The sequence below is a fragment of the Stenotrophomonas sp. TWI587 genome, from assembly GCF_039674145.1.
GTDB lineage: Bacteria > Pseudomonadota > Gammaproteobacteria > Xanthomonadales > Xanthomonadaceae > Stenotrophomonas > Stenotrophomonas maltophilia_AY.
This window is the reverse complement of the sequence record NZ_JBDJMW010000007.1, coordinates 1-56,477: the sequence shown is the minus strand read 5'-3', so window position 1 is coordinate 56,477 and position 56,477 is coordinate 1. Positions and strand designations below refer to the sequence as shown.

Below are 56,477 nucleotides of genomic sequence, written 5' to 3'. Positions count from 1 at the left end.
ACCGTGGTGGACGAAACCAGCGATATCGGCAGCGACGCCTGATCCGCTGACGCGTCACCGCGTGCGAATCGAAACCGCCGGTCTCCACCGGCGGTTTTTCATTACCGGATCTCCCGCCATTGGCCCGGTTGCAGATCACCGATCGCGTGCGCGCCCATCGAGACACGCACCAGGCGCAACGTGGGCAGTCCGACCGCTGCGGTCATGCGTCGCACCTGCCGGTTGCGGCCTTCGCGCAGGGTGATCGCCAGCCAGGCATCGGGCACCGTCTTGCGGAAGCGGACCGGCGGCGTGCGCGGCCACAGTTCAGGTGAGGGCTCCAACCGTTCGACACCCGCCGGCAGCGTCGGGCCATCGTTGAGCAGCACGCCACGCCGCAGCGCCTGGACCTGTTCGTCGGTCACCGTGCCTTCCACCTGCACCCAATAGGTTTTGTCCGCCTTGTGCCGCGGGTCGGTCAACTGGTGTGCCAGGCCGCCGTCATCGGTGAGCAGCAGCAGGCCTTCGCTGTCGTAATCCAGTCGCCCCGCCGCATACACCGCCGGCGGCAGCCCGAAACCGGCCAGGGTCGCGCGCGGCGGCTGGCTGCGGTCGGTGAACTGGCACAGCACGTTGAACGGTTTGTTGAAGGCGATCAGCATCGGGGCAACAGCGGCGGTGGGATGGCCCATTGTCCCATCCCCGTGCCGCCGCCGCGATGCGCGCGGTGTCTTACTTGCCCGGCTTCACGAAGCGCAGCGTCATGCGGTCGCTTTCGCCGATCGCCTGGTACTTGGCCGCATCGGCCGCGTCATGCTGGTTGGTCGGCGGCAGCGTCCACACGCCGTTCGGGTAGTCCTTGGTGTCGCGCGGGTTGGTGTTGATCTCGCTGCTGCCAGCCAGTTCGAAACCGGCCGCCTTGGCCATCGCGATCACCTGCTGCTGGCCTACGTAACCGGTCTTGTCGTCGGCCGGCACATCGGCCTTGGCACGGTGTTCCACCACACCCAGCACGCCGCCCGGCTTGAGCACCGAGAAGAAGCCCTTGAACATGCCTTCGGCCTGGCCGCTGCTGCGCCAGTTGTGCACGTTGCGGAAGGTCAGCACCACATCCGCCGAATTGGCCGGGCCGAACACCGGGGCCTTCGGGTCATAAGCGACCACGCGGCTCTTGCCGAACACCGCGGCGTTGCCGGCGAACTTCTTGTCCAGTCCATCGCGGCTGCGCTGCTGGTAGTCGCGGCCACGCCCTTCCGCCACCGCCATCGGATCGACCACGGCGGCCACGTACTGGCCCTTGTCGTGCAGCAGCGGCGCCAGGATTTCGGAGTACCAACCGCTGCCCGGGGTGACCTCGATGACAGTCTGGCCCGGTGCGACACCGAAGAACGACAGCGTCTGCGCCGGATGGCGATACGCATCGCGCTTGACGTTGGCCGGATCGCGGCGGCTGTCCTGCACGGCCTTCTGCACGGCCGGGGTGATCGCAACCTGCGCGTTCGGGCTGGCGGGCTTGATCGCCATCGCAGGTGCGGCAAGCATCAGGGTGGAGACGGTGAACAGGCAGGCACAGGTCAACGAACGGGCTTTCATCGGCAGGCTTCCAGTAGCGGGATGCCGCGAGACTAGCAGCGAAGCGTGTACAGGTGTTCACAAAACGTTAGTGCGGCGCAGCAATCCGGAACACTGTTTTGTGTCTGCCGCCGCAACGCTGTCACCGAGCCGGCCGTATCCTGTGGAAACGATTCCCAGGGAGAACATCACCCATGACTGCTACGCGCGAACTCGGTCGTTCCGGCCTCCATGTCGCCCCCATCGCCTTCGGCGGCAATGTCTTTGGCTGGAGTGCGGACGAGAAGACCTCCTTTGCCCTGCTCGATGCCTTCGTCGATGCCGGCTTCAACCTGGTCGACACGGCCGATGCGTATTCGGCGTGGGTGCCGGGTAACCAGGGCGGCGAATCGGAGACCATCCTCGGCCGCTGGTTCAAGCACAGCGGCAAGCGCGACAAGGTGGTGCTGGCGACCAAGGTCGCCAAGTGGGCCGAGCGCCCGGGCCTGTCCGCCGACAACATCACCGCTGCCGTGGAGGATTCGCTGCGCCGCCTGCAGACCGATGTGATCGATCTGTACCAGGCGCACGAAGACGATGAAGGGACCCCGCTGGAGACGACGCTGGCCGCGTTCGGCCGCCTGATCGAACAGGGCAAGGTGCGTGCGATCGGTGCTTCCAACTACAGCGCCGAGCGCCTGCGCGATGCCTTGAGGGTATCGGCCGACTACAAACTGCCGCGCTATGAAACGCTGCAGCCGGAGTACAACCTGTACGACCGTGCCGGTTATGAGGCCGGGCTGGAAGCGGTGGTGCGCGAGGCGCAGCTGGGCGTGATCAGTTACTACTCGCTGGCCAGCGGTTTCCTCAGTGGCAAGTACCGCAGTGCGGACGACGCCTCCAAGAGCAGCGCGCGCGGCAAGAGCGTGGTGGACAAGTACGTCAATCCGCGCGGGCTGCGCATCCTGACCGCGCTGGACGACGTGGCCAGCACGCATGGCGTGAGTCCTTCGCAGGTGGCGATCGCGTGGTTGATCGCGCGCCCGGGCATCACCGCGCCGATCGTCAGTGCCACCAGTGTCGAACAGTTGAAGGAGGTGCTGGCGGCAGCGAACGTCGCGTTGTCGGCGCAGGATGTCCAGCAGCTGGATGACGCCAGCGCCGAACAGGCCTGAGCCCATAGGTCTTTGTGACGGACAGCAGCCGCAGGGCGGCTGTTTCCGTTTAGGGCGCGGCCGCTCCCGGACCGGCCGAGCCCCTGATGCTATCGGCTGGCCCGGCTGTCTTCGACCACCAGCGCGTGGTGCAGGCTCACCCCGGCGCGCACGCCTTCGGCACTGGCCAGACTGATGTTGCCGACCAGCGTCGCATCGCCCGCGGCGTAGATGCCGGGCACGCTGGTCTGCTTGCCCGCATCGACCTGCACCAGCACGCCGATTGGACTGTCCTCCAGCACGCAGCCGAGTTGTTCCACGAGGGGCGTCGCCATGTGCTGGCGCGCAGTGACGAACAGCGCACGCAGTTCAACCCGGCGGCCATCGGCGAGCACGGCGGCACTCAGGGCCGGTGCCTCGCCTTCCAGCCCGACCACCGCCGCATGCTCGATGCTGACGCCGCGTCGCTGCAGCGCGGCCAGGTCGTCGGCCTCCAGCGTCATGCCGTGCGCGAACAGGGTGACCTCGCCCCAGTCCGCCAGCAACGCGGCCATGGTGGCGGACTTCTCATGCCCGCCCAGCAGACCGATCGCACCGCCACCAATCTCATAGCCGTGGCAGTACGGGCAGTGCACCACGCTGTGGCCCCAGCGCTCGGCCAGGCCGGGCAGTTCAGGCAGTTCGTCGCGGATCCCGGTCGCCAGCAGCAGCTTGCGCGCGGCCCAGGTTTCATTGCCTGCGGTGCCCACCACGAAGCCATCCACCGTCGGTTGGGCCGTGGTGACCGTGTCGCTGATCCAGCGCACCGTGGGGTAGTCCAGCAGCTGGGTCTTGGCGTTGCGCAGCAGCTCGGCGCCGGCGATGCCGTCCTGGCCGAGCACGCCATGCGACTGCGCGGCGAAGCGGTTGCGTGGCAGTCCGCTGTCGATCACCAGCACCTCGCGGCGGGCACGCGCCAGGATCAGGGCGGCAGACAGGCCGGCGAAACTGCCGCCGACGACGATGGCATCAAACATCATGGGGAACTCCTGCTGCGTGGTGGGCCAGGTGGCGGGCGAATGCCTCGCCCAGGGTGGCCAGGGTGGTGTCGCGCAGGCGGGCCTCGAGCAGCGCCTGGGCCTGGCGGTAGCTGTCGTCGAGCGCGTCGTTGACCACGCGCTGCACCGGGCAGCCGCGGCCGGTCTCGCGGGCGCCGGTGTGCAGCAGCGCAGGCGCACCGATGGCCACGTACACGTCATACAGCGTGATCTGGGCCGGTTCCCGGGCCAGCTGGCTGCCGCCGCCATGGCCACGCACGCTGGTGACCAGCCCGCCCTTGTGCAGGGCGGACAGCAGGCGCCGGATCACCACTGGGTGGGTAGGCAGGCAGGTGGCGAGCTGCTCGGAGGTGCGCGGGCCGTCCTGGCCGACCAGATGGGCCATGACGTGCAGCGCGTCGGAGAACTGGTTACTCGATTTCATGTAACCACGGTAGTTACATATTGATTGCCTGTCCAGTCCGAGTTCGTTCCATATGCGACCAATTTTGATCTACACACCGTCGTCACAACGTTTAATGGAACGGTAACCGTGATAGGCGTCGCACTTCAGCCTGCTCTAGGCAGACCGATACCGCATTGCCCTTCCCTACTTTTCATTTCCCATGACGTCCTCCGCACCGGCGCATCCACGCGCCCTGAGTCTCCAGTTCAAACTGCTGGGCGCGCTGTCGCTTGGCCTGATCATCATCGTCGTGGCCGCCCTGGCCGGGCTCGGTTCGGCGTGGCGCAACCTCTCGACCGAGGTCCCTCCCGAACTCGCCCGCAAGGCCCAGGCCGAGCTGCTCCAGCGCGAGTTCCGCCTGCAGGTGCAGGAGTGGAAGAACGTGCTGATCCGCGGTGCGGACGATGCACAGCGCGAGCGTCACCTGGCGGCATTCGATGCGGAAGGACGCCGCATCGCCGAGTTGGCCGGCACGCTCGCCACCAGCCGCGACGAGCAGACGCGCACGCTGGCCGATCAGTTCCTGACCGAACATCGTGCCCTGGAGGCCCGCTACCGTGGGGCGCTGGAGGCGTTTGCCGCCAGTGGCTATGACACCCAGGCGGCCGATGCGCTGGTACGTGGTGCGGACCGCAGCGTTGGCGCTACGCTGGACGCGCTGGCGACACGCGCCAACGAACGTGCCGAGTTCGAAACCAATGCTACTTCCGAGCGCGCACGCGCGGCGCTGGTGGCGTCGGCGATCACGACGGCTTTGGCCGCCGTGGTGCTGCTGGTGGTGCTGGCGCTGTGGCTGCGACGCGCGGTGATCGCACCGGTGATCGCGGTGGAAGCAGCGGCCCGCGCCGTCGCACGCGGCGATCTGGAGCACACGGTGGCGGTACGCAGCCGCGACGAGATCGGCCGTCTCGGCACGGCGATGAGCGAGGTGACGCAGACCCTGAAGGCCGTGTTGACTGCCCAGGCAACGATGGCCCAGCGCCACGACGCCGGCCAGATCAGCTACCGCATGGATGCCGACGCGCTGCCCGGCGCCTATGGCCAGATGATCCGCGAGAACAACACCCTGGTCGCCAACCACATCCAGGTGAAACTGCGCGCCATCGAGATCATGGGCCGCTATGCGGTCGGTGATCTGTCGCTGGACATGGAACGCCTGCCCGGCGAGAAGGCCGTGATCACCCAGGCGCTGGACACGGCCAAGGCCAACCTCGGTGCGATCAATGCCGAGATCAAGCGGCTGGCCGAGGCAGCGGCCGTGGGCGATTTCAGCCTGCGCGGCGATGAGTCGCGCTTCCAACACGACTTCGGTGAGATGGTCGGCGGCCTCAACCGCCTGATGCGCACCACCGAGCAGGATCTGGGTGAAGTCTCGCGTGTGCTGCAGGCGATCGCGGGGGGTGACCTCAGCGCACGCATGCGCGGTGACTTCCACGGTGTGTTCGCGCGCATGCGCGATGACATGGCGCGTACCACCGGCCAGCTGACCACCATCGTCGGCGACATCAAGCATGCCGCCCAGTCCATCCAGACGGCAGCCGGTGAGATCGCCGCGGGCAACAGCGATCTGTCGCGCCGCACCGAGCAGCAGGCAGCCAATCTGGAAGAGACCGCGGCCTCGATGGAAGAACTGACCTCGACCGTTCGCCAGAACGCCGAGCATGCACGTCAGGCCAATCAGCTGTCGATCAGCGCTGCCTCGGTCGCGTCGCAGGGCGGCAACGTGGTCAGCCAGGTGGTCACCACCATGGGCGCGATCCAGGCCTCCTCGCGACAGATCGCCGAGATCATCAGCGTCATCGACGGCATTGCGTTCCAGACCAACATCCTCGCGCTCAACGCCGCCGTCGAAGCAGCGCGCGCCGGGGAACAGGGCCGCGGCTTTGCCGTGGTCGCCAGCGAAGTGCGCACGCTCGCGCAGCGCTCGGCCGGGGCGGCCAAGGAGATCAAGGGGCTGATCGACCAGTCCGTCGCCGATGTCGACAGTGGTGCGGCGCTGGTGCAGCAGGCCGGCCGGACCATGGGCGAGATCGTCGGCAGCGTGCAGCGCGTCACCGACATCATGGCCGACATCGCCGCCGCATCGCAGGAACAGTCGGCCGGCATCGAGCAGGTCAACCAGACCGTGGTGCAGATGGACGAGACCACACAGCAGAACGCGGCCCTGGTGGAAGAAGCCTCTGCGGCGGCGCGCAGCATGGAAGAGCAGGCCGTCGCCTTGAATGCGGCGGTGGATGTGTTCGTGCTGGATACGGGACGCGGTGCGGTGACCGGATTGCCTCGGGCGGCGTGACGCACGCGTCGTACCGGCCAGCGGCCGGTACTACCGGACGTAGGGGGTACCCACCATGGCCTCGGCCAGGTGATCCAGGAAGGAGCTGATCCGCGCCGAGACCGCCGTATTGCGGTAATACACGGCGTGGATCGGCTGGCGTACTTCCACGGTGAGCGCCGGCAGCAGCTGGACCAGACGGCCGGCCTCACGATCGCGGTGGGTCATGAAGTCGGACAGGCAGACGATGCCCACCCCTTCCAGCGCGAGCCGGCGCAGGGTTTCACCGCTGGAGACCGCCACCGCCGGGCGCACGTGCAGCAGCGCGTCGGTGTCGCCCGGCAGCGGCCAGTGATTAAGGGAGTCGGGCTCGTTGAAGCCCAGCAGCGTATGCTCGCCCAACGCGGCCACATCGCGCGGCGTACCGTGCTGCTGCAGGTAGGCCGGGCTGGCCATCACGCGCAGCCGGCTGTGCGCCAGCGGCCGCGCGTGCAGGGTGGAATCGGCCAAGGGGCCGATCCGGATGGCCACATCGGTGCGCCGCTCCAGCAGATCGATGTAGCGCTCGCTGCTGTTGAGCTCCAGTGCCACGTCGGGATAGCGCGCGCGGTAGCTGGCCACCAGCGGGGCGATCACGTGCAGCACGAACGGCATGGCCGCATCCACGCGCAGGCGCCCCGCCGGGCGTTGGCGCCGCGCGGCGATCTGCTCTTCGGCCGCCTCCACCGAGGCGACAATCGCGCGTGCCTGGGCCAGGAAGGCATCGCCCTCCTCGGTCAGCTGCAGGCGACGGGTGGTGCGTGTCAGCAGTGTGGTGCCCAGCTTATCTTCCAGCCGACCCAGCGCGCGGCTGACCCCGGACGTGGTCTGGCCGAGCTGTTCGGCGGCAGCGGTGATCGACCCGCTGTCGATCACGGCGATGAAGGCCTGGATCTCATCCAGGGTGGTTTTCATGACGGCGGCATCAGGGAGGCTCGCCCTATTATTGACCGTTAGGCAACAGTGATTGGCGTGAAGGCCGCTTTTTCCGCAAGAGTGCGGCGCGCAGACTGCGCAGCCTTACTCCCACCGGTATCCGTCCATGTCCCGTGGTATCCCTTTGGCCTTGTTGGCGCTGACGCTGGGTGCGTACGCCATCGGCACGACTGAATTCGTCATCGTCGGCCTGATCCCGACCATCGCCGCCGACCTCGGCGTCACCCTGCCCTCGGCCGGCCTGCTGGTGTCGCTGTATGCGCTCGGCGTGGCGGTCGGTGCACCGGTGCTCACCGCGCTGACCGGGCGGGTGCCGCGCAAGACCCTGCTGGTGGCGCTGATGCTGCTGTTCACCCTCGGCAACCTGATCGCCTGGATGGCGCCGGGCTACGGCTCGCTGATCGTGGCGCGCGTGCTGACCGGGCTGGCGCACGGCGTGTTCTTCTCGATCGGCTCGATCATCGCCACCTCGGTGGTGCCCAAGGAGAAGGCGGCCAGTGCGATCGCGATCATGTTCACCGGCCTCACCGTGGCGCTGGTGACCGGTGTGCCGCTGGGCACCTTCATCGGCCAGCACCTGGGCTGGCGCGCCACCTTCCTGGCGGTGGCCGCACTGGGTGTCATCGCCCTGATCGGCAGCCTGCTGTTCGTGCCGCGCAACCTGCAGCGCAGCGCGCCGGCCACGTTCGGGCAGCAACTCTCCGTACTGGCGCAGCCGCGCCTGCTGCTGGTGTATGCGATCACCGCACTCGGCTACGGCGGCACCTTCCTCTCCTTCACCTACCTGGCCTCGATCCTGCAGGACGTGACCGGTTTCTCGGCCAATGCGGTCAGCGGCGTGTTGCTGGTGTATGGCGTGTCGGTGGCGATCGGCAACCTGTGGGGCGGCCGCCTGGCCGACCGTCGCGGCCCCATCCCGGCACTGACGCTGATCTTCGCGTTGCTGGCCGCCGTGCTGTTCGTGCTGACCTTTACCGCCTACAACACCTGGCTGGTGCTGCTGACCGTGCTGGCGCTGGGCGCAGTGGCCTTCGGCAACGTGCCCGGGCTGCAGGTGTACGTGGTCAAGCAGGCACAGCGGTTCGCCCCGCAGGCCGCCGATGTCGCCTCGGGCCTGAACATCGCCGCGTTCAACGTCGGCATCGCACTGGGCGCGTCGCTGGGTGGGTTGGTGGTCGAACACCTCGGCCTGATGCACACCCCGTGGCTGGGCGCACTGGTGGTGATGGGCGCCTTGGGTCTGACCGTGCTGAGTGGCCGCCTGGACCGCCGCGATGGTGTAGCCGACCGCGCCGAAGGCATCGCGGTGGGCGCGCATTGATCGATCCCGGCGGCGGACCGATGGCCGGCCTCACGCGACAACAGCCGAGCAACGATTCGTTTCGTTTCCCACAACTGCAGCCGACCAACGGCCGGCTCTACGTCGCTTTACGGTGCACGGCGTAGCCTGCACCTCACCCCCATGAAGGAGTTTCCATGAGCATTCCCGCATTCGGCCTCGGCACCTTCCGCCTGAAGGGCCAGACCGTGATCGACTCGGTGCGCAACGCACTGGACGTCGGCTACCGCGCCATCGATACCGCACAGATCTACGAGAACGAGGCCGAGGTCGGCCAGGCCATCGCCGAATCCGGCGTGGCCCGCGATGATCTGTTCCTCACTACCAAGATCTGGATCGCCAACTTCCAGCACGACGCGTTGCTGGCCAGCCTGCGCGAGAGCCTGCGCAAGCTGCGCACCGACCACGTCGAGCTCACCCTGATCCACTGGCCCTCGCCGAAGGATGCCGTACCGATGGCCGAGTATCTCGGCGCACTGGCCGAAGCCAAATCACTCGGTCTGACCCGGCAGATCGGCGTTTCCAACTTCACCATCGCCCAGACCCGCCAGGCCATCGAGATCCTGGGTGCCGATGCGATCGCCACCAACCAGATCGAAGTCCACCCCTACCTGCAGAACCGCGCGCTGATCGCGTTCCTGAAGGACCAGGGCATCCATGTCACCGCATACATGAGCCTGGCCTACGGCGAAGTGCTCAAGGACCCGGTGATCCAGGCCATCGCCGAGCGCCACCAGGCCACCCCGGCCCAGGTCGCACTGGCGTGGGCGTTGCAGCAGGGTTTTGCGGTGATTCCGTCCTCGACCAAGCGCGACAACCTGGCCGGCAACCTGCTGGCGGCCGATCTGCGCTTGAGCGATGAGGACATGGCGCAGATCGCCACGCTGGATCGCGGGCATCGCCTGGCGAACCCTGAAGGGATCGCACCGGCCTGGGATTGATGGACAGCGCCCGACCGCTGGATGGTGCGTGCCGGCCGCCAGCCGGCACCTACCGGAGCAACCAGTCCCGCATTGCCACGCTGACCTCGTCGGGCTTCTCCATCGGGGCCAGATGCCCACAGTCGGGCAGCACGACCAGGTTCGAGTGCGGCACCAGCGCATGCATCTCCCCGCTGATCGCCAGCGGGGTGATGCGGTCGTTCGCACCGCACACGATCAACAGCGGATCGCGGTACCCGGCCAGCACGTCGTGGCCATCTACCCGATCCAACGCGCTCTGTCGCAGGAACACCTCCGCGCCCAGCCGCGCGGTCATGTCGCGCACGCGCTGGACCAGCACGTAGTCGTCCAGCCGCGAGGCATCGATGTAGCTGCGCATCAACGTGTCGCCGAAGCCGTGGAATTTGCCGGGCAGGCGCACGCTGGCGCGCTGGGTCTGCCGCTGCTTTGCGCGCTCGGGCGAGTCGGCATGGATCGAGGTGTCGATCAGGGCCAGGCGCAGCACCCGCTCCGGCGCGGTGCGCAGGATCTGCTGGGCGACGAAGCCGCCGAGGGAAAAACCGGCCAGGGCGAAACGTTCGGGCGCCTGCGCCAGCACGTCGTCGACCACGGCCTGCATCGTCTCGCCGCGGGTCTGGTCGCCGACGATGCAGTCGGCGATATCGGAGAGGTCGGCGATCTGCGCACGCCAGAGTTCAGCGTCGTTGAGCAGGCCGGGGAGCAGCAGCAGGGGGAGGCGGTCGGTCATGGCGTATTGTCGCCCCGCCCACGTGCACGCGTCGTACCGTGATCGGCTCAGTGCGTTGCAGGATCGGGCACCTGCGGCACCTGCACGTCCTGCACCGGCAACGTCACCACCATCACCGTCGAATCGTCCGGGTCCAGCCTGGTCTTGAAGCCCAGGCTCTGGCACATCGCCAGCATGGTGCTGTTCTCGCGCAGCACCTGGCCTTCGATGATGTTCAGGCCGAGCCACTGGGCGTACTCGATCATGATCGCCATCAGCCGCCAGCCGATGCCATGGCCCTTGAGGTCGGAGCGGATCAGGATGCCGTACTCGCCACGGTCGTAGTCCGCATCGGCGTGCAGGCGCACGGCACCGAGCATGTCGCCACTGCGCGGATCGATCGCCACCAGTGCGATGGAGCGGGCGTAGTCGAGCTGGGTCAGGCGCGCGATGAATTCGTGGCTGAAGTGCTTCACCGACTGGAAGAAGCGCAGGCGCAGGTCGTCATCGGTGACGCGGGCGAAGAAGGCGCGGAACAGCGCGTCGTCCTCGGGGCGCACCGGACGCACAAAGGCGGGGGCGCCGTCGGACAGGGTGATGGTGCGCTCCCATTCCTTGGGATACGGGAACACCGCGAAACGCGGGTGGCCACGCCCCTTGTGCAGTTTGCGCGACGGTGCGATCGCCACGCGTGCATCGAGCGCGATCACGCCGTCGCGATCGGCGAGCAGCGGATTGATGTCGAGCGTGCGGATTTCAGGAATGTCAGCGGCGAGCTGGGCGAGCTTGACCAGGATCAGCGCGACCGCGCGTTCGTCGGCGGCCGGCACATCGCGGTACGCCTTGAGGATGCGCGACACGCGCGTGCGCCCGATCAGTTCGTGCGACAGGCGCAGGTCCAGCGGTGGCAGGGCGATGGCCTTGTCATCGATGACTTCGACCGCGGTACCGCCACGACCGAACACGATCACCGGGCCGAAGGTCGGGTCGTCGGCGATGCCGGCAATCAACTCCCGCGCCTTCGGCCGCACGATGGTCGGCTGCACCAGCACGCCATCGATGCGCGCATCGGGGCGCTTCTCATGCGCGCGCGCGATGATCGAGGTGGCCGCCGCATGCACGGATTGCAGGGTACTGAGGTTCAAGCGCACGCCGTCGACATCGGATTTGTGCGGGATGTCGGCCGAGAACACCTTGATCGCCACCGTGGCGCCCTGCTCCAGCAATGGCTGGGCCAGGTCCATCGCCTCGTGGGCATCACGCGCCTGCATCACCGGCGCCGACGGAATGCCGTACGCGCTGAGCAGCTGGTGCGTGGCGATCGGGTCCAGCCACTGCTGGCCGGCGGCCAGTGCAGCCTCCACCAGCGCGCGGGCGCCGGCGGTATCGACCACGAAATCCTCGGGCAGGCTGGGCGGGGTTTCCATCAACGCGGCCTGCGCGTCGCGGTAGCGCACCAGATGCTGGAAGCCGCGCACGGCCTCGGCTTCGGTCGGGTAGGTCGGCACGCGCGCGGCATTGAGCGTGGCGGTGGCGCGGTCGTCGTTGCCCAGCCACACCGCGAACACCGGCTTGTCGCGGTGATGGCGCGGGCGCAGGCCAAGCGTGCGGGTCAGCGCCTGCGCGGCATCGGCCGAGGAAGTGAACGCGGTCGACACGTTGACCACCAGCACGGCGTCGTTCTCGGTATCGGACATCAGCGCTTCGATCGCCGCGGCGTAGCGGTCGCCATCGGCATCGACCACGATGTCCACCGGATTGCTGCGCGACCAGCCCTGCGGCAGCACCGCATCAAGCTGGGCGACGGTGGCCGGCGACAGTTCGGCGAGGCTGCCGCGCAGGGCCAGCAGCTGATCCACCGCCAGCCGCCCCACTCCGCCACCGTTGCTCAGGATCGCCAGGCGACGGCCCGGGAAGGTGCCGAGCCGACCGAGTGTTTCGGCGGCGGTGAACAGCTCGTCCAGCGCGCTGACGCGCAGCAGGCCGGCGCGGTTGAACGCAGCGCCATAGACCGCATCGGCGCTGGCCAGTGCCTGCACGTGGGTATCGGCATCGGGATTGATGCGGATGTGACGGCCGGATTTGACCACCACCACCGGCTTGGCGCGCGCCGCGGCACGCGCGGCCGACATGAATTTGCGCGCATCGCGGATGTGCTCGACGTAGAGCAGGATCGCGCGGGTGCGGTAATCGGTGGCGAAGTAATCGAGCAGATCGCCGAAGTCGACATCGAGGGTGTCGCCCAGCGAGACCACGGCAGAGAAGCCGACCGAGCGTGCCACGCCCCACTCCACCAGGGCCGCGGCGATCGCGCTGGATTCGGAGATCAGGGCCAGGTCACCGGCCTGCGGGAAGTGCGCGGCGATGCTGGCATTCAAGCGCGCATGCGGAGCGATCACCCCCAGGCAGTGCGGGCCGAGGATGCGCAGGCCCTTGGGGCGTGCCGCCGCCTCCACCTGCGCGGCCAGCGAGCCCGGGCCGTCTCCCAGGTTGGCGGTGAGGATGATCGCTGCACTGACGCCACGCTCGGCGGCGGTGGCCACCACCTGCGGCACGATGCTGGCCGGGGCGGTGATCACCACCAGTTCGGGCACCCAGTCCAGGTCCTTGAGCCGCTTCACCGTGCGGATGCCATCGATCTCGCTGTAACGCGGATTGATCCACGCCACTTTGCCGGGGAAGCCGGTGCCGCGCAGGTTGCGCATCACCGCGCGGCCGGCGGAGCGTTCACGCGGGCTGCCGCCGATCACGGCGACCGACTGCGGGCGGAAGACAGCTTGCAGGTGGTAGGTGCTCATGCGACCAGACAGTAACAGGGACGGGGGTGGTTATTAACCACCCCCGTCCCTGTTAAAGCAGGGTGCCGCGCAGGATCATCGCGGCGATGCTGAAGTAGATGACCAGGCCGGTGACGTCCACCAGCGTGGCCACGAACGGGGCCGAGGCGCTGGCCGGGTCGAAGCCCAGGCGCTTGAGGATGAAGGGCAGCATCGAGCCGGACAGCGAGCCGAAGGTGACGATGCCGACCAGTGCTGCGCCGATGGTCAGTGCCAGCAGCTGCCAATGATCGCCGTAGTCATGCAGGCCCAACAGCTGCCAGGACACGATGCGGATGATCGCCAGCACGCCCAGGATCGCGCCCAGGGTGATGCCGGTCGGCACCTCGCGCAGCGCCACCTTCCACCAGTCGCGCAGGCGCAGCTCGCGCAGGGCAAGGCTGCGGATCAGCAGCGAGGTCGCCTGCGAGCCGGAGTTGCCGCCCGAGCTCATGATCAACGGGATGAACAACGTCAGCACCACTGCGCGCGCCAGCTCGTCCTCGTAGTGTTGCATCGCACTGGCGGTCAGCATTTCGCCGAGGAACAGCACGCTCAGCCAGCCGGCCCGCTTGCGCAGCATCTCGAAGAAGCCGATCTGCATATACGGCTTTTCCAGCGCTTCCATGCCGCCGAACTTGTGCACGTCCTCGGTGGATTCCTCGATCAGCGCATCGAGGATGTCATCCACCGTGACGATGCCCAGCACATGGTGCTGCGCGTCCACCACCGGAATCGCGAGCAGATCGTGGCGACGGATCAGCTGCGCCACCTCTTCCTGATCCAGCTGCACCTCCACCGTCACCGGCGGGTTGACCTGGGCGACGTCGAGGATCGGTTCCTCGGGCAGCCCGGTGATCAGCCGGCGCATGGTGACCACCTGCACCAGTGCGCGGGTGTGCGGATCCAGCACATAGATCGCGTAGACGGTCTCGCGGGTGCGCTCGACCTCGCGGATGTGCTGCAGGGTGCGCCCGACCGTCCAGTCCGAGGGCACGCTGACGAACTCGGTGGTCATCAGTGCACCGGCGGTGTGCGCCGGGTAGCTCAGCAGCTGCTGGATCGCCTTGCGGGCGTCCGGGCTGAGCAGCGGGATCAGACGTGCACGCTCGTCCTCGTCCAGCTCGTGGACGATGTCGGTGGCACGGTCATCGGCCATCAGCCCGAGCAGGGCGGCGGCGCGGGCCACCGGCATGGCCGCCACGAGGTCGCCACCGCGGTTGAGCTCGGGCTGCTCGAGCATCTTCACCGCGCGCGGCAACGGCAACGCGGCCAGCGTGTCGGCGGCGCGCGACAGGCTCAGCGTGTTGAGGAATTCCACCGCATCGGCGGTGTTGAAATTATCGAGGGGTGCGCTCAAGGAGGCGGCATCGGCCACCGGACGCAGCAGGTCTTTCTGGTTCATCGTATTCGCCTGTGGGTATCGCATTGCGCGACGCCAACGCTGGCGAACCGACCCGTGTCAGGCGGTGGCCATCGCTGGCGTCGAGCAAGGTCGACTTCTACTGTCGCTGGACATGGGTTGGGGACTCCGGAAGGGTTTACTGCCGACGGCGGACGCCAGCAGCGGCGGGCAGTCTGGACCTGGGTGTGACGCAGGTCAACCCTTGTGCGGAACCCCGTTCCGGTGGGAGTCGCCTTCCGCACCCATCGCGGTCGCATAATGGCGCGTGGCCCCGGCCACAGGCCCCGGTCCGCCCGGGGAGGCTTTCCACCCGCACGGCACACGACCCCATGAGCAGGTTCCTCCATGCATAGCGGCGCGCTCGAGCTGGCCCTGGTGCTGCTGCTGGCTGCGGTGATCGCGGTGCCGGTGTTCAAGAAGCTCGGTCTGGGTGCCGTGCTCGGCTACCTTGCCGCCGGCGTGGTGCTCGGCCCGGATGGCCTGGGCTTCGTGCAGGACGCCGACCGCATCCTCAGCGCCGCCGAGATCGGCGTGGTGATGCTGTTGTTCGTGATCGGCCTGGAGCTGTCGCCTGCCCGCCTGAAGGTGATGCGCCGCTCGGTGTTCGGTGCCGGCGCGCTGCAGGTCGCGCTGAGCGCCCTGGTGCTGGGCAGCCTGCTGATGCTGGATCACTTCCAGTGGAAGAGCGCGCTCATCGTCGGCATCGCGCTGGCGCTGTCCTCTACCGCGGTTGGGCTGCAGCTGCTGTCCGAGCACAAGGCGATCAACAGCGATTACGGGCGGCTGGGCTTTGCCATCCTGCTGTTCCAGGACCTGATCGCGATTCCATTACTGGCCGCGATTCCGCTGCTGGGCGGTGCGCGCAACGACACCCTGCAATGGAACGACGTGGCCATCGCCATCGGCGCACTGGCGGTGGTGATCCTGTGCGGGCGGCCCGTGCTGCGCCGACTGTTCAACATCATCGCGCGCACGCGCAGCCCGGAGGTGTTCACCGCCACCGCGCTGCTGGTGGTACTGGGCACCGCATGGTTCATGCAGGAAGCCGGGTTGAGCCCCAGCCTGGGCGCCTTCCTGGCCGGTGTGCTGTTGTCCGATTCGGAGTTCCGCCACGAGCTGGAATCGCAGATCGAGCCGTTCAAAGGCCTGCTGCTTGGTCTGTTCTTCATCGCCGTCGGCATGGGCATCGACCTGGACCGCATCGTCGCCGAGCCGATGATGATCGCCGCGGGCGTGGCGATCCTGCTGGTGGTGAAGTTCGGCCTGCTGTTCGGCATCGGCAAGCTGGCCAAGCTGCGCACGCGCCATGCCGTGCTGCTGGGCAGTGTGCTGTGGCTGGGCGGCGAGTTTGCCTTCGTGGTGTTCAACGAGGCGCAGCGCGCGCACCTGCTCGGCAGCGCGAATCACGATCGGCTGGTAGCGATCGTCGGCCTCTCGATGGCGATCACACCGCTGCTGATGATCGGCCTGATCCGCTTGCTCGGTCGCGATGAGGGTCCCAAGGCCAGTGCGCCGCCAGCGGACAAGGTCGACATCACCGATGTGCAGCCGCAGGTGATGATCGCCGGCATGGGTCGCTTCGGCCAGGTGGTGGCGCGCCTGCTGACTGCGCAGAAGATCCCGTTCGTGGCACTGGAGTCCAATCCGGACACCGTCTCGGACCTGCGCCGCTTCGGCAACAAGCTCTATTACGGCGATCCCACCCGGCCGGAGATGTTGCGCGCGGCCGGCGGCGAGCACATCCGTGTGTACGTGGTCACGCTGGATGATCCGGACGCCAACATGCGGGCCACGCGGCTGATCCGGCGCATGTATCCGGATGCGGTGGTGCTGGTACGCGCACGCAACCGCCAGCATGCCTGGCGGCTGATGGACATGTCCGCCGAACCGTTCCGCGAAGTGTTCGGCACCAGCCTGGAACTGAGCGAACGGATGCTGATTGCGCTGGGCATGTCGGTGGAAACCGCGCGCAGTCATGTGCAGCGCTTCCGCGAGCATGACGAGAAGCTGCTGCGCGATCAGTACCTGGTCTACGACGACGAAGCCGCGGTGATCCAGACCTCGCGCGATGCGCGTGCGGACCTGATGCATCTGTTTGAGGCAGATGCGGAGAGTGATGGGAAGGGTGTGGATCGCGAGCGTGACGCCCCTTAGCGACCGGCAGGCCCCTCGGCAAATGTCCCCCGGCCGCCGCCTCGCGGCGGCGACCTCCTCCTTGATTTTGCCCAGGAGCCTACCGGCCGCTAAGGGGCTCGGCGTACGGTAGGCGTGCGGGAAACCGCGCCTTTCTGTGAGAGCCGGTGATCTGCACACGTGGGTCGCGATGCCCTTGTGGGCGAAATAAAGGAGGCGGCGGCGGCCGCAGGCCGACGCCGGGGGACATTCGCCGGCAAGGGCAGCGCGGCCCAGCGTTCGACTCACCTTTCGCCGCGCCAGAAAAGAAGCCACCCTCGTCATTCTCGCGACGCGGATGGGAGAAGGCCCGAACAACTTAGTCCGGCTTAGTCCGGCCGCACGCGAAGGGCAGAGACGGCAGCGGAGTTTGTCTGAACTGCTCAGCCGTTATCGCGCAGGAACCGGGCCATCGAGGACACGCCCGGCACCAGCGGTTCGAACTCGCCGGCGACATCGATGAAGCCGCGCATCACCGCGATCTCGCGCGGGCTGCGGTTGAGCGCGTCGCGCACATCCGGGTCGGCGCCGGCACGCAGCAGGCGCTGTACCAGCAACGGCAGGCCATGCAGCGCCGCCAGATGCAGGGGACCGAAGCCGCGCGGATCGCGCACGTCCAGCGAAACGTCTTCGTCGAGCAGACGTTCCACCGCGGCAAGCACGATCTGCTCATCGCAGGCGGTGCCAGGTTCGGCGCGTGCCCCCAGCAGCAGCAACAGCGGCGTGACCGAGCCGGCCGCGGCCTGGTCTGGTTCGGCGCCGGCCAGCAGCAGTGTGTCCAGCAGGGCGAGCAGACGCGAGCGGTCGCGCGCACTGAAGCCATACAGCGCGGCGCAGTGCAGCGGGCCGAGCTGCTGGGCATCGCCGGCGTGAACGTTGGCACCGGCGGTGAGCAGGCGCGAGACGATGTCCGGCAGGCCCAGCGCCGAGGCCAGCATCAGCACGGTGACGCCGCCCGGCAGGCGATATTCCAGCTCGGCACCGGCATCGAGCAGGGCCGAGACGATGTCGATCTGGCGCATGCTGACCGCGGCCGACAGCGGCGTCGCGCCACTGGCCGCGGCGTGCTGCGGATTCGCGCCACGGGTGAGCAGCAGGTCCACCACGGCCAGATGACCGCCACCGGCGGCCCGCAGCAGGGCGGTGCAGCCCTGGGCGTCCACGACATCCACAGCAAACCCAAGATCGATCAGGCGCCGCACGGCATCGGCATCGCCAGCCATCGCAGCGGCCGGCAGGTCGCCGTCGCGCAGGGCGCGGCGCGGCAGCGGCCACACCCGCCAGTCCAGCCAATCGGCAAGGTCGCGGCGGCCGATCGACAGCGCCACGCCCAGCGGCGTCTGGCCGTCGGCCGCGCGCGCTTCGGGTGAGGCACCCTGCTGCACCAGCAGCTTGATCGAGCCTTCGCGCGCGAGCGCGGTGGCCAGATGCAGCGCGGTCATGCCGTGGCTGTCGCGTGCTTCGCGGTCCACACCCTGGGTGAGCAGGGCCTGCTGCAGGCGCAGCCAGCCCAGGCGCACCGCCAGCGACAGCGGCGGATCACCGGCCGGCGACGGCGCAAACGGGTCGGCGCCGCGTTCCAGCAGTTCAAGCGCAAGCTGTTCCAGCCCGCGCGAGGCATGGTCGTGCTGGGCGCAGGCGCTCAACAGGCGCGCCAAGCCACCGCGGCCAGCTGGGGACAGGCCACGGCGCAGCAGCACCTGCAGCGCGGGCACGGCATCGATGCCACGCGCCAACAGCGCGAACATCGGGGTATCACCACAGGCATCCAGTACTTCCGGCGCCGCGCCGTGCGCGAGCAGCCAGTCCAGTGCCTGCGGATCCAACGCCAGTTCGGCATCGTGCAGCAGCGCACCCAGTTCCTCCGGCGCGCACAGGCGGGCCAGCGCGGCCATGCCCTCGACGTTGCCGAAGCTCAGCGCTTCACGCAGCAGTTCCAGTGGCGGGCGGTCCGGCAGCGAGGGCGAGGCTGTCTCCCCATCGCCGGACATCACCAGGCCATCGCTGACCGCGGACGGCAGCGGATAGGCGGGATCCAGCAGCGAGACGATCGCCCAGCGCCCGGCACCGGCCGCGATATCCACCGCACGACGGCCCTGCGGATCGGCGACGTCGACGGCGATGCCCAGGTCGCGCAGGCGGCGCACCAGCAGCGGCGACACGTTGTCGGCCATGCAGGCCAGCAGCACGGCGTTGCGGCCCTCGCCATCGACCGCATTGAGATCGGGATGGTGCGGCAACAGGTGTTCGACCACGCCGGCCCGACCGCCACGCGCGGCTTCCAGCCACGGCGTGCGCGCCAGTGCATCGCGGGCTTCCAGATTGGCGCCGGCGGCGAGCAGCACGTCGATGATGTCGACATGGCCGGCCAGCGCGGCTTCGTGCAGGGCACTGCGGCGCTGCCGGTCGCGCGCATCGGCGCGGGCCTTGTGCTTGAGCAGCAGCTGCACACCGGCCGGATCGTCTTCTTCGGTGCCGGCGGCGGCGAGCAGCACGGGCGTGCCCTCGGCCGGCTCGGTCTTGGCCCCACGCTCGAGCAGGAACTTGGCCAGGCGCCAGTTGCCGACCTGGCAGGCCACCGCCAGCGGTGACCAGCCATCGTCATTCAGCGCGTCCACTTCGGCAGCGGCATCGCGCAGCAACGCGGCGACGCCGGGATCGGAACTGCGGGCGGCATGGTGCAGCGGGGTATTGCCCTCGCTGTCCACCGCACGCGGGTCGGCACCGTTGGCGAGCAGGGTCATCACCGCTTCCGGGCGACCGTGCCAGCTGTCGCGGGTAGCGGCCAGCAGCGGGGTCATACCGCGATGCGGCGCGTTGACGCCCACGCCGCGGGCGATCAGTTCACGCAGCAGGCGCAGGTCGGGCAGCACGGCCGCGAGCACCGCCAGACTGCGCTGGTCGCGCCAGGCCGGATCGGGCAGGCCGTGCGGATCGGCACCGGCCTGCAGCAGCTGCAGCGCGCGGTCGACCCGGCCGCTGCGCGCGGCGTCGTACAGCGCCGGCTGCTGCTCGTGCAGGCCGATCGATTCCAGCGGCTTGGGTTCTGCGTACTGCTCGGCGAACGGATCCTCGCGCGCTTCGCGCGTCTGCACCGGCAGCGTCGCGGTCAAGGCGTTGGCGGGCGCGATCGCCTGCAGCAGCAGATGCGCCAGCGGCGACAGCAGCACGACCGCACCGGCGATCGGCCAGCGCAGCGCCTCCGAGACGAGCCCCGGCCATGCCGGCAGCACCACCAGCGCACAGACGAGTACCACCAGCGCGGCCACAGCCAGACCGCGCCAGGCGGTCAGGTCACGCCCGGCCAGGGTCTGCCAATGGCGGGCCAGGCTGCCTTCGCTGCGTTCCACGTCATTCCACAACGGCCAGGTCCGCCAGACCCCGAGCAGTGCGGCGCTGACCGCCACGCTCAGTCCCAGCACGGCGGCCAGGCTGCCGCTGTCGTGCAGTGCGCTCAGTGGCCAGGCCACCAGCAACGTCAGCAGCAGCGGACCGAGCGACCACAGCGCCAGCAACGCCGGACCATCCTGGCGGGCCACCTGTGCCAGCGGCTGCAGCGGCCGGGTCCGGCGCCACCACGACACCGCCAGCGCGAACGCCGGTTGCGCCAGCGCGGCGCACACGGCACCAGGCACGCCACCAACGGCCGCGGCCAGGGCCAGCAGCACACCGAGCGCGGCAGCGGAGGCAACGGCGCGGGGGCGTGGAGATTCAGTCATTGCGTCGCGGGATCCGGACCGGCGCCAACGGGGGCGGCGGCAATTGCAGGTGGAATCCACGCTCGGTCAGGTTCTGGCGCACTTGTGCGACATCGGCCTGGGCAAGGCGACGGTCGGGAGTCAGGGCCACTTCGAGAACGAACTGGAACGGCGCCAGCGAGGCCTTCACCGCGTCGGGGATGACGGAGAAGTCATCACGAACGGCGAGATAGACGAAGCTGTCCTGCTTGCGTTGGCTTTTATAGACGTAGGCTTGCATGCCGCAGGGCGTTGCCCAGGGTAGTGAATGGCAATGATTGTGGAGGAAAGCCGGCACAGGTGAAAGCTGCGTGCACGGTCCGCCGTCGGTTTTCCGTCGCGCGACAGCATCAGGTTCATCAATGTCGCGATGTCGTTCAGCTGCGCGCCGCTGCAGTCTGCCGGTCCGGCTGTGATGAATACGTCGGTTTTGCGCCACCACCGCCCCGATGAGGCGGTGGTGCGTCGTGCTTACTTCACCTTGGCGTAGGTGCCCTTCAGCGCCACGCCGGCCAGGATCGCGCCCGCATAGCATTCGTAATTGGTGGTGCTCTTGAACTCGTTCTTCTTGTAGTAGCTGACAATGTCGACCACGGCGTTCGCACCGCGCGACTTGGCGCCATCCTGCAGCGCGCGCAGCGCCGACAAGGCCACCCAGCGGCAGGCTTCGGCGTCACTCTTGTTGGCCGCGTTGGTCTTCTTGTTGGTCACATCCTCGCCCAGGCGCTGCAGGACGCTGACCTTTTCGCCAGCCAGGTAGAACTTCACGCTGCCGTCGATGCCGACATTGCGGGCTTCGGCGGAATTGACCAGCTCGTGCAGCGACTGCTCCACGCGGGTGTCACGGGCCTGGGCGGTGCTGGCAACGGCCAGCAGGGCGGTGGCGGCAATCAGGGCAAAACGACGCATTCAACTTTCTCCTTGTTGGGGGGACGCGAGGGGTCTACGGAACGGCCGGCCCGCACCGCAGGCCGGATACAGCGGTCAGTCCTGCCAACGGCGGAAGATCAACGAGGTGTTGATGCCACCGAAGGCGAAGTTGTTGCTCATGACGTAGTCGGTCTGCAACGCGCGGCCTTCGCCGTCGATGTAGTCCAGCGCGCCGCAGCGGGGGTCGACCTCATGCAGGTTCAGGGTCGGGGCGAACCAGCCGTCGCGCATCATCTCGATGCTCAGCCAGGCCTCGAATGCACCGCAGGCGCCGAGCATGTGGCCGACGTAGCTCTTGAGCGAGCTGATCGGCATGCCCGGGCCGAACACTTGGTGGGTGGCCTGGGTTTCGGCAATGTCGCCGTGCTCGGTGGCGGTGCCGTGCGCGTTGACGTAGCCGATCCGCTCGGCGGCCAGGTCAGCGTCGTCCAGTGCCAGCCGCATCGCCTGGGCCATGGTGCCGGCGCTGGGCTGGGTGACGTGCTGGCCGTCGCTGTTGGTGCCGTAGCCGACCACTTCGGCCAGGATCGTGGCGCCGCGGGCCTGTGCGTGCTCCAGCTCTTCCAGGATCAGCGTGCAGGCGCCCTCGCCCAGCACCAGGCCATCGCGGTGCGCATCGAACGGGCTGGGCGTGGTCTGCGGTGCATCGTTGCGCACGCTGGTGGCGAACAGAGTGTCGAACACCGCCGCGGCCGTGGCGTCGAGCTGCTCGGCACCGCCGGTGACCATCACCGTCTGCTTGCCGCTGCGGATCGCTTCATAGCCAGAGCCCACGCCCTGGCTGCCCGAGGTGCAGGCGCTGGAGGTGGTGTAGACCCGGCCGGACAAACCGAAGAACACGCCGATGTTCACCGGTGAGGTGTGGCTCATCATCTTCAGGTAGGTGGTGGCGCTGATGCCCTCGGTGGTGTGCTCATGGAGCATCCGGCCGAACTCGGCAGTGGCCTCGTGGCTGCCCGAGGACGAGCCATAGGCCACGCCGGCCATCCCACTGCGCAGCACCGGATGGCCGAGCAGACCGGCTGCCTCCAGCGCCAGCTCGGTGGCGCGCACCGACATCACCGCGACCTTGCCCATGCTGCGGGTGGTCTTGCGGTTGTAGTTGGACGGCAGCTCGAAGTCTTCGGCCGGTGCGGCCAGCCGGGTGTTGAGGCCATCGAAGACCTCCCACTCGGGGATGTAGCGCACCGCATTGGTCCGTGCCTGCAGACGCGCGCGGATGCTCGCCCAGTCCTGCCCGAGCGGGCTGATGGCGGCGGCGCCGGTGACCACGACGCGACGATCGGGGCGGGCCATCAGACCATGCCTCCGTTGACCGAGATCACCTGGCGGGTGATGTACCCGGCCGATTCGGACAACAGGAACGACACCGCCGCGGCGACCTCCTCCGGTTGGCCCAGGCGGTTGGCCGGGATCAGCTTGAGCGCGTGTTCGACCACTTCTTCATTGACCATCTCGGTCTCGATCAGCCCGGGGGCCACGCAGTTGACGGTGATCGCGCGGCTGGCCAGTTCCAGCGCCAGCGCCTTGGTGGCGCCGATGATGCCGGCCTTGGCCGCACTGTAATTGGTCTGGCCGCGGTTGCCGACCAGGCCGGACACCGAGGACAGGGTCACGATGCGGCCCGGCTTGCGCCGCCGCACCAGCGGCATCACCAGCGGGTGCAGCACGTTGTAGAAGCTGTCCAGGTTGGTGTGGATGACCGCATCCCAATCCTCGGCCGGCATTGCCGGGAAGGCGCCGTCCCGGGCGATGCCGGCGTTGCAGACCACCCCGTAATAAGTGCCGTGCTCGGCGATGTCCGCTTCCAGCGCAGTGCGCGCGGCATCGCGGTCGCTCACGTCGAACATCAGCACCCGGGCCTGCCGGCCCAGCGCCTGGATCTCGCCCACCACGGCCTGCGCCTCTTCGATGCGGCTGCGGCAATGCACCACCACGTCGAAGCCGTCGCGCGCGCAACGCAGCGCCACGGCACGGCCGATGCCACGGCTGGCGCCGGTCACCAGCACGGTCAAATTCCCTGTCATGCCTCTCCACTCTCCAGATAGGCCATCGCGTCCGTGGGTTCAAACACGGAGACGTTGGCGACTGCTATTTCGATATCGCCCGCCAGGATCCGGCAGGCGAACATGCCCAGGCCATTCTCGCCCAACAGCTCGCAGTTCGCCTCCACCCGCAGGCAGCTGCCGGGGGTGAAGTACGGTTGGTGGGCGGTGTAGCGGCGGGTGCCGAGCAGGAAACCGATCGACGGCGCACGGCCGGCGTGGCGCGCACGGCACCCGGCCCAGGCCGCGATCGCCTGGGCCATGTATTCCACGCCCACCCAGGCCGGAACGCCGTCCGGGGTGCAGAACAGGCCCTGCGCGGGCACGTCCACCTCCACCGCGATGGATTCGTCCTGCCAGGCCACCACGCGGTGGATCAGGCGCATGCTGTCGCGGTGCGGCAGCACGGCGTCGATGTCGTCGGGCAGCGGCATGCTCATCCCTTGGCCAGTGCCAGCACGGCATTGCTGCCGCCGAAGGCGAACGAATGGCTGAGCACGTGCTGCAGCGGCTGCGCAGCGCGCGTCCCCGGGGCCACCAGCGCCAGCGCCGGCAAGGCGGTATCGGCCTGCCCGTCCCACCAGTGGGTGGGCAACTGCTGGTCCGGGTTGTCGGCCAGGGTCATCCAGCACAGCGCCGCTTCGATCGCACCGGAGGCACCGAGCGTGTGCCCGGTCAGGGGCTTGGTCGAACTGGACGGCACCTGCGTGCCGAGCACGGCGGCGACCGCCTGGCTTTCCATGGCATCGTTGTGGCCGGTGGCGGTGCCATGCAGATTCACGTAGTCGATCTGCGCCGCGGCCAGCCCAGCACGGTCCAGCGCCTGCTGCATGGCGTCGATCGCACCGCGTGCCTGTGGGTCCGGCGCGGACATGTGGTGCGCGTCGGAGGATTCGCCCCAGCCGGAGAGCCGCACCGGGCCCGGCTCACGGGTCATCAGGAACAGCGCCGCGCCCTCGCCGATGTTGATGCCGTTGCGGTTGACCGAGAACGGATTGCAGCGCGCCGCCGAGACCGACTCCAACGCGCTGAACCCGGCCACGGTGAAGCGGCACATCGAATCCGCCCCGCCGGCGACCACCGCATCGACCACGCCGGCCCGCAGCAGGCGCGCGGCGGACATCAACGCTTTGGCGCTGGACGAACACGCGGTGGAGATCGTCCATGCCGGGCCGGTGCTGCCGATCCGCTCGCGCACGAAGCGCGCGGCGGTACCCATTTCCTGCTGGGCGTAATGGAAATCCGCCGGCCACACGCCGTCGCGATGGTACGTGCGCAGCGCATTCTCCGATTCGCCGATGCCGGAGGTGCTGGTGCCGATGATTACCGCCACGCGCGCGGTACCAAAGCGGCTCACGGCGGCATCGACGGCCACGCGGATCTGGCCGAGCGCAGCTTCCAGCAGGCCGTTGTTGCGGCCACGCAGGGCCACCGGTAGATCGGACAGATCCGGCAGCGCCGCATGCACCTCGCCCAGCGCCAGCGTGCGCCCCGGCAGGATCGCGTCGTTGTCGCGCAACCCGCCGGGCTGCGCTGCGAACAGGCCTTCGCGCACCTCGGCGCGGTCGGCACCCAGCGCGCAGATCACGCCCAGCTCGTTGAGATAGACCGCGCTGCTGCTCACTCTTGGCCCTGCCCCATGTCCATCGATTCGATCACCAGTTCATAGCCCTCGGCCAGATTGCGCAGGCGCACGCGGCCATCGGGCAGCGTGTCGCGCACCAGCCAGGACTTGCCGTCCTGCGCCAGGCTGCGCACGCCATCGCTCTCCTGCAGGGCCCAGCCGGCCGGCAGCGCAGCGCGGATCGCCGCCGCCGGCCACAGCGCGAACTGCAGGTCGTCCAGCACGCGCTCACCGCGTACCTGCGGCGGCAGCCACGGCGCGCGGGTCTGTTCCAGGTGCTGCCCGTCCCAGACCATGCGCACGCCGGTCTGGCCCATCGCCTGCACGGCCAGCCGGACCTGTTCGGCATCCACCTCCAGCAACGCATCGAGCTCGCGTGCGTGGCTGCCGAAGCGGAACTGCAGGCGCTGCTGCAGCTGCACCGGCTGCGGCAACGCCGACGGCGCCAGTTGCAACGTGGGCAGCTGCACCTTTGGTGAGGGCATGCGGGTGCTGGCACAGGCGGCCAGCAGCAGGCTCAGCAACAGGGTCAGGATCAGGCGCTGCACAGTTCCTCCAGCACGCGCAGGCGCCGGCCCGTGGCATCGGCGACATACGGATTCTTCGTATCCCACGCGTACCCGGCGAGGATGGAGGAGATCATGCGGCGCACCTCCGGCTGCGGATCAGGGTGGTAGATGATCTTCTGGAAGCCACCGGCATACCAGGCCTCGACGAAGCGGCGGAAGGTCTTCACACCGGCGCGCAGCGGCACCGAGAACGCCTGCTCCCAGTCCACCGTTTCACCGGCGTGCTCGCGCGCCAGGCACTGGCTGGCCAGCTGCGCGGACTTGAAGGCGATGGTCACGCCCGAGGAGAACACCGGGTCCAGGAACTCGCCCGCGTTGCCCAGCAGCGCATAGCCCTCACCCCACAACGAGGACACGTTGGCCGAGTAACCGGTGATGGTGCGCACCGGCAGCACCGCCCATTCGGCATTCTTGAGCAGGCGGGTCAGGTTCGGATCTTCACCGACGATGGCCTGCAGCTTCTCCAGATCGGTACCGGGGTAGCGCTCGAAGAAGCTCGGCTCGGCCACCACGCCCAGCGAGCAGCAGCCGTTGGAGAACGGGATCGTCCAGTACCACACGTCCACATGTTCGGGATGGGTGGTGATCAGGATCTTGTTGCGGTCAAAGCCGGCGCCGGCCGGAATGTGGTCGCGCACGTGGCAGAAGATCGCACCGCGCACCGGGAAGTTCGACGGCGACTCCAGCTTCAGCAGGCGCGGCAGCAGCCGGGCGAAGCCGCTGGCGTCGAGAATGAAGCCGGCCTCGATGGTGTATTCGCTGCCATCCGGGCGGCGCACCTGCACCTGCGCCGGGCGGCCGGGCTGCACCGAGAGCACTTCATCACCAAAGCGCAGCGTGGCGCCCATGCGCTCGGCGCCGCGCGCGAGCACATCATCGAAGTCGGCGCGCTGCACCTGGTAGGTGGTGCCCCACCCCGGCGAGAACTTGTCGCGGAAGTCGAACTCGGTGGTGGCTTCGCCGCGCACGAACGCCGCGCCGTTCTTGTACTGGAACCCGGCCTGCACCACATCCTGCAGCAGCCCGGCCGCCTCGATGTACTCCATGCTCTGCGGCAGCAGGCTCTCGCCGATCGAAAAGCGCGGGAACTGCTGGCGCTCCAGGATCAGCACCTGGCGGCCCTGCTGGCGCAGCATCGCAGCGGCCACGGAACCGGCCGGGCCGGCACCGATGACCAGGATTTCAGTACGTTCCACGTGCGGGTTCATCGGTACATCCTTGATCAGATCAGGTGAGGAAAACGCGGTCGCTCAATGCGGTGCGTCGTGCGGCGGTGGGCGGAACAGCGGCGAAATCAGCCAGACCAGGCCGATGCCGAACAACAGGGTCAAGCCGAACGCGCGCAGTGCCGGCGTGGCCGACAGCCCAAGCAGCCCGAACGACAGCCAGGTACTGGCGGCGCCCACGCAGACCGCTAGCCAGGCACTGGCGTCGCCGCGATGTTCGATCAGGAAGATGCCGTAATCGATGCCCATGCCCAGCAGCAGCATGAGCGCGAGCACGTTGAACAGCTGCAGCGGCTGCCCGAACAGGCCCAGCAAGGCCAACGTCAGCGCACCGGCGACCAGGGTCGGGGCGAGCACACGCCATGCCTGCCCGCGATAGCGCCAGTACAGCACCGCGAACACCAGCGCGATGCCGATCAGCAGCAGGCCGCTCATCAACTTGCGGTAGTGCTTGAGCAGCTGCGAGAAATCGGCGGTACGGTCGACCCAGCGCACGCCATCGATGCCCTTGGCCTGCGCTTCGAGCAGGGTCAGTGCATCGGCGCGGGAGAGATCGTCGACCATCACCACCGAGGCCACGCCCTGCCCGACCGTACCCAGCCACAGGTGGCGGAACGGCATCGCCGCGGGCGAGGCGAGGAAGGCATCGGCCTGGAGATCCTGCGCGGCATAGGCCGGGCGCAGCAGCGGCTCACCCACGGCTTCGCCGACCTGGGCCAGTACCTGCGGCTCGACCTTGGCCGTCAGCGCGGCATCGGCCTGCTGGCGCTTCTGCGATGGCAGCCAATCGCTGATCGCGCGGTAGCCGCCGATCTGCTTGTCTGCTTCCAGCACGCGCAGGCGATCGATCAGCGCTTCTTCGCGCTCCAGCACCTGCTCGGCGGTATCACCCTGCACCAGATAGAACTGCGCCGGGCTCGGCATGCCCAGCATCTGGCTGATGCGGATCTGCTGGGCGATCAGCTCCGGTGGCGACGACTGCAGGCTGCGCAGGTCATCGTTGGTCTGCAGGCGGGCAATGCCGATCGCCGAGAGAACGGTGACCACGCCGAGAAACACCGCGGCCTTGCGACCGTGCAGGCGCGGCCAGCGCTCCAGCGTGGCGCCGAGCCAGCGCGCAAAGCCGGTGCGACGGATTTCGCCGCCATCCAGCCACGGGAACCAGAAGATCACGGTAAGGAATGCGGCGGCCAGGCCCACCACCGAGAACAGTGCCATCTGGCGCAGGCCCGGGAACGGCGCCAGGCCCAGCGCGAGATACGCCAGCGCGCTGGTCAGCAGCGCCAGCCACAGGCCGGGCAGCAGATGCCGCAGCAGTTTCCAGCGGCGGTCGGCCGGCTCGGCCTGGCGCGAGGCGAACCAGTGGATGCCGTAGTCCTCGGCAACGCCGACCAGCGACGCACCAAACACCAGGGTCAGCACGTGCACCTTGCCGAACACCAGCACCGTCACCGCCAGCGCGACACCACAGCCGATCAGCAACGAGGCGGCCACCAGCAGGATCGGGCGCAGCGAACGGAACGCCAGCCACACCAGCAGCAGCACAGCGGCCAGCGAGCCCCAGCCGATCGTGTTGATCTCCCAGTTGGCCTGCACCGCAGCCGCCTCGGCATGCAGCGGCACACCGGCGCGCAGCACCTCAAGACCAGGCGCCTGCCTGGCGGCGGCTTCGGCAGCGGTGTCCAGCAGCAGATCGATATGGCGCTCACCATCGAGCTGGAACGCCGAACCGACCGTGTCGTACTGCACGATCGACCAATGCTTGCCATCGGCCTCCAGCAGGCCGTCGTCGCCCATCTGCAGGCCCGAGCCCAGCGCGCGTTCCTGCCACCACTGCGGCCACAGCGAGAGCGGATCCTGCCGCCACTCGGTCAGGCGCGGTGCGCCCATCGGACCGTACAGCGCCGCCAGTGCCGACTCGGCCAGGCCTTGGGTGGGCTCGTTCTGCAGCCGCTCGCGCTGTGCGCTGGTCAGCAGGCGGTCGCGGTAGGGGGCGTAGAACGCACGCGCCTGATCGAACCAGCCTTCGATCGAGCCGCTCTCCTGGAGCAGCGCCTTGCCGTCGGCGCTGTCGCGCAGGGTGGCGCGGAAGGCCGCCTCGGCCGCCTTGGTCTGCGCCGCATCGGTACTGCCCAGCAGCACCACGATCTGGCGCGCATTGGCATCGGCGATGCGCCGGGTCACATCGGACAACAGGCGGTCATGCGCGTCCTGCGGCAGCAGCGCAAGGATGTCGGTGTCGATCCGTGATTCGCTTTTCCACAGCTGCCACTGCTGTACGCCGAGGCCGACCAGCACCAGCAGCCAGGCGATGGCGAGCCAGCGCCAGATGCGCTGCAGGCGACCGTTGGAGGTCAGCACGTCATTCAAACCTGCGACCCTCGTCGGTGCTCAGCGTGGCCGGGGTATCGCTCATGCCGGTGAAGTGGATGCGGGTGACATCCTGGTTGGCCTCGTTGATCTGCACCTCGCGCACGTAGCGGTCGCCACTCAGGGTGAGCTGCGCGAACACCTTGCCGAGCATCGCCGAGCGCGGGGTCAGCTGCATCTTCCAGGCATTGCCGGGCAGCACCTCCACCTTGACCGTGAACTGCGCCGACAGCGCCTGCGCATCGCCGCTCATCAGCGCGAACATGATCGCGTTGACCGAGCGCATCGCCGGCTGCTGGCGGCCATCCAGCTCCACCCGGCTGCTGCCATCGCTTTGCCGGCTGAGGATGCGATCACGGGTGACCACCACCTCGGACGGGAACGGCTTGAGCGTGGTCCAGATCACGCCGTGGTCCTGGGCCAGCACGAAGCGGCCCTGCGAGCGCAGCGGATTCTTGAAGCCGGCGACCTGTTTCTCCTGGGTGAACTCGCCACGCAGCACATCGACCTTGGCCACGCGCTGCTTGACCGCGTCCACATCGGTGGCGGCAAACGCCGGGGCGACCACGGCCAGCATCACCAGCACGCACAGCGTGCGCAGGAAACGGTTCATTGCGGGTGTACTCCCAGACGCTCCCACAGCACCGGCGGGCACAGGTAGAGCATTTCATTGGTGGCCGCGTCGACCGCGACCTGGATGGTGTGGGCGCGGGTCAGCGTGGCACCGCTGCCTGCATCCAGGATTTCATAGGCGATCTTCAGGCGGTTTTCCCACTCGGTGATCGTGGCGCGCACGCGCAGCGCCTGGCCGTACAACAACGGCCGGATGTACTTCACCCGCGCATCCACCACCGGCCACAGGTAGCCGGAATCGCGCATCTGCGGATAGTCGTAATCGTGGCGCTGCAGCAGTGCGCAGCGCGCGATTTCGAAGTACTTGAAGTAATTTCCGTGCCAGACCACTTCCATGGCGTCGCAGTCATGGAAGGCCGGTGAAAGCGTCACCTCGACGCTCAGATCAGGCGTGGACATACAACTCCCAGCGCTGTGCGCGGATATCGTCCAGCAGGGCGCGCAGTTCACCATCCAGCGCGCGGTCTTCCTCGATCAGGGCAATGCGCTCGGACAGGTCCTGGTACATCGCGGCCAGATCGCCGTGCAGGGTCGCCTTCATGCCGACGCGCTCGCGCAGGGCCACACCCTGACGGGCCGTGATCAGCAGCGCGGCGACGACCTGTTCGGTCAGCTCGATCACGCGCAGGCAATCGCGCGCGGCGATGGTGCCCATGCTGACCTTGTCCTGGTTGTGGCACTCGGTGGAACGGGAGAACACCGAGGCCGGCATGGTCTGCTTGAGCGCTTCGGCGGTCCATGCCGAGACACTGATCTGCAGCGCCTTCAAGCCATGGTTGATCGCCGCACGCTCACCGGTGGCCGCCGACAGATTGGCTGGCAGGCCGTGGTTGAAGCGCGCATCCACCACCAGCGCCATCTGCCGATCAAGCAGATCGGCCAGGTTGGCGATGGTGTTCTTCAGCGCATCCATCGCAAAGGCGATATGGCCGCCGTAGAAGTGGCCGCCGTGCAGGATGCGCTCGCCCTCGACATCGATCAGGGGGTTGTCGTTGGCGCTGTTGAGTTCGGTTTCGATCAGCTGCCGGAAGAACGGCAACGCGTCCTGCACCACCCCGATCACGTGCGGCGCGCAGCGCAGCGAATACCGGTCCTGCAGGCGCTGTTCGTTGCGCGGCGGGCGGTCGCTGTGCAGGTCCTGGCGCAGGCGCGCGGCGATCTGCGTCTGCCCCGGGTGCGGCTTGGCAGCAAACAGCATCTCATCGAAGTGGTGCGCGTTGCCGTCGCTGGCCAGCACGTTGAACGCGGTCAGGCGCGTGGCCAGCTTGGTCAGGTAATCGGCACGGTCATAGGCCAGGCAGGCCAGCGCGGTCATCACGGCGGTGCCGTTCATGATCGCCAGACCTTCCTTGGGGCGCAGCCGCAGGGGGGTCATGCCGATTTCGGCCAGCACCTCGGCCGCCGGGCGGCGCGCGCCCTGGTACATCACCTCGCGCTCGCCACACAGCACCGCCGCCACGTAGGACAGCGGCGTCAGATCGCCACTGGCGCCGACCGACCCTTCGGCCGGGATCAGCGGCAGCACGTCGTGGCGCAGCAGCGTGGCCAGGCCCTGCAGCAGCGGGTGGCTGACACCGGACATGCCGCGTACCAGCGAGGCCAGGCGTGCGGCGATCACCGCGCGGGTCTCCTGCGGGTCCAGGAAACGGCCCAGTCCACAGCCGTGGTAGGTGAACAGGTGGTGCGGCAGCTCGGCCACCAGCGCCGGCGGAATGTTCACCGTGCACGAATCGCCGTAGCCGGTGGTCACCCCGTAGATCACCCCGTCCTCGCGCAGCAGGCGATCGAGAAAGTCCGCGCCGCGCTGGATGCGCGCAGTAAACGCGGCGTCGTCGGTGACGACGGCCTGGGCCTGGCGCTGCGACAGCGCGACCACGTCTTCGATGGTCAGCGGCGCATCGCCGAAGCGGATGGAGGGTGCCTGATCGGCCTTACTTGCCATGAGATGCCTGATCCCAGAAGGGGAAGAAATTGAACCAGTCCAAGGGTGCCTGGATGACCTGAACTTCCAGCCACCGGGCGAAATGTTCAGCCTGCGCGGTCAGCGCGGCGTCACGCGAGCCACGCGGCAATACGATGCGGTCGGTGAACTGTTCAAAGCGCACCTGGTAGCCACGGCCGTGATGCAGGCAGGCCATGGTGTAGACCGGGCAGGCCAATGCCGCGGCCAACACATAGGCTCCGATCGGGAACTGCGCGGTGTGGCCCAGGAACGACGCCGGCACAGTGCGCCCGCCACGCAGCGGCACGCGGTCGCCGACGATGGCCACGAAGCCGCCCGCCTCGACCCGGCGCTGCAGCTCGACCGCGGTGGCCGGCCCCATGTCCGTCACCTGCAGCAGCTCCACCGAAGCGAGCGGATCGAGCCGCTGCATCAGGCGGTTGAAGCGCTGCGCGTGCGCGGTATGCACCAGCACGGTGATGTGGAAGCCAGGCACCTGCTCGGCCAGCACCTGGCACAACTCCAGGCAGCCGATATGCGCGGTAAGGATCAGGCCACCTTCGCGGCGCGCGATCTTGTCCAGCACCAGGTCGCGCTGCAGGTAGATGCGATCGGGCGGATAGCGACCGCCCAGGCCCAGCAGCTTGTCGAGCATGGTGTCGGCAAACAGCGCGAAGTGCTTCAGGCTCTGCCAGCGCCCCGGCGGCGCGGGGAACACGCCGGTGTGCGCCTGCAGACGCTGCAGGTACTGCAGCGAGGATTCGCGCGCGACCCGGTTGGTCAGCCAATGGCACAGCACCACCGGATACACGCACAGACGGAACGGCCAACGGCCGAACCAGCGGTGGACCCAGCACAGGAACAGGACGCCCGCGGCCGACGTCGACTCGCCGATGTCGGCCCAGTGCGGGGCGCTTTCAGGTGCAGGCGTGGTCATGGGCGAGGACCTGCGATGCGCTGCCACAGCAGCCGCGGTGCACGCCACAGCATCCCGAAGAACAGGCGCGCGTGCATGCGGCTGATGCGCACGTTGTCGCGCCACACATCGAAGTGCGAGACGCCATCGCTGGGATAGGTGACGGCGGTCGGCACATTGACCACGCGCCCCCCTCGCCAGAACAGGCGCACCAGGATCTCGCTGTCGAAATCCATGCGCCGCCCGATGGTTTCCTCGCCGATCAGCCGCGTCACCGGCGCCAGCGGATACAGCCGGAAGCCGCACATCGAGTCGCGGATCTGCAGCGACAGCGTATTGATCCAGACCCAGATATGCGTGGCATAGCGGCCGTACAGTCGCGCCTTGGGCACGCTTGCATCGTAGGCGGGCGTGCCGCAGATCACCGCGTCCGGCTGCGCCTGCGACAATGCGACGAAGCGCGGGATGTCACCGGTGTTGTGCTGGCCGTCGGCATCGATCTGCAGCACGTGGCTGTAATCCAGACGCGCGGCCTCGGCGAAACCGGCCAACATCGCGCCGCCCTTGCCCTGGTTGACCGGCAGCCGCAGCAGCGTCACCTGCGGCGCATGCGCGCGCACCAGGGCATCGAGCACCTGCGCGCAGTCCAGGTGCGAGCCATCGTCGACCAGCAGGCAGGGCAGGCCACTGGCGAGGACGCCCTGCACCACCGCGCCGATCGCATGGGCGTGGTCGTACACCGGGATCACCACCAAGGGGGCAAAGGCCGGCCTGCTCACGCCACTACCGGTGTCATCATGCATCGCCGAACACCACCCGGCCGCTGGCATGCACGCCATGGTCGGAGACGTAACGGAAGCTCATCGCCGATTTGGCCGCGTCCCAACCCAGGCTCAGCTGCAGGCAGTCGCCCGGGCGCGCGACATGCTGGAATTTCACCGCGTCCATCCGTACGAACCGCGGCGGCATCGTGAATACGCTGCGCCCGTAATGGATCGCCCAGTCCAGCTGGACCACGCCCGGCAGGATCTTCGCCTGCGGGAAGTGGCCATCGAACGCGACCAGGTCCGGGTCCAGCACGAACTGCAGCGACGCGGTGGTGTCATCGCGCTGCTGCCACTCGGCGGTGGGCATCAATGGACGGAACAGCGCGGCCAAGGCCGCGGCGGTGACCTTGCCCTGCGCGTTGAAGGGCAGCTCGTCGATGAAGCGCCAGCGGCGCGGCCGGGTCACGGCGTCATGGCTGCGGGCCAGGTGTGCGCTGAGCTGCTGCGCCTGGCGGCGGCGCTCGGCGTCATCCCACTGCGCGGCGCCGGTCGCCTGCGGCACCACCACGGCGGCCAGCTGCTCGCGCGCGCCCGGCAACACCAACACGCGCACCTCCTGCACTGCCGGGTGCGCGCGCAGCTGCTGCTCCAGGGCATCCAGCGAGACGCGGCGCTCTTCGATCTTGACGATGCGGTCGGCGCGGCCGAGCAGGCGGAAGCTGTGGCCGTCGTCGGCCACGGCACGGTCCTGGGTCAGCCACCAGCCCTCGCTTGCCAGGTGCGGCGAGCGGACCGCCAGGCAGCCCTCCTCGATCCGCCAGGCCACGCCGGGCAGCGGATGCCACTGCGGCTGGGCTGCACTCCATCGCCGCCACGCAACGCCGCCGGTCTCGCTGCTGCCGAACACTTCGGTCGGGGCCACGCCCATCAAGGCGCGCACCTGCAGCGCGGCCTCGGTCGGCAACGGGCCGCCCGAGGAGAACACCGCGCGCAGCTGCCCGCCCAGCGAGGACCAGTCCAGCTGCTCGGGCAGGCGTTTGAGATGGGCCGGGGTGGCCACCAGCACCGAGGGCTGGCCGCCCAGCGCGCTCACCAGGTCTTCGTGGAAGAACCGGCGCGGCTGGATCGCGCGCCCGGCCACCAGCGGCCACAGCACCCGGAACAGCAGCCCGTAGATGTGCTGGTGCGAGACCGTGCCCTGCACCTGCGCGCCGTCGAGCTGCTCACCGAAGGCGGCCTGCAGCGCATCCACCTCGCGGGTCAGCTGGCGCATGCGTTTGACGATGGCGCTCGGCGCGCCGGTGCTGCCGGAGGTGAACACCACCAGCTCCAGGGCGGCCTCATCCAACGGCTGCAGGACGTGATCCGGATCGGCCTCCGCATCGGGCTGCAACGGCGCATACCGGGCCGGCACGTCGCCGGCAAACCCGGCCACATGCGGGCTCAGCCCTTCCAGCGTGGCCGGCAGGTTGTCGCCGCCCAGGAACACACGCTTGCCGGCATGCCAGGCACCCAGCAGGGCGGCGGCGAAGCTCAGCGTGTCATCGAAATACAGCGCCCAGTCCGTGCCGGGCGCCCGCGCGAACGCCTGCTGCCAGCCCAGTACCTGCGTGCGGAACTGCGGGTGTTCCACCACGGTGTCGCCGGCGATGCCCACGATGCGGCCCGGGCGCGGCGCCAGCGCCAGCCGGTCCAGTGCGATCCACTCAGCCATGGGCATGCGCCGCCTTGACCCGTCGCCGGACCAGCCATTCCCCGCCAAACAGAGCACCCATCATCACGTACGCCAACAATCCGTTGTAGAACGCCCAGACCTGGTTGGACGCCCACAGCGCCGTGGCCAGGGCCAGACTTCCGTTGAGAACAAAGAAACCGCACCAGATCCACGTGACGCGGCGGGTATAGATCACTGCGAACGGCGGCAGGTCCGGCTCGCTCAGCCGCGCCAGGCGCTCCACGGCACTGGGCCCGAAGCGCAGGCTGGTGGCGAAGATGACCAGCATCACCGCGTTCACCAGCGCCGGGTACAGCTTCAGCGGCAGGGCCTGGTTGAAGGCCGTGGCCACCAGAGCAAGCACGCCGGTGCCGAGTGCGGCCACCCACCACACCGGCTGGCGGGTGGTCAGCGCGCGCAGCGCGGCCAGGGTGAACAGCAGCAGCGACAACCAGCGCGGCTCGAACCGGCCCAGCGACAGGTAGACCACCAGCGGGTATGCCAGCGACAGCAACGCAAACGCCGCGACGCGTACCCGGACCATGGTCAGTCTTCAGCGATGGCCGTCAGGCGGCCGCTTGACCGGGCAACAGCCCGTGCACCACATCCACGATGTCCTGCACGGTCCGCACCTGCTTGAACGCTTCCGGCTGCAGATTGCGGCCGAGCAGCGGCTTGAGCTGCACGATCAGATCGACCGCGTCGATGCTGTCGATGTCCAGGTCGTCGTACAGCCGCGCGGCGGGCGTGATGCGGCTCGGCTCGATCTCAAAGCTGTCCTTGAGGATCTTGACGATGCGCTCGAAAAGTTCGTTCTTGGTCATGGGTAGATCCTGACGCGCCGTTAGGACGGCTGGCGTGCGGCGACAAACTCGCTCAGGGCACGCACGCTGGAGAAATGGCGACGGGTCTCTTCCGAATCGGCTGACAGGCTGACACCGTACTTTTTCTGCAGGGCCAATCCAAGTTCCAGCGCGTCGATCGAATCCAGGCCCAGCCCTTCCACGAACAGAGGCGCAGCGGAATCGATGTCTTCGGGAGTGATGTCTTCCAGTGAAAGCGATGAAATGATCAATTCCTTGATCTCGTGCTCAAGTGCCTGCACGGGTCGGGTCTCCAGCGAAGTCGAAGTAATGGGCAAGATGATCGGTCACACGCCTGGCCGCCAAGGCATCCCCCCTGGGCGCATCGCCGGTCTCGTTCAGAAACGGGGCAATCGGGAGATCCTCCCCGACTTCCAGCTGAACGTGAAATCGCCGTGATGGCACACGATACCATTTCTGGCCCTTGGTCAGGGTCAGCGGCGTGCAGGTGATCCGCACCGGGGTGATGTCCAGCCGGCCCCTCACCGCGATGTTGGCCGCCCCGCGCTGCAGCCGCAGCGGCTGGCCCGGCACGGTACGCGTGCCCTCCGGGAAGATGACCAGGTTGCCGCCGGCCTGGACCGCGGCGATGCAGTCATCCACCAGCCCCGCCCCGTCGTCGTTGGAGACGTAGCCGGCGGCGCGGACCGGGCCGCGCATGAACGGGTTGCGCGCCACGGCCTGCTTGACGACGCAATCGGCATTGGGCAGCTGGGCGATCAGCAGCACCACGTCGATCAGGGTCGGGTGGTTGGCCAGGATCAGCAGGCCGTTGCGCTGCAGGCGTTCGCCCCCGCGGATCTCATAGGTCATCAGCCCCAGCCGGTGCATCAGGCCGACGTGGGTGGCGAAACCGGCCTGCACCAGCCGCCGGGCCATCACGCGCCGGCGTACCGGATCGCGGATCAGCAGCAGCGACAGGAACAGCAGCCCGCCCAGCACCAGCCCGCCGACCCCGAAGGCGGCAAAGCTCAGCCCCGTGCCAAGCACCCGCCAGGCATGGTTGATGCGGGCCGGCCAGCGCTCAGCCATGGCGCTGCCAGGTCCAGCGTTGGCCATCGGCATCCAGCCCCAGCGAGGGCGCGCCGGCCAGCAGGAAGCGCAGGGCTTCCAGGCCATGCGGCAGCCCCTGGGAGGGGCGGTCCTTGTCACTTGGGCCCCAGCCCAGCGACAGCCTCGTGCCCGGCCGATCCGCCGGCCCCAATCGCCAGCACCAGGCGAAGAACGGGTCGGGCTCGTCGGCGAAGCCGGCATAGATCGGCGGCAGGGGGGATTCGTAGACGACCAGCCGCACCTCCGGCGCACCATCTGCCAGCAGCCCGAAGGCCTCGACACAGGCGGTTTCGACCGTGGCCCGGCCGGCCGCGAGGGCCAGATAGTTGCCTCGATGCCCGCGAGCGATCGAATAGAGCGCCGCGATCGCGTTGTGCACCGACAGGCCGAAGCCGGTCGGCGACATCGGCTCGTCCGCGCTCAGGGTGTTGAGCAGCTCCATCGAGCGCGCCACGTCGCCATGGCGCGAGGCGAACACCAAGGGCACCTGACCACCGTCATCGGGTTGCTCGCACCAGCAGGCGGTCTGGATCGCCATGCGACCCAGCCGCTCGATGCGGCGACGCTGCATGGCCGGCACTTCGGACAGGGCCGGGGTGTCGTCGCCGGTCGGCAGCCACGGGGCGTTCGCCCACGCCTGCCACTGCTCCCGGGTGGTGATGCCCGGCGCCCAGGCCGACCAATCCAATACTGAAAACTCGATCATTCACGCCAACATGATGGATGGGTACCAGGATGGGCACGCGCCATGAAGGCAACGCGGGGCGGCTCCCCCATGCCAGCCGGCCCGCGCCTGTCCTCGACAGCGTCCGGGACCGGACGCGGTGCCGAGAAAGGTGCGCACGCTATCATGACATTCTCGGCACTGGCAGCATTCACATTCTGAAATGAGCAACACGATCAACACCGCAACGGCCCCGGCAGTCGCTTCCCCGTCCTCCGGACCCGCGTTGTTCCGTGTGGCCTATCTCCCGGCGGCGCAGCGTGATGCCGCCCTGGCCGATCCGTGCACGCTGGCGGTCTTCGGCTTTGGCCTGCACCACGCCGCGCTGGAGGACCCTCGCTGGCTGCACGTGCCGCTGGCCGAACAGGGCCCGGCGCAGATCGAGGTCTGGCGCGGTGGCATCCCGGTCGAGCACGGCATCACCGAGGGCGTGCGCTGGTCGCACACCGACAGCGTGTTGTTCGGGGTGCTGGAGATCGACGAGGTCGACAGCGATATCGAGTCGGCCGCCGCCGAGGCCTACGCCCGGATGAGCACGTTCCTCGCGCGCTGCGGTTATCCGCACCTGCTGCGGACCTGGAACTATCTCGACGCGGTGACCGAGGGCGATGGCGATGATGAGCGCTATCGACGTTTCTGCGTGGGCCGCGTGCGGGGCCTGCGGGAGCTGGATGAGGCCGCGTTGCCGGCGGCAACCTGCATCGGTCGTTTTGACGGTGTGCGCCGGCTGCAGGTGTATTGGCTGGCAGCGCGCGAGCCGGGCCAGCCGCTGGAGAATCCGCGCCAGGTGAGTGCGTTCCGCTATCCACGCCAGTACGGGCCGCAGTCACCAAGTTTTTCGCGGGCGCTGCTGCCGCCGTTGGCGACGGGCCTGCCGTTGCTGCAGTCCGGGACGGCGGCGATCGTGGGGCATGTGTCGCAGCACACGGGGGCGGTGGATGAGCAGTTGCGCGAGACGCTGAGGAATCTGCAGAGTCTGGTGGATACGGCGCGCGGTCAGCGGCCGTCGCTGTCACCGGTGCTGGGGTCGACGTCGGTGCTGAAGGTGTATGTGCGTCGGGCGGAGGATGTGGCGGCAGTGGCGGCGCAGATGGCGGCGCTGCCGACGGCGCCGCCGTTCGTGGTGGTGCATGCGGAGGTGTGTCGGGCGGAGTTGCTGGTCGAGATCGAAGGGCTGCACGGCTGAGTCAACAGCGTTGGTTTGCCGGGCGTGCCTGGCCTGGGTCGGTGTGGGTGGGATGTCGGGACCCGCTGCAAGTACGTCCTTGTAAGCTCATGTGTTGCCATCCATGGCAACACATGGTCCCGCCACCCCACCCACACCGCCCCTTCGACAGTTGGCTGGTGCGCATCGGAAAGATCAACAGCAGGTCGAATCGGCCGCCTGACGTTTCTTCTTGATCAATCAAACAGCTTTCATGCTGGGGTAGAGCCGACCGTTGGTCGGCTGCTCTTGACCCGTTTTTATGCGGTTGACTCTTCCCGCCGCCGAGGCAGAACTGTCCGGGTCGAGGGATGCCAGCCCATGCCGGGACCGTCGGGCGCCAAGGATGGCGCCCGTCGAGCCCCCAGGGATGGGTTTACGGCGTGTCCCGGCATGGGCTGGCATCCCTCGCCCCACACGGAACAGTGACTCGCGGCAAGCGGTCACACTGCCTCAGTGATACCCCACATCCGCCCGCACCTTGCCGCGGAACACCCGGTACGACCACGCCGTATAGCCCAGGATCACCGGCAGCAGGATCACCAGCCCGACCAGGCTGAAACTCAGCGACGAGGCCGGCGCGGCGGCCTGCCACAAGGTCATGCTCGGCGGCAGCAGGTACGGCCACATGCCCAGCACCAGGCCAATGAAGCCGAGCACGAACAGGGCCAGCGTCAACAGGAACGGCGGCAGGTCGCGCTTGGGATGCATCGCGCTGCGCCACAGCGCGGTGGCCACGGCCAACGTCAGCAACGGCACCGGCGAGAGCCACCAGAAATTGCCATCGCTGAACCAGCGTGCCATCAGGCGCGAATCCAGGAACGGCAGCCACGCGCTGACCAGGCCCATGAACACGATCACCGCCACCACCAGTGGGCGGGTCAAAGTGCGCGCGAAGGTCTGCTCACGGCCTTCGGTCTTGAGGATCAGCCAGGTACTGCCCAGCAATGCGTAGCCGAACACCACCGCTGCACCGGTCAGCATCGAGAACGGGCTGAACCAGCTGAACGCGCCGCCCACATAGCGGCCATCCACCACCTGCAGGCCCTGCACCAGGGCGCCCAGGATCACGCCCTGCGCGAAGGCGGCCAGCAGCGAGCCCAGGCCGAACGCCACGCTCCACAGCCTGCGCGAACGGTGCGCCTTGAAGCGGAACTCGAACGCCACGCCGCGGAACACCAGTGCCACCACCAGCAGCAGCACCGGCAGGTACAGCGCCGACAGCAGCGCGGCGTAGGCCTTCGGGAAAGCGGCCATCAGCCCCGCGCCGCCCAGCACCAGCCAGGTTTCGTTGCCGTCCCAGATCGGGGCGGCGGTGTTCATCATGATGTCCAGCTGTTCTTCATCCTCGGCCATCGGCGCAAGGATGCCGATGCCGAGCACGAAGCCATCCAGTACCACGTACATCAGCACACCAAAGCCGATCACCGCGAACCATGCCACCGGCAGCCAGGTCGTCATCTCCATCTCAGCGCTCCTCCAGCGGTTCATCGGCACCGGACAGCGGCCGCGCCGGGGTGTGGCTGCCGGCATCCAGATTCGGGGCCGGCTCATGCGGCTTGGGACCGGTGCGGATGATCTTCACCAGGTACCAGACGCCCCAACCGAACACGAAGGCATAGCCGACGATGTACACGCCCAGCGACAACGCCGTCATCCACGCACTCTGTGGGCCCACGGCATCAGCCGTGCGCAGCACGCCATAGACCACCCACGGTTGCCGGCCCATCTCGGTCACGAACCACCCGGAGATCAGCGCGATGAAGCCGCTGGGCAGCATCCAGTTCCAGCCGCGGATCAACCAGCGTGACTGCAGCAACTTGCCGCGCCACCACTGGAACGCCGACACCCAGGCCAGCAGCAGCATCAGTGTGCCCAGCCCGACCATCACCCGGAAGGCGAAGAACACCGGCACCACCGGCGGCCGCTCGCTGGCGGGCACCGAGGTGAGCGGATCGAAAGTGCCGTCCAGCGAATGGGTGAGGATCAAGCTGCCCAGGCGCGGGATCGCGATTTCGTAGTCGTTGCGCTCGGCCTTTTCATTGGGCACGGCGAATACCACCAGCGGGACACCCTTGCCCTCGCCTTCCGAATGCCAGTGCGCTTCCATCGCCGCGATCTTCATCGGCTGATGCTTGAGGGTGTTCAGGCCATGCATGTCACCGACGAAGATCTGCACCGGCACGGTCAGCGCGGCAAAGCCCACTGCGGCCAGCAGCATCTTGCGGCCAGCTTCGCGGTGCATGTCCTTTCGCAGGTACCACGCGCCCACACCACCGATCACGAAGCAGGTGGTGATGAACGAACCCAAGGCCATGTGCGCCAGGCGGTAGGGGAAGGACGGGTTGAAGACGATCTGCCACCAGCTGTCCGGGTGCACGATGCCATCGACCAGTGTGTAACCGGCCGGTGTCTGCAGCCAGCTGTTGGACGACAGGATCCAGAACGTGGAGACCAGCGTGCCCAGCGCCACCATGCAGGTGGAGAAGAAATGCAGGCGCGGGGAGACCTTGCCCCAGCCGAACATCATCACGCCCAGGAAGCTGGCTTCCAGGAAGAACGCGGTGAGTACCTCATACGTCAGCAGCGGACCGATCACCGTGCCGGCCACCTCGCTCAGCCGTGGCCAGTTGGTGCCGAACTGGAAGGCCATGACGATCCCGCTGACCACGCCCATGCCGAAGGAGACCGCGAAGATCTTCTGCCAGAAGAAATACAGCTCGCGCCAGACCGGATTGCCGGTGCGCAGCCAGCGCGATTCGACAAAGGCCAGCCAACTGGCGGTACCGATCGTGAAGGCCGGGAACAGCACGTGGAAACTGATGACGAACCCGAACTGGATCCGGGACAACAACAACGCGTCCAAGAGACGCCTCCGACTGGCTTCTGGAATCCGCACCAGTCTGGGCCTGTATCCGTGAAAGGCACATGCGACCCGGTGACGCGCTGCTTCACTTTGTCGCAGGCGGCGGCGCGCGGCCCGCCGCCTGCAGTACCGCTCAGCGCTTGAACAGGCTTTCGTGCACCCAGCCGTCGTGGGTCAGGATCAGGGTGGCCTTGGAGGTCACGCTGTCCTGCGCGTGCTTGTCCAGCTCGGGGTAGGCGCTGCGCAGCGCGTCAGAACGCGCCCAATCGGCGCTGCCCTTGACCGTGTAGGTGTACTCGACGTGGGAGAGCTTGACCCCCATCAGCTCGCCCGGCTCGGTGAAATTGGTCACGTCCTGCACCTTGTAAGCCCCGCTGCAGAAGGCGGAGCGCTGGACCAGGGTCTTCGGCGCCTGGGCGACCAGGGCACTCTGGCCGACCGCCGTCGCGCGGTATTCGGTGGCGGGGCGGGTACTGCTGCCGAAGGGCTGCTTCACCTCGGTCGGGTGTGACGACAGCAGGCCCGCCTGGACCAGAGCATCGGCACGGGTCTTGTTCTGCGGGAACAGGTCCTGGTCGCCGAGGGTGAAGGGCACTTCGTTCGCCGGTAACGGGACACACAGCCCGGCCTGCCCGTCCAGATAGGCCTGGATGGCGCGGCTGAAATTGGCCTTGCTTGCATCGCGCGGATTGCCACAGGCGCTGAGCGCCACGGCGGCGCCGGTCAACACGGCTGCGCGGGTGATCATCTTGAACATCGGATCGCTCCTTGAATGGATGTCCCCCTTGGATCCCCGGGGGTCACAGCCACCGTAGGGAGCCGGTTCCGGGCTGTCGACGCAGCAGCGCCGCGGGGCCTGCCGCATCAGGCAGGGCAAGGGCCTCGTCGTTCTGCGATGTGTCGGGATCGCCCTCACCCCGCGCAGGCAGCCCCTTGGCGTCACGACGTTGCCGATGCTGGCGATGGGCCCGCGCCATGACCTGTGGCCCCCTCCCCCGGCCGTTGCGGCTGCTACGCTTGCCGGGTTTCCTCATTGGTGCCGCCCGCAATGCCCAGAACGCTGCCTTTGTCCTTGTTGCTGCTCGCCGCCCTCGGCGGCGCTGCCCATGCGGCGCCGACGCCGATCACCATCGAGCAGGCCATGGCCGACCCGGACTGGATCGGTCCGCCGGTCGAGAGCGCGTGGTGGTCCTGGAACAGCCAGCAGGTGGAGTACCAGCTCAAGCGCAACGGCAGCCCGGTGCGCGATACCTTCCGCCAGCCGATTGCCGGTGGCGTGGCCGGACAGGTTGGCGATGACCAGCGCGGCACCCTGGATGTGGACAGCCCGGTCTACGACAGCGCGCGCCAGCGCTCGGCCTTCGTGCGCAACGGCGATGTGTTCGTGCGCGACCTGCGCAGCGGCGCGCTGACCCAGCTGACCCGCAGCACCGAGAAGTCCAGCGCGGTCAATTTCGCCCGCGACGGCGGTGTGATCTGGCGCACCGGCCAGAACTGGTTCCATTGGACGGCCGCGGCCGGCGTGCAGCAGGTCGCCAGCCTCAAGGCCGAAAAGAACCCGGATGACGCACCCAAGGCGGACACGCTGCGCGAGCAGCAGCTGCGCACCCTGGCCACGCTGCGCAACGACCGCGCCCAGCGCGACGCGCTCAAGGCGCAGGAAGCCAGCTGGCGCCGCGCCGATGGCACGCGCGCACCGGGCCCGGTGTATCTGGGCGCGGATGTGGAGATCGTCGACAGCGTGCTCTCGCCGGATGCGCGCACCCTGATCGTGGTCACCAAGCCGAAGAGCTTCGATGACGGCCGCGGCGGCAAGATGCCCAAGTACGTGACCGAGTCGGGCTACGAAGAGTTCGAAGACACCCGCACCCGCGTGGGCCGCAACGATCCGGAGCCGAACGCGCTGTGGCTGGTCGATGCCGTCGCCGGCACGGTCAAGCCGCTGTCGTTGGACGGCCTGCCGGGCATCGGCACCGACCCGCTGGCCGCGCTGCGCAAGGCCGCTGGCAAGGACGCCCTCAAGGGCAACCGCCCGGTGGAAGTACTTGGTGGTCCCGGCGCGCCCGGCATCCGCTGGAGCGCCGATGGTCAGCAGGCCGCGATCATGCTGCGCGCCAACGACAACAAGGACCGCTGGATCGCCAGCGTGACCCCGACCAGCGCCAAGCTGGAGACGCGTCATCGCTTGACCGACAGCGCCTGGATCAACTGGAGCTTCAACGATTTCGGCTGGTCCAACGACAACCGTACGCTCTGGCTGCTGTCCGAAGAATCCGGCTACTCGCACCTGTACACCCAGCAGGGCACGGCCAGGCCGCAGGCATTGACCGGTGGCAAGTGGGAAACCTCGATGCCGGTGCCCAGCGCCGACGGTCGCGGCTTCTTCTTCCTGTGCAACCAGCAGTCGCCGGGCGACTACGAAGTGTGCGCGGTCGACACCGCCAGCAAGCAGGTGCGCGAGCTGACCTCGCTCAACGGCGTGGAGGACTTCTCGCTGTCCCCGGACGGCCAGCAGCTGCTGGTGCGTTACTCCGGTGCTTACCTGCCGACGCAGCTGGCCGTGGTGCCCGCCGCCGGTGGCCAGGCCAAGGTGCTGACCGACACCCGCACCGCCGAGTTCAAGGCGCGCGAGTGGATCCAGCCCAAGCTGGTGCAGGTACCGTCCAAGCACGGTGCCGGCGTGGTCTGGGCCAAGTACTACGGCCCGGAGGCCTTCGAGCCGGGCAAGCAGTACCCGATCGCCATGTTCGTGCACGGCGCCGGCTATCTGCAGAACGTCCACCAGCAGTACCCCGCCTACTTCCGCGAGCAGATGTTCCACAACCTGCTCGTACAGAAGGGCTACGTGGTGCTGGACATGGATTACCGCGGCAGCGCCGGCTACGGCCGCGACTGGCGCACGGCGATCTACCGCAACATGGGCCACCCGGAACTGGAAGACTACAAGGACGGTCTGGACTGGCTGGTCACCACCAAGCAGGGCGACCGTGACCACGCCGGCATCTACGGTGGTTCCTACGGCGGCTTCATGACCTTCATGGCGCTGTTCCGCTCGCCGGGCACGTTCAAGGCCGGCGCTGCGCTGCGCCCGGTGGTTGATTGGCACCAGTACAACCATGGCTACACCGCCAACATCCTCAACACCCCGGACATCGACCCGGAGGCGTACCGCAAATCGTCGCCGATCGAGTACGCCGAAGGCCTGCAGGATCACCTGCTGATCGCGCACGGGATGATGGACGACAACGTGTTCTTCCAGGACTCGGTCAACCTCACCCAGAAGCTGATCGAGCTGCACAAGGACAACTGGACGATCGCGCCGTACCCGCTGGAACGCCACGGCTATGTGCGTGCCGATTCCTGGCTGGACCAGTACAAGCGCATCCTCAAGCTGTTCGAAGAGAACCTGAAGTAATCCAGCGATGACGTCGGTTTCTACTGACGGACAGCACGCCGCGGCGACGATCGATATCGTCGCCGCGGTCGTTTTCGACGCCAGTGGCCATGTGCTGGTGGTGCGCAAACAGGGCTCGGACATTTTCATCCAGCCCGGCGGCAAGCCTGAGCCCGGTGAAGCGCCCTTGGTCGCCCTGGCGCGTGAGCTGCACGAAGAACTCGGGGTCGCCCTGGAACCTGACAGTGCTGTACCGCTGGGCCGGTTCGAGGCATGGGCGGTGCACGAAGCCGGGCACCGCGTACGGGCACATGCCTACCTGGTGACGGTCATCGGCATGCCCCGCGCACAGGCGGAAATCGCCGAACTTGCGTGGGTGCCGCTGCACCCGCCGCATGGAGTGCGCTTGGCACCGTTGAGCGCAGACCATATCCTGCCCGCGGCCGCGAACGCGGTGGCTGCGACCTAGACGTCACGGCCTGCCCAATCAGGACACCCGATGTCAGCCTCGCTTCCCCCGCAATTGCCCTCCTGCACGCCACGCCCCAGCGGGGATGGCGCGCCTGCCTTCCTCGCTCCGCTGCTCAAGTCCGTGCTGCTCGTCTGCGTGGCCTCGGCCGCGATGTGGGCGGTGCTGGCACTGATTGCCATTCCCGTGTCAGCCTCGGAGACGCTGCAGGCGCTGCTGGCCGATGAGGATTTCCACTGGCTGCCCGGCTCGCTGCGCTGGCTGCTCACCCACCCGGTGCTGGCCAACGTGCTGCTGTGCGTGTCGAGCCTCTTAGGCGTTGCCGCGTGCTGGGGCATGCTGCGTCGCTGGCGCTGGGCATGGGTCCTGTTCATCGTGGTGCTGGCGGTCACCGCCGTGCTCAACGTGGTCGCCGCGTGGCTGCTGGATGATGCGTTCCGCCACCTGCTGGCGCAGATACCCGATGACACCCTGTCGATCGAACTGCTCAAGCTGCGCAGTGAGCTGCGCGTACAGCGCGTGATCTGCAGCGGCCTCGCCGGCGTGACCGCACTGGCGTTCGCGGTGCTGCAGGGCTGGCTGATCGTGCGCCTGTGTGCAGCCGATGTGCGTGCGCTGTTCCGCCGTTGACCTGTTTCCCGCAGCGCCACGGTGCGCTGCACAACCTGCAAGGATGATCGTGTGACTGTTTCCCTCCCCTTTCTGCGCCGCCACGGCTGGCGCGCGACCCTGTTCACCCTGCTCACGGCGGTCAGCCTGCCGGCAGCGGCCCAGGCCGTCGTTTGTGGCACGTTCGTGGCCGAGGACAGCGGCACTACGCTGACCCTGCACAGCGCCAACGAGGGCGTTAGGCAGATTCCTGGCCAGGCACCCGAGCCTTACATCCTCAGTCGCATCGGTGACGAACTGAAGTTGGCCGACCTCGACAACGGCGGCGTCGGATCGCTGAACGTGCAGGAAGGCGGTCGCCTGCTCAGCGACCGCTTCAACGAGTATCGCTTGCAGAAGGCGGCTACCTGCCGCCGAGCGACGGTGTTTCCCGCGGCGTCGTGCCGGGCCGAAATCGGCACCTGCCTGAACGACACGCTCTTTGCCAGCAACGACCGCCTGCGGCAGTGGTGCCGTGAGGATGTCCCGGCCGCCTGCAAGCGCCTGCTTGCCAACTTCCAGACCGAAGCGCGCGAGGCCGACAGGGGGGGCGCGAGACAGAACATTGCCGCTGAGCCGCCCGAACCGGACGTCTGCAAGCCCGATTCCGCTCAGTATGACGAGGACGCCTGCCTGGAGGCCGCGCGCGACGCCGTGAGCCAAGCCTTTGCCAAGGCCCTGCTCGGTGGGCTCACCGCCGCCAAAGCATCGCCACTGCCCGCCGCGCAACTGGATGAGATCACCACGCTCTGCCAGGCGCAGACCGGTGGCACCTTCTGCGCCAAGGCCGCCGAAGCGCTGTGGGACGCTGGCCGCCTGGTTCCCGCCCGCGATGCGCTGCAGCGGGCCTGCACCCATGGCAAGGACCCGCGCGCCTGCGAGCGGGCGGCGCCGCTGGCCACGCTGGATGCCAAGGCGCTGAGCCCGCTGGCGGCCACCGCCCTGCCCTGCGGCAGCTACGTGGCCAGCCAGGGCCTGATGGACCACCTGCCGTTCGGCAATGGCGGCATGCTCGACAGCGGCTTCGGCGGCAAGCTGCGCGCGCGGCTGGTCGATGGCGACATCCGTGTGCGACACGATCAGGGCGACGACTTCGTGTTCAAGCGCCTGGCCAACGGCAACCTGATCGGCATGGACACCTGGAACCGCTTCAGTTACTACGAGCACACCGGCGAGGCGCAGCAGTGCAGCACGCCGGTGGTCTTCGTCGAGACCCCTCTGCCGCAGGATTGCCCGACGCTCGGCCGCGAGGGCGGTGCGCAGGCGTGCTGCGCGGCAGGCAAGTTGCAGGGCTGCAATGCCGCCGGCCACCAGCTGGCGCTGCGCAACCGCTGGGCCGAGGCGGCGCCCTTCTATATGAAGCTGTGCACCGCTGGCGTACGCGAAGGTTGCGAGAACCTGGCCAGCGTCTACGAGCACACCGGTGACGAGGCGCTGCCCGAACAGATGGCCGCCCTGTGCGCGAAGGACGGCAAGGGCACGCACGTCGCCTGCGATGTGTACGCGACCCGCAACTGGGGCCTGATGCAGGTCAGCGCCGGGCTGGAGCAGATCGCCGAGCGCATGACGGCCGAGGCTGAGGCGGATGCTGAAGCGGACGGCGATGAGGGCCCGGCCAATGCCCCTGCCACGACGAAGAACAGCAAGAGCAGCAACCGCAAAGGCGGCCGCTGAGCCCGCTTGAGCACACGCAGGCCGTGCACCGGCCTGCGGTAAAGTAGCGCCCATGAACGACTTCGACCGCGTCCGCGCGTATCTGACCGACCTCCAGGACCGCATCTGTGCGGCGATCGAAACCGCCGACGGGCAGGCCCGCTTCGCCGAAGATCTCTGGCAGCGCACGGAGGGCGGCGGTGGCCGCACCCGCATCCTGCGCGATGGCGCGGTGTTCGAGCAGGCCGGGATCGGGTTTTCCGATGTAGCCGGCACGCGTCTGCCGCCATCGGCCTCGGCGAACCGCCCGGAGCTGGCCGGCGCCTCCTGGCGCGCCACGGGCGTCTCGCTGGTGTTCCATCCTGCCAATCCCTACCTGCCGACCACGCACGCCAACGTGCGCTACTTCCGCGCTGAACGCGATGGCGTGGCAGTGGCCTCCTGGTTCGGCGGCGGCTTCGACCTCACGCCGTTCTATCCGATCGAGGAAGACGTGCGGCACTGGCATCAGGTCGCGCACGATCTGTGCGCACCGTTCGGTGAAGAGCGCTATGCGGCGCACAAGCGCTGGTGCGATGAGTATTTTTTCCTGCGCCATCGCAACGAGACACGCGGCGTGGGCGGCCTGTTCTTCGACGACCTGCACGGCGATTTCGAGCGCGATTTTGCGTATCTGCGTGCGGTCGGCGACGGTTTCCTGGATGCCTATCTGCCGCTGGTCGAGCGCCGCAAGGACACGCCGTATGGCGAGCGCGAGCGCGAATTCCAGCTGTACCGGCGCGGCCGCTATGTCGAGTTCAATCTGGTCTACGACCGCGGCACCCTGTTCGGGCTGCAGAGCGGCGGGCGCAGCGAGAGCATCCTGATGAGCCTGCCGCCGCGCGTGCGCTGGGAATACGGCTTCCAGCCGGAGGCCGGCAGCGATGAGGCGCGCTTGGCCGACTATCTGGTGCCGCGCGACTGGCTTTGATTACTTCTTCGGCACGATCGTGATGTGTCCGTTGATCTCCAGCACCGCCAGGGCGACGTCGTCGATGGTCAGGCAGCCCTGCTGACGCAGCGCGGCGTCCAGATCGGACGGGGTGACCAGCTCACGCTTGAGCACTGAATCGAGCACCTTGCCATCGCGCGCGATCAGTACCGGCTCGCCTTCGACCAGCGATTCGATGCGTCGGCTGCGCGTGGTCAGCCAGCCCACGCCGTAGTTGATCGAGATCAGCGTCGCTGCCAGCAGCAGGCCGCCGCCCAGTGACGTGTCCTGGCCCAGAAGCGCGTTCTGCACCGCGTTGCCCAGCAGCACGATCAGCAACACGTCGAAGGGGGTGATCTGGCCCAGCGCGCGTTTGCCGGACAGCCGCACCATGCCCAGCACCACCACGTACACCACCACCGCGCGAAGGATGAATTCCCACCACGGCATGGCCAATGCAAACAGGTCGCTCATCGTCTCTCCCCGACTGGTGCGGGCAGCATGGGCCGGCACCCGGCGCGAGGCAATGGTTGGGCGTCGCGGGCGGGCATTTCTCGGCGCCACAAATAAAAAGCCCCGCCAACCAGGGGGAGGTTAGCGGGGCCGGGGAACGGGCGCTTGGGGAGGAGCCCCCGTTCCGAGATCTGCTCCAGGGGATGGGAGAGATCCACAACAGGCATTGCGCCTGTCGAGGTCTATAAAAACACTCCGAACATTGATAGTTCGTGAAGGGGCCCAATTAATACTGGGCTCCTCCCGGAAACATTCATCCAACAGTCAGATTATCGGGAAGCAATGAACCAATTCAGCCTTTTGACTGTGATTCAGGCCTCAATGTGCCTCATCCCAGTTATCACCGACGCCCGCGTCCACCACCAGGGGCACGCGCAGCTCGGCTGCTGACGACATCAGCTCAACCACTTTCAAACGCAAGGTGTCGAGGAAACTGCTTTCGGTTTCGAACACCAGTTCATCGTGCACCTGCAGAATCATTTTGGCCTGGTCGCCGTGGTCCTGCAGCCAGTCGTCCACCTTCACCATGGCGCGTTTGATGATGTCCGCCGCGGTGCCCTGCATCGGCGCATTGATCGCCGCGCGTTCAGCACCGGCGCGCAGCCCCTGGTTGCGCGCGTTGATGTCGTTCAGGTACAGACGACGGCCGAACAGGGTTTCCACATAGCCCTGGTCACGGGCCTGCTGGCGCATCCGCTCCATGAAATCGCGCACGCCCGGGTAGCGGCTGAAATACAGGGCCACGTAGTCCTGGGCCTGACCACGGTCGATCCCGAGGTTGCGGGCCAGCCCGAACGCGCTCATGCCGTACATCAGGCCGAAGTTGATCGCCTTGGCGGCCCGGCGCTCGTTCGAGGTGACCTCTTCCAGGCTGCGGCTGAAGACTTCCGCCGCGGTCGCCCGGTGCACGTCCACGCCCTGCTCGAAAGCCCGCACCAGGCCGGGGTCCTCGGAGAGGTGGGCCATGATCCGCAGCTCGATCTGCGAGTAATCGCAGGCCAGGATCTTGCGGCCCGGCGGGGCCACGAAGGCGCGGCGGATGCGGCGGCCGTCCTCGGTGCGGATCGGGATGTTCTGCAGATTCGGGTCCGATGAGGACAGCCGACCGGTGGCGGCGCCGGACTGGTGGTAGCTGGTGTGCACCCGCCCGGTGTCCTGGTTGATCATCTCCGGCAGCTTGTCGGTGTACGTACTGCGCAGCTTGGCCAGCCCGCGGTACTCCAGGATCACCCGTGGCAGTTCATGCTGCTCGGCGATCGCCTCCAGCGCCTCTTCGTTGGTGCTGGGCTGGCCCTTGGGGGTCTTCACCAGTGCCGGCAGTTGGAGCTCGTCGAACAGCACGGCCTGCAGCTGCTTGGGCGAATCCAGGTTGAAGGTGCGCCCGGCCAGTTCGGTCGCCTTCTGCTGGGCGGCCAGCATGCGCGAGCCCAGGTCCTGGCTCTGCCGGCGCAGTTCGGCCATGTCGATATGCACGCCGTTGGCTTCGATCCGGGTCAGCACCGGCACCAGCGGCATCTCGATGTCGCGGTAGACGCTGTCCAGCGAGGGCGTGGCCTGCAGTTGTGGCTGCAGCGCGTGGTGCAGGCGCAGGGTGACGTCGGCATCTTCGGCGGCGTAGCGGCAGGCTTCGTCCAGGCCCACCTGCGAGAACGAGATCTGCTTGGCACCCTTGCCGGCCACCTCCTCGAACTTGATGGTGGTGTAGCCCAGATAGCGCATCGCCAGCGAGTCCATGTCATGGCGCGTGGCGGTGGAATTGAGCACGAAGCTCTCCAGCATGGTGTCGTCGTGGTACCCCTGCAGGTTCACGCCGTGGCGGCGCAGCACGTGCAGGTCGTACTTGCCGTGCTGGCCAAGCTTCTTCTTGGAAGGGTCTTCCAGCGCCGGGCGCAACGCCGCCAGTACCTGCTCACGCGGCAGCTGGGCCGGCGCGCCGGGGTAATCGTGACCGACCGGGATATAGGCCGCCCGGCCCGGCTCGACCGCCAGGCTGATGCCGACCAGGTTGGCGCGCATGGCGTCCAGCGCGTCGGTCTCGGTATCGAAGGAGATCAGATCCGCATCGGCCAGGCGCTGCACCCAGGCATCGAGCTGCTCGGTGGTCAGCACCATCTCGTACTCGCCTGGGGCGGAGAGCGCCGGATCGACCGGCACCACTGCCTCATCCGCCGTGGCACGGGCATAGCCGGCCGCTGTGCCACGCAGGCTGACCGGGGCATCGCTGGCAGCGGCCGGGGCGGGCACGGGGCCACCCAGCTCTTTCAGGGCCTGGGTGAAGCCGTAACGCAGGTACAGGTCACTCAACGACGGGACGTCCGGCTCGCGCAGCGGCAACGTCTGCGCCGAGACCTCCAGCGGCACGTCGGTGCGGATCGTGACCAGCTCGCGGTTGAGCGGCAGGCGCTCCAGCGCGGCGCGCAGGTTCTCGCCGATCTTGCCCTTCATGGTCGGCGCCGCCGCCATCACCCCCTCCAGGTGCTGGTATTCGGCCAGCCACTTGGCGGCGGTCTTGGGGCCGCACTTCTCCACGCCGGGCACGTTGTCCACGGTGTCGCCCATCAGCGCCAGCAGGTCGACGATCTGATCGGCGCGCACGCCGAACTTCTCCATCACCGCCGCGTCCGAATCCATGCGGCTGCCGGTCATGGTGTTGACCAGTTCGATGCCCGGGCGCACCAGCTGGGCGAAGTCCTTGTCGCCGGTGGAGATGGTCACCTGCAGGCCATCGCGGTGGCCCTGCAGGGCCAGCGTGCCGATCACATCGTCGGCTTCCACGCCGGGGACGCGCAGGATGCTCAGGCCCAGCGCCTCGACGATGCGGCACATCGGCTCGATCTGCGGGCGCAGGTCGTCGGGCATCGGCGGGCGATTGGCCTTGTAGTCGGCGTACAGGTCGTCACGGAAGGTCTTGCCGGGCGCATCGACCACGAAGGCGACGTACTCGGGGCGCTCCTTCAAGGTGGCGCGCAGCATGTTGACCACACCGAACAGCGCGCCGGTGGGTTCACCGTGTGCGTTGGTCAGCGGCGGAAGCGCGTGGAACGCGCGATACAGGTAACTGGACCCGTCAATCAGGACTAATCGGCTCATGTGACGATTCTACGCGCCCGGCCCTGACCGTCGTCGGCACCGGCCTCACGATCCATCGGGCATAATCGGGCCCTCTTCGCCCAAGGACTCCCGGCCCATGAAGATTCTGTTGCTCGCAGGCGTGCTCGCGCTGGCTGGCTGTGCCACCGGCGGTGGCGGCAGGCCCCCGGTCGATGTCACCGGTGCCGATGTGGTCAAGACGGTCCAGGACAACGGCGACACCATCGAGGAATACCGGGTCGGCGGCCAGCTGCGGATGGTCAAGGTGACCCCGTCGCGCGGTGCCCCGTTCTACATGTACGACCAGAACGGCGATGGCCGCATGGACGGCGACAAGGACGGCGTCTCGCCGGTGTACTGGAAGCTCTACAGCTGGTGATTGCGGGCGTCGACCGCGCTGCCGCCCCGTGAACGCACGGGGTCGGCCGGGCGGCGACCCCTTCCCTGCCCGCCCCCGCTCGATGACCACACCCGAACGTCGCCACGATCCGAATCCGGCCCAACTGCGCGCCGGCCTCACTGCAGAGCAGCGCCAGGCGGTGGAGACGCTGGAGCATTTCGGCTGGCAGCTGCGCTTCGTGCGCCGCCCGCTGTTCCGTGATCCGATCCCGGTACTGTTCGACCGCAGCGGCGAGCGTTATGTCGTGCTGCAGCCGGATGGCACGCTGGATGAATCGCAGACGTTGAAACTGCGCGACTGAGGGGCACTGCCGGCCGCCGGCCGGCACTACACGTTTCTCCGTTATCGGATGACCAGTACCGGTACGGTACTGCGTGCCAGCACTTCGGCGGTCTGGCTGCCGAGCAGCACGCGGGTGACGCCACGGCGGCCATGCGAGGTCATCACGATCAGGTCGCTGCCGCGTTCGGTGGCGGTATCGATGATGCCGTCAGCGGCATAGCGGTCCAGCACATGCACGGTTTCCGTGCGCAGGCCCTGCGCTTCGGCGGCAGCCTTGGCCGGCTGCAGCACCTTCTGCGCGGTCTCCTCGCGATCGGCTTTGTATTCGGGCGTGTTCATGTAGCCCACGCTCCAGCCCATCGCGTCGTACATGCCGACCGCCCATGGCTCGGAGACGGTCACGATATCGACCTCGGCATTGAGGTCTTTGGCCAGCTCCAGACCCTTGGCCAGGCCTTTCTCGGCCAGCTCCGAACCATCGGTGGCAATCAGGATGCGCTTGTACATGGCAGAGCTCCTTGGGGTGGGCAATGGGAACATCACCATTGCACACCCGATGTGGACGCGATGCCTTGAGTTGGATCAATCGCCGTGGGCGCGTGCACGCACCACTCGCGCCGGGTTGCCGACGACGGTCGCGCCAGCCGGCACATCGCGGGTGACCACGCTGCCCGCCCCGACCACCGCATCATCGCCGATGCTGACGCCGGGCAGCACGATCGCGCCGCCTCCGATCCAGACATTGCGCCCGATGCGGACCGGCTTGGCCGACTCCAGGCCTTCGGCCCGTGCCTGCGGATCACGCGGATGATCGGCGGCATAGATCTGCACTGCCGGACCGATCTGGGTGCCATCGCCGATGCTGACCTCGGCCACGTCCAGGATCACGCAGTTGTAGTTGAGGAACACGCCCTGCCCCAGGCGGATGTTGTAGCCGTAATCGCAGTGGAATGGCGGCCGGATCACCGCACCCTCGCCGACCGCACCGAGCTGCTCGCGCAACAGCGCGCGGCGCACGGCCGGGGTTTCGGCCAGGGCGGCGTTGTAACGGACCATCCACACCTTGGCCGCGGCCATGTCGGCCTGCAACTCGGGATCACCGGGGCGGTAGGGCAGCCCGGACAGCATCTTTTCCTTTTCACTCGGACTCATAGGGCCTCCATCAGACAGAGGCCGATGATGCCGGTTGCGTGTTCGACTGTCAGCGCGTGCGGCGACGCGTGCCCAGCAGCGCGACCACCGCGAAGACGATGCCGCTCAGCCAGAACCACAGTGTTGCCTGGCCGATGCACACCACGCTGGGCTGCGGCTGGCAGCGCAGGCGCAGCAGATCGAAGTCGCCACCGTCGGCCAGGCAGACCTGCGCGTTGTGGAACAGGGCCAGCACCGGCTCGGCCCAGCCTGCCGACCATGTCAGCAGAACCAGTGCAGCAAGCAGATACGGAATTCCCTTGTTCACGAGTGCGCTCCCAGCGGACAGGGGCAGACTCTGGGCGCAGGCCCGGGGTGCGACAAGCGCCACGCGACGAACTGTGTGAAATCCGGGATGAGTCGGGGGCGATCCGGGATGAAGTGTGGCGGCCTGGCCCACCCCCACCCGGATCGCGCAGGCTTGTGCTGCCTGTGCTGCAGCGCAGGACGGCGACGGGCAGCGCCCGTGACAGACTTCACGCATGCCTCGCCTGCCCATCGCCCTGCTGTGTGCGCTGCTCCTGCTGCCGATGCCGGGCCTCTCGGCCGCGGCCGGTCCGGACCGCGTCCTGATCTTCACCCGCACCGCCAAATTCCACCACGACTCGATTCCGGTGGCCGTGGTGACCCTGCGTGAGCTGAGTGCCGAGGTTGGCATGACGGCGGATCAAAGCGACGATCCACGCGATTTCCGCCCCGACAATCTCGCCCGCTACCGCGCCGTGGTCTTCGCCAATACCACCGGCGATGTACTCGATGCCACGCAACAGGCCGCGATGGAGCAGTTCATCCGCAACGGTGGCGGTTTCATGGGCGTGCACGCCGCGGCCGACACCGAATACGACTGGCCGTGGTACGGCGAACTGGTCGGCGCGTGGTTCCACAAGCACCCCGAGGGGCTGCAGGACACGCTTGTGCAGCCTGAGCGTGACGGCAAACCGTCAGGCCCGGCGTGGCCGATCCGCGATGAGCTGTACAACTACCGGCGCAATCCGCGTGGGAGGGTGCAGGTCATCGCGACGGTGGACGAAGCGCGCTACGACGGCGGCACCATGGGCGTCGATCATCCCATCGCCTGGTGCCGGCCCTTCGATGGTGGCCGCAGCTGGTACACCGGGCTGGGCCACGATGCGGCGGTGTATGCCGACCCGAATGTGCGGGCGCAGCTGCGCCGTGGCCTGCGCTATGCAGCAGGCCACGCGCCGGACTGCTGATCAGGCGGTACGCACCACGCGTGCGCCCTGGCACAGCGGGTAGCTCGCCAGCAGATCGGCGATGCGCGCGTGCATCGTGTCGAACGAGGCGCCATACAGATACAGCGCGGTCTCGGTCGGGCCCTGCCACCAGCTGCAGATCTCGCCATGGCCTTCGATGCGCTCGACGATCTGTTCGAACACATAGTTCGAATCGCACTGTTCGTAGACCTCATCGGGCAGATCGGTGCCGTTGAGATACAACGCCAGGCCTTCGGTGACGCCGAACGGCTGATCGGGGGCGCCTTCGCGCTGGATCAGCGAGCCCTTCGGCGCTCCCAGCTGCTCCAGCAGCTCGATCACGCCAGGCAGCGAGGCCGGATCGTTCAACGCGACCTCGATATCGCCGTAGTCCACTTCGCCGTCTTCGGTCAGCGCGGTGCCGCCGCCCGTGATCTCGCCCAGCTCGGCGCTGCCCAGCAGCGCATCGAGCGGATCTTCGAACAGCTCATGGCGATGCTCGGGCTGGAGCCTGGCATTCAATTTGACGGTGAGGTGCAGCGGCGAATCGGTCATGGCGGGGGCCTGCGCGAAAGGAATGCCGCCATTGTAGTGGCGGGGGGGGGGCGGGCAGGCGCCAACCCCCGGGCCACGGCCACCCGCCCCCCGGGGGGCCGA

At 67.9% G+C, this 56,477-nt stretch carries 53 protein-coding genes (1 of these 53 running past the window's edge); 15 read left to right on the top strand and 38 right to left on the bottom strand.

The annotated features are described in order from the left end of the window. Positions 1–42, top strand: the end of a protein-coding gene (locus tag ABE464_RS12805; protein ID WP_121040832.1) for a hypothetical protein. 348 nt of this gene lie to the left of the window's left edge; 42 of the gene's 390 nt are visible here — the last part of the coding sequence; its start codon lies beyond the left edge, outside the window; its stop codon occupies positions 40–42. A 59-nt stretch (positions 43–101) separates the two neighbouring features. Here the strand turns inward: ABE464_RS12805 and ABE464_RS12800 are convergent, their stop codons facing one another. Continuing rightward, on the bottom strand, positions 102–641 hold the full coding sequence (locus ABE464_RS12800; RefSeq protein WP_259262075.1) for a pseudouridine synthase: 540 nt from the start codon (positions 639–641) through the stop codon (positions 102–104). Between the two features lie 70 nt (positions 642–711). Continuing rightward, the gene (locus ABE464_RS12795; protein WP_346472422.1) at positions 712–1,521 is read right to left on the bottom strand and encodes a methyltransferase; all 810 of its coding nucleotides are present in this window, start codon (positions 1,519–1,521) and stop codon (positions 712–714) included. Positions 1,522–1,745: 224 nt separating this feature from the next. On the opposite strand from ABE464_RS12795, the gene ABE464_RS12790 reads away from it, so the two are divergent. Then, entirely contained in the window at positions 1,746–2,705 is a 960-nt protein-coding gene (locus tag ABE464_RS12790) for an aldo/keto reductase (protein WP_346472273.1), read from the top strand. An 89-nt stretch (positions 2,706–2,794) separates the two neighbouring features. On the opposite strand, the gene ABE464_RS12785 is transcribed toward ABE464_RS12790, so the two are convergent. Together ABE464_RS12785 and ABE464_RS12780 are read right to left on the bottom strand one after the other, a co-directional pair. Next, the gene (locus ABE464_RS12785; RefSeq protein ID WP_346472272.1) at positions 2,795–3,703 is read right to left on the bottom strand and encodes an NAD(P)/FAD-dependent oxidoreductase; all 909 of its coding nucleotides are present in this window, start codon (positions 3,701–3,703) and stop codon (positions 2,795–2,797) included. Then, positions 3,693–4,145: an Rrf2 family transcriptional regulator gene (locus ABE464_RS12780; protein ID WP_346472271.1), complete on the bottom strand. Its 453-nt coding sequence runs from the start codon at positions 4,143–4,145 to the stop codon at positions 3,693–3,695. Before ABE464_RS12780 ends, ABE464_RS12785 begins: the two co-directional genes overlap by 11 nt. A gap of 181 nt (positions 4,146–4,326) precedes the next feature. Between ABE464_RS12780 and ABE464_RS12775 the strand changes: the two genes are divergently transcribed. Beyond that, positions 4,327–6,459: a methyl-accepting chemotaxis protein gene (locus ABE464_RS12775; protein ID WP_346472270.1), complete on the top strand. Its 2,133-nt coding sequence runs from the start codon at positions 4,327–4,329 to the stop codon at positions 6,457–6,459. 30 nt (positions 6,460–6,489) lie between these two features. On the opposite strand, the gene ABE464_RS12770 is transcribed toward ABE464_RS12775, so the two are convergent. Further along, positions 6,490–7,392, bottom strand: a complete 903-nt coding sequence (locus ABE464_RS12770) for a LysR family transcriptional regulator (protein ID WP_346472269.1) — start codon at positions 7,390–7,392, stop codon at positions 6,490–6,492. 127 nt (positions 7,393–7,519) lie between these two features. Here ABE464_RS12770 and ABE464_RS12765 point away from each other — a divergent pair, with 127 nt between their 5' ends. After that, entirely contained in the window at positions 7,520–8,734 is a 1,215-nt protein-coding gene (locus ABE464_RS12765; RefSeq protein WP_346472268.1) for an MFS transporter, read from the top strand. 155 nt (positions 8,735–8,889) lie between these two features. Next, positions 8,890–9,693, top strand: a complete 804-nt coding sequence (gene dkgB / locus ABE464_RS12760; RefSeq protein WP_346472267.1) for a 2,5-didehydrogluconate reductase DkgB — start codon at positions 8,890–8,892, stop codon at positions 9,691–9,693. A gap of 49 nt (positions 9,694–9,742) precedes the next feature. On the opposite strand, the gene ABE464_RS12755 is transcribed toward dkgB, so the two are convergent. From ABE464_RS12755 to mgtE, 3 genes are read right to left on the bottom strand one after another with little or no spacing between them, the layout of a single operon-like run. After that, complete coding sequence (locus ABE464_RS12755; RefSeq protein WP_346472266.1) at positions 9,743–10,441, bottom strand: alpha/beta fold hydrolase; 699 nt, start codon at positions 10,439–10,441, stop codon at positions 9,743–9,745. Positions 10,442–10,488: 47 nt separating this feature from the next. Continuing rightward, entirely contained in the window at positions 10,489–13,218 is a 2,730-nt protein-coding gene (locus tag ABE464_RS12750; RefSeq protein WP_346472265.1) for a bifunctional acetate--CoA ligase family protein/GNAT family N-acetyltransferase, read from the bottom strand. 52 nt (positions 13,219–13,270) lie between these two features. Beyond that, positions 13,271–14,641: a magnesium transporter gene (mgtE, locus tag ABE464_RS12745; protein ID WP_346472264.1), complete on the bottom strand. Its 1,371-nt coding sequence runs from the start codon at positions 14,639–14,641 to the stop codon at positions 13,271–13,273. Between the two features lie 345 nt (positions 14,642–14,986). On the opposite strand from mgtE, the gene ABE464_RS12740 reads away from it, so the two are divergent. Continuing rightward, entirely contained in the window at positions 14,987–16,795 is a 1,809-nt protein-coding gene (locus ABE464_RS12740) for a monovalent cation:proton antiporter-2 (CPA2) family protein (protein WP_346472263.1), read from the top strand. A 401-nt stretch (positions 16,796–17,196) separates the two neighbouring features. Here the strand turns inward: ABE464_RS12740 and ABE464_RS12735 are convergent, their stop codons facing one another. From ABE464_RS12735 to ABE464_RS12635, 21 genes are all read right to left on the bottom strand, one after another. Then, positions 17,197–20,532 carry an ankyrin repeat domain-containing protein gene (locus ABE464_RS12735; RefSeq protein ID WP_346472262.1) on the bottom strand — a complete coding sequence of 1,112 codons (3,336 nt, stop codon included), beginning with the start codon at positions 20,530–20,532 and terminating at the stop codon, positions 17,197–17,199. Beyond that, the gene (locus ABE464_RS12730) at positions 20,525–20,791 is read right to left on the bottom strand and encodes a YcgL domain-containing protein (protein ID WP_346472261.1); all 267 of its coding nucleotides are present in this window, start codon (positions 20,789–20,791) and stop codon (positions 20,525–20,527) included. Before ABE464_RS12730 ends, ABE464_RS12735 begins: the two co-directional genes overlap by 8 nt. A 230-nt stretch (positions 20,792–21,021) precedes the next feature. Beyond that, the gene (locus ABE464_RS12725; RefSeq protein WP_346472260.1) at positions 21,022–21,459 is read right to left on the bottom strand and encodes an excinuclease ATPase subunit; all 438 of its coding nucleotides are present in this window, start codon (positions 21,457–21,459) and stop codon (positions 21,022–21,024) included. A gap of 75 nt (positions 21,460–21,534) precedes the next feature. Then, the gene (locus tag ABE464_RS12720) at positions 21,535–22,776 is read right to left on the bottom strand and encodes a beta-ketoacyl-ACP synthase (RefSeq protein WP_346472259.1); all 1,242 of its coding nucleotides are present in this window, start codon (positions 22,774–22,776) and stop codon (positions 21,535–21,537) included. Further along, on the bottom strand, positions 22,776–23,507 hold the full coding sequence (gene fabG, locus ABE464_RS12715; RefSeq protein WP_346472258.1) for a 3-oxoacyl-ACP reductase FabG: 732 nt from the start codon (positions 23,505–23,507) through the stop codon (positions 22,776–22,778). The genes ABE464_RS12720 and fabG overlap by 1 nt, the downstream gene beginning before the upstream one ends. Continuing rightward, on the bottom strand, positions 23,504–23,959 hold the full coding sequence (locus tag ABE464_RS12710) for a hypothetical protein (RefSeq protein WP_346472257.1): 456 nt from the start codon (positions 23,957–23,959) through the stop codon (positions 23,504–23,506). Before ABE464_RS12710 ends, fabG begins: the two co-directional genes overlap by 4 nt. Positions 23,960–23,961: 2 nt before the next feature. After that, positions 23,962–25,149: a beta-ketoacyl-[acyl-carrier-protein] synthase family protein gene (locus tag ABE464_RS12705; RefSeq protein ID WP_346472256.1), complete on the bottom strand. Its 1,188-nt coding sequence runs from the start codon at positions 25,147–25,149 to the stop codon at positions 23,962–23,964. Further along, positions 25,146–25,697 carry a DUF3261 domain-containing protein gene (locus ABE464_RS12700; RefSeq protein ID WP_346472255.1) on the bottom strand — a complete coding sequence of 184 codons (552 nt, stop codon included), beginning with the start codon at positions 25,695–25,697 and terminating at the stop codon, positions 25,146–25,148. The genes ABE464_RS12705 and ABE464_RS12700 overlap by 4 nt, the downstream gene beginning before the upstream one ends. Continuing rightward, complete coding sequence (locus ABE464_RS12695) at positions 25,685–26,926, bottom strand: NAD(P)/FAD-dependent oxidoreductase (protein ID WP_346472254.1); 1,242 nt, start codon at positions 26,924–26,926, stop codon at positions 25,685–25,687. Before ABE464_RS12695 ends, ABE464_RS12700 begins: the two co-directional genes overlap by 13 nt. 42 nt (positions 26,927–26,968) lie before the next feature. Next, on the bottom strand, positions 26,969–29,314 hold the full coding sequence (locus ABE464_RS12690) for an MMPL family transporter (RefSeq protein ID WP_346472253.1): 2,346 nt from the start codon (positions 29,312–29,314) through the stop codon (positions 26,969–26,971). After that, positions 29,307–29,927 (bottom strand): outer membrane lipoprotein carrier protein LolA, encoded by a 621-nt coding sequence (locus ABE464_RS12685; RefSeq protein ID WP_346472252.1) that lies wholly within the window; start codon positions 29,925–29,927, stop codon positions 29,307–29,309. The genes ABE464_RS12690 and ABE464_RS12685 overlap by 8 nt, the downstream gene beginning before the upstream one ends. Next, positions 29,924–30,346: a thioesterase family protein gene (locus ABE464_RS12680; RefSeq protein ID WP_346472251.1), complete on the bottom strand. Its 423-nt coding sequence runs from the start codon at positions 30,344–30,346 to the stop codon at positions 29,924–29,926. Before ABE464_RS12680 ends, ABE464_RS12685 begins: the two co-directional genes overlap by 4 nt. Further along, positions 30,333–31,889 (bottom strand): aromatic amino acid ammonia-lyase, encoded by a 1,557-nt coding sequence (locus ABE464_RS12675; protein ID WP_346472250.1) that lies wholly within the window; start codon positions 31,887–31,889, stop codon positions 30,333–30,335. Before ABE464_RS12675 ends, ABE464_RS12680 begins: the two co-directional genes overlap by 14 nt. Continuing rightward, positions 31,879–32,826, bottom strand: a complete 948-nt coding sequence (locus ABE464_RS12670) for an acyltransferase (protein ID WP_346472249.1) — start codon at positions 32,824–32,826, stop codon at positions 31,879–31,881. Before ABE464_RS12670 ends, ABE464_RS12675 begins: the two co-directional genes overlap by 11 nt. Continuing rightward, complete coding sequence (locus ABE464_RS12665; protein ID WP_346472248.1) at positions 32,823–33,608, bottom strand: glycosyltransferase family 2 protein; 786 nt, start codon at positions 33,606–33,608, stop codon at positions 32,823–32,825. Before ABE464_RS12665 ends, ABE464_RS12670 begins: the two co-directional genes overlap by 4 nt. After that, a complete protein-coding gene (locus tag ABE464_RS12660; RefSeq protein ID WP_346472247.1) occupies positions 33,601–35,286 on the bottom strand; it encodes an AMP-binding protein in 1,686 nt (561 codons plus the stop codon). Before ABE464_RS12660 ends, ABE464_RS12665 begins: the two co-directional genes overlap by 8 nt. After that, the gene (locus ABE464_RS12655; protein WP_346472246.1) at positions 35,279–35,830 is read right to left on the bottom strand and encodes a hypothetical protein; all 552 of its coding nucleotides are present in this window, start codon (positions 35,828–35,830) and stop codon (positions 35,279–35,281) included. The genes ABE464_RS12660 and ABE464_RS12655 overlap by 8 nt, the downstream gene beginning before the upstream one ends. A gap of 22 nt (positions 35,831–35,852) precedes the next feature. Beyond that, a complete protein-coding gene (locus ABE464_RS12650; protein WP_019185496.1) occupies positions 35,853–36,110 on the bottom strand; it encodes an acyl carrier protein in 258 nt (85 codons plus the stop codon). A gap of 20 nt (positions 36,111–36,130) precedes the next feature. Further along, positions 36,131–36,391, bottom strand: coding sequence for a phosphopantetheine-binding protein (locus ABE464_RS12645; RefSeq protein ID WP_019185497.1), 261 nt, complete (start codon positions 36,389–36,391; stop codon positions 36,131–36,133). After that, complete coding sequence (locus tag ABE464_RS12640) at positions 36,378–37,181, bottom strand: lysophospholipid acyltransferase family protein (RefSeq protein ID WP_346472245.1); 804 nt, start codon at positions 37,179–37,181, stop codon at positions 36,378–36,380. Before ABE464_RS12640 ends, ABE464_RS12645 begins: the two co-directional genes overlap by 14 nt. Continuing rightward, the gene (locus ABE464_RS12635) at positions 37,174–37,908 is read right to left on the bottom strand and encodes a beta-ketoacyl synthase chain length factor (protein ID WP_346472244.1); all 735 of its coding nucleotides are present in this window, start codon (positions 37,906–37,908) and stop codon (positions 37,174–37,176) included. Before ABE464_RS12635 ends, ABE464_RS12640 begins: the two co-directional genes overlap by 8 nt. Positions 37,909–38,089: 181 nt before the next feature. Here ABE464_RS12635 and ABE464_RS12630 point away from each other — a divergent pair, with 181 nt between their 5' ends. After that, entirely contained in the window at positions 38,090–39,112 is a 1,023-nt protein-coding gene (locus tag ABE464_RS12630; protein WP_346472243.1) for a pteridine-dependent deoxygenase, read from the top strand. 471 nt (positions 39,113–39,583) lie between these two features. On the opposite strand, the gene cydB is transcribed toward ABE464_RS12630, so the two are convergent. The 3 genes from cydB to ABE464_RS12615 all read right to left on the bottom strand — a co-directional run bounded on the left by cydB (position 39,584) and on the right by ABE464_RS12615 (position 42,753). Next, entirely contained in the window at positions 39,584–40,597 is a 1,014-nt protein-coding gene (gene cydB, locus ABE464_RS12625; RefSeq protein ID WP_179459714.1) for a cytochrome d ubiquinol oxidase subunit II, read from the bottom strand. A 1-nt stretch (position 40,598) separates the two neighbouring features. Beyond that, positions 40,599–41,996: a cytochrome ubiquinol oxidase subunit I gene (locus tag ABE464_RS12620; protein WP_346472242.1), complete on the bottom strand. Its 1,398-nt coding sequence runs from the start codon at positions 41,994–41,996 to the stop codon at positions 40,599–40,601. A 133-nt stretch (positions 41,997–42,129) separates the two neighbouring features. Next, positions 42,130–42,753, bottom strand: coding sequence for a hypothetical protein (locus ABE464_RS12615; RefSeq protein ID WP_346472241.1), 624 nt, complete (start codon positions 42,751–42,753; stop codon positions 42,130–42,132). 291 nt (positions 42,754–43,044) lie between these two features. Between ABE464_RS12615 and ABE464_RS12610 the strand changes: the two genes are divergently transcribed. From ABE464_RS12610 to hemF, 5 genes are read left to right on the top strand one after another with little or no spacing between them, the layout of a single operon-like run. Continuing rightward, complete coding sequence (locus tag ABE464_RS12610) at positions 43,045–45,411, top strand: S9 family peptidase (RefSeq protein WP_346472240.1); 2,367 nt, start codon at positions 43,045–43,047, stop codon at positions 45,409–45,411. A gap of 7 nt (positions 45,412–45,418) precedes the next feature. Next, entirely contained in the window at positions 45,419–45,859 is a 441-nt protein-coding gene (locus ABE464_RS12605) for an NUDIX domain-containing protein (RefSeq protein WP_346472239.1), read from the top strand. A gap of 30 nt (positions 45,860–45,889) precedes the next feature. Continuing rightward, positions 45,890–46,489, top strand: a complete 600-nt coding sequence (locus ABE464_RS12600; protein ID WP_346472238.1) for a hypothetical protein — start codon at positions 45,890–45,892, stop codon at positions 46,487–46,489. Positions 46,490–46,540: 51 nt separating this feature from the next. Beyond that, the gene (locus ABE464_RS12595) at positions 46,541–48,181 is read left to right on the top strand and encodes a hypothetical protein (RefSeq protein WP_346472237.1); all 1,641 of its coding nucleotides are present in this window, start codon (positions 46,541–46,543) and stop codon (positions 48,179–48,181) included. Between the two features lie 52 nt (positions 48,182–48,233). Beyond that, on the top strand, positions 48,234–49,130 hold the full coding sequence (hemF, locus tag ABE464_RS12590; RefSeq protein WP_346472236.1) for an oxygen-dependent coproporphyrinogen oxidase: 897 nt from the start codon (positions 48,234–48,236) through the stop codon (positions 49,128–49,130). Here hemF and ABE464_RS12585 read toward each other — a convergent pair whose 3' ends face one another. Continuing rightward, positions 49,131–49,604, bottom strand: coding sequence for a YetF domain-containing protein (locus ABE464_RS12585; protein WP_123729821.1), 474 nt, complete (start codon positions 49,602–49,604; stop codon positions 49,131–49,133). A gap of 357 nt (positions 49,605–49,961) precedes the next feature. Next, complete coding sequence (gene polA, locus ABE464_RS12580) at positions 49,962–52,733, bottom strand: DNA polymerase I (RefSeq protein WP_346472235.1); 2,772 nt, start codon at positions 52,731–52,733, stop codon at positions 49,962–49,964. Between the two features lie 97 nt (positions 52,734–52,830). Between polA and ABE464_RS12575 the strand changes: the two genes are divergently transcribed. Then, a complete protein-coding gene (locus tag ABE464_RS12575) occupies positions 52,831–53,112 on the top strand; it encodes a DUF2782 domain-containing protein (protein WP_123729819.1) in 282 nt (93 codons plus the stop codon). Between the two features lie 82 nt (positions 53,113–53,194). Beyond that, positions 53,195–53,434, top strand: coding sequence for a hypothetical protein (locus ABE464_RS12570; RefSeq protein ID WP_259261951.1), 240 nt, complete (start codon positions 53,195–53,197; stop codon positions 53,432–53,434). A 41-nt stretch (positions 53,435–53,475) separates the two neighbouring features. Here ABE464_RS12570 and ABE464_RS12565 read toward each other — a convergent pair whose 3' ends face one another. The 3 genes from ABE464_RS12565 to ABE464_RS12555 form a co-directional block, all read right to left on the bottom strand. Further along, entirely contained in the window at positions 53,476–53,922 is a 447-nt protein-coding gene (locus ABE464_RS12565; protein WP_346472234.1) for a universal stress protein, read from the bottom strand. 75 nt (positions 53,923–53,997) lie between these two features. Next, entirely contained in the window at positions 53,998–54,567 is a 570-nt protein-coding gene (locus ABE464_RS12560) for a sugar O-acetyltransferase (protein WP_346472233.1), read from the bottom strand. A gap of 49 nt (positions 54,568–54,616) precedes the next feature. After that, positions 54,617–54,874, bottom strand: coding sequence for a hypothetical protein (locus ABE464_RS12555; protein ID WP_346472232.1), 258 nt, complete (start codon positions 54,872–54,874; stop codon positions 54,617–54,619). Between the two features lie 214 nt (positions 54,875–55,088). On the opposite strand from ABE464_RS12555, the gene ABE464_RS12550 reads away from it, so the two are divergent. Then, on the top strand, positions 55,089–55,820 hold the full coding sequence (locus tag ABE464_RS12550; protein WP_346472231.1) for a ThuA domain-containing protein: 732 nt from the start codon (positions 55,089–55,091) through the stop codon (positions 55,818–55,820). On the opposite strand, the gene ABE464_RS12545 is transcribed toward ABE464_RS12550, so the two are convergent. Next, positions 55,821–56,375 (bottom strand): hypothetical protein, encoded by a 555-nt coding sequence (locus ABE464_RS12545; RefSeq protein WP_346472230.1) that lies wholly within the window; start codon positions 56,373–56,375, stop codon positions 55,821–55,823. Between the last annotated feature and the right edge of the window lie 102 nt (positions 56,376–56,477).

What these genes read in the sequence shown, in the direction of transcription:
- ABE464_RS12795 (WP_346472422.1), bottom strand. Translation starts at nt 1,521, where the DNA reads ATGCTTGCCGCACCTGCGATGGCGATCAAGCCCGCCAGCCCGAACGCG.
- ABE464_RS12655 (WP_346472246.1), bottom strand. Translation starts at nt 35,830, where the DNA reads ATGGTCCGGGTACGCGTCGCGGCGTTTGCGTTGCTGTCGCTGGCATAC.
- ABE464_RS12560 (WP_346472233.1), bottom strand. Translation starts at nt 54,567, where the DNA reads ATGAGTCCGAGTGAAAAGGAAAAGATGCTGTCCGGGCTGCCCTACCGC.
- ABE464_RS12575 (WP_123729819.1), top strand. Translation starts at nt 52,831, where the DNA reads ATGAAGATTCTGTTGCTCGCAGGCGTGCTCGCGCTGGCTGGCTGTGCC.
- ABE464_RS12670 (WP_346472249.1), bottom strand. Translation starts at nt 32,826, where the DNA reads ATGACCACGCCTGCACCTGAAAGCGCCCCGCACTGGGCCGACATCGGC.
- ABE464_RS12710 (WP_346472257.1), bottom strand. Translation starts at nt 23,959, where the DNA reads ATGCCGCTGCCCGACGACATCGACGCCGTGCTGCCGCACCGCGACAGC.
- ABE464_RS12770 (WP_346472269.1), bottom strand. Translation starts at nt 7,392, where the DNA reads ATGAAAACCACCCTGGATGAGATCCAGGCCTTCATCGCCGTGATCGAC.
- ABE464_RS12735 (WP_346472262.1), bottom strand. Translation starts at nt 20,532, where the DNA reads ATGACTGAATCTCCACGCCCCCGCGCCGTTGCCTCCGCTGCCGCGCTC.
- ABE464_RS12675 (WP_346472250.1), bottom strand. Translation starts at nt 31,889, where the DNA reads ATGGCAAGTAAGGCCGATCAGGCACCCTCCATCCGCTTCGGCGATGCG.
- ABE464_RS12775 (WP_346472270.1), top strand. Translation starts at nt 4,327, where the DNA reads ATGACGTCCTCCGCACCGGCGCATCCACGCGCCCTGAGTCTCCAGTTC.
- ABE464_RS12610 (WP_346472240.1), top strand. Translation starts at nt 43,045, where the DNA reads ATGCCCAGAACGCTGCCTTTGTCCTTGTTGCTGCTCGCCGCCCTCGGC.
- fabG (WP_346472258.1), bottom strand. Translation starts at nt 23,507, where the DNA reads ATGACAGGGAATTTGACCGTGCTGGTGACCGGCGCCAGCCGTGGCATC.
- ABE464_RS12665 (WP_346472248.1), bottom strand. Translation starts at nt 33,608, where the DNA reads ATGCATGATGACACCGGTAGTGGCGTGAGCAGGCCGGCCTTTGCCCCC.
- ABE464_RS12680 (WP_346472251.1), bottom strand. Translation starts at nt 30,346, where the DNA reads ATGTCCACGCCTGATCTGAGCGTCGAGGTGACGCTTTCACCGGCCTTC.
- ABE464_RS12630 (WP_346472243.1), top strand. Translation starts at nt 38,090, where the DNA reads ATGAGCAACACGATCAACACCGCAACGGCCCCGGCAGTCGCTTCCCCG.
- hemF (WP_346472236.1), top strand. Translation starts at nt 48,234, where the DNA reads ATGAACGACTTCGACCGCGTCCGCGCGTATCTGACCGACCTCCAGGAC.
- ABE464_RS12800 (WP_259262075.1), bottom strand. Translation starts at nt 641, where the DNA reads ATGCTGATCGCCTTCAACAAACCGTTCAACGTGCTGTGCCAGTTCACC.
- ABE464_RS12565 (WP_346472234.1), bottom strand. Translation starts at nt 53,922, where the DNA reads ATGTACAAGCGCATCCTGATTGCCACCGATGGTTCGGAGCTGGCCGAG.
- polA (WP_346472235.1), bottom strand. Translation starts at nt 52,733, where the DNA reads ATGAGCCGATTAGTCCTGATTGACGGGTCCAGTTACCTGTATCGCGCG.
- ABE464_RS12720 (WP_346472259.1), bottom strand. Translation starts at nt 22,776, where the DNA reads ATGGCCCGCCCCGATCGTCGCGTCGTGGTCACCGGCGCCGCCGCCATC.
- ABE464_RS12650 (WP_019185496.1), bottom strand. Translation starts at nt 36,110, where the DNA reads ATGACCAAGAACGAACTTTTCGAGCGCATCGTCAAGATCCTCAAGGAC.
- ABE464_RS12545 (WP_346472230.1), bottom strand. Translation starts at nt 56,375, where the DNA reads ATGACCGATTCGCCGCTGCACCTCACCGTCAAATTGAATGCCAGGCTC.
- dkgB (WP_346472267.1), top strand. Translation starts at nt 8,890, where the DNA reads ATGAGCATTCCCGCATTCGGCCTCGGCACCTTCCGCCTGAAGGGCCAG.
- ABE464_RS12660 (WP_346472247.1), bottom strand. Translation starts at nt 35,286, where the DNA reads ATGGCTGAGTGGATCGCACTGGACCGGCTGGCGCTGGCGCCGCGCCCG.
- ABE464_RS12615 (WP_346472241.1), bottom strand. Translation starts at nt 42,753, where the DNA reads ATGTTCAAGATGATCACCCGCGCAGCCGTGTTGACCGGCGCCGCCGTG.
- ABE464_RS12790 (WP_346472273.1), top strand. Translation starts at nt 1,746, where the DNA reads ATGACTGCTACGCGCGAACTCGGTCGTTCCGGCCTCCATGTCGCCCCC.
- ABE464_RS12640 (WP_346472245.1), bottom strand. Translation starts at nt 37,181, where the DNA reads ATGGCTGAGCGCTGGCCGGCCCGCATCAACCATGCCTGGCGGGTGCTT.
- ABE464_RS12570 (WP_259261951.1), top strand. Translation starts at nt 53,195, where the DNA reads ATGACCACACCCGAACGTCGCCACGATCCGAATCCGGCCCAACTGCGC.
- cydB (WP_179459714.1), bottom strand. Translation starts at nt 40,597, where the DNA reads ATGGAGATGACGACCTGGCTGCCGGTGGCATGGTTCGCGGTGATCGGC.
- ABE464_RS12765 (WP_346472268.1), top strand. Translation starts at nt 7,520, where the DNA reads ATGTCCCGTGGTATCCCTTTGGCCTTGTTGGCGCTGACGCTGGGTGCG.
- ABE464_RS12685 (WP_346472252.1), bottom strand. Translation starts at nt 29,927, where the DNA reads ATGAACCGTTTCCTGCGCACGCTGTGCGTGCTGGTGATGCTGGCCGTG.
- ABE464_RS12755 (WP_346472266.1), bottom strand. Translation starts at nt 10,441, where the DNA reads ATGACCGACCGCCTCCCCCTGCTGCTGCTCCCCGGCCTGCTCAACGAC.
- ABE464_RS12750 (WP_346472265.1), bottom strand. Translation starts at nt 13,218, where the DNA reads ATGAGCACCTACCACCTGCAAGCTGTCTTCCGCCCGCAGTCGGTCGCC.
- ABE464_RS12725 (WP_346472260.1), bottom strand. Translation starts at nt 21,459, where the DNA reads ATGCGTCGTTTTGCCCTGATTGCCGCCACCGCCCTGCTGGCCGTTGCC.
- ABE464_RS12550 (WP_346472231.1), top strand. Translation starts at nt 55,089, where the DNA reads ATGCCTCGCCTGCCCATCGCCCTGCTGTGTGCGCTGCTCCTGCTGCCG.
- ABE464_RS12780 (WP_346472271.1), bottom strand. Translation starts at nt 4,145, where the DNA reads ATGAAATCGAGTAACCAGTTCTCCGACGCGCTGCACGTCATGGCCCAT.
- ABE464_RS12730 (WP_346472261.1), bottom strand. Translation starts at nt 20,791, where the DNA reads ATGCAAGCCTACGTCTATAAAAGCCAACGCAAGCAGGACAGCTTCGTC.
- ABE464_RS12585 (WP_123729821.1), bottom strand. Translation starts at nt 49,604, where the DNA reads ATGAGCGACCTGTTTGCATTGGCCATGCCGTGGTGGGAATTCATCCTT.
- ABE464_RS12740 (WP_346472263.1), top strand. Translation starts at nt 14,987, where the DNA reads ATGCATAGCGGCGCGCTCGAGCTGGCCCTGGTGCTGCTGCTGGCTGCG.
- ABE464_RS12635 (WP_346472244.1), bottom strand. Translation starts at nt 37,908, where the DNA reads ATGATCGAGTTTTCAGTATTGGATTGGTCGGCCTGGGCGCCGGGCATC.
- ABE464_RS12605 (WP_346472239.1), top strand. Translation starts at nt 45,419, where the DNA reads ATGACGTCGGTTTCTACTGACGGACAGCACGCCGCGGCGACGATCGAT.
- mgtE (WP_346472264.1), bottom strand. Translation starts at nt 14,641, where the DNA reads ATGAACCAGAAAGACCTGCTGCGTCCGGTGGCCGATGCCGCCTCCTTG.
- ABE464_RS12695 (WP_346472254.1), bottom strand. Translation starts at nt 26,926, where the DNA reads ATGAACCCGCACGTGGAACGTACTGAAATCCTGGTCATCGGTGCCGGC.
- ABE464_RS12600 (WP_346472238.1), top strand. Translation starts at nt 45,890, where the DNA reads ATGTCAGCCTCGCTTCCCCCGCAATTGCCCTCCTGCACGCCACGCCCC.
- ABE464_RS12785 (WP_346472272.1), bottom strand. Translation starts at nt 3,703, where the DNA reads ATGATGTTTGATGCCATCGTCGTCGGCGGCAGTTTCGCCGGCCTGTCT.